The sequence below is a fragment of the Candidatus Ulvibacter alkanivorans genome, from assembly GCF_003333325.1.
GTDB lineage: Bacteria > Bacteroidota > Bacteroidia > Flavobacteriales > Flavobacteriaceae > Ulvibacter_A > Ulvibacter_A alkanivorans.
Genome location: NZ_QOLC01000099.1, coordinates 1 through 57671, shown reverse-complemented (window position 1 = coordinate 57671; position 57671 = coordinate 1). Strand labels below are relative to the sequence as shown.

Here is a 57671-nt window from a genome sequence, read left to right as displayed (position 1 = left end):
TAAATATGTGTATTGAAAACTTCCTAAAAAGTCTTTATACCCAAAGTTTATTCCCGTCTTTAGGTTGATAGCAGGGATAAATTCTACTTTGTTACCGGTCACATTGTTTTCTTCGGAAGCTGTATACTCTGAATCGGTTAATGCTACGTTAGAAAAGACACTAAATCGAACCTCTCTGTTTTCTGAAAACGTATTCCAAACATTCCAATCGATAAAACTTTCAAGACCGTAGGTAACCGCATCTCCAATATTTCCTCGGAAACGTTCTTGTTGTATGTCGCTTACTGCTCTTAGAATTACCCCGAGCCTATCTTCATAGCTTAAGAAAAATGCACTAACATCGTACGAAACCAATCGATTGAACCTACCTCGAACACCTAAATCGGCCGTGTAGCCTTTTTCATCGGTTATGTTCGGGTCTACCGTGAGCGACGGATTGGTAATTCGGATGTCGTTAAAAGTAACCGATCGGTAATTCTGACTAAAATTTCCGTAGAACTCCAACGAAGAATTTGCCTTATAACTTAGCCCGACTCCGGCCAGTACAAACGCCCTGTCGAACACTCGGTTATCGGGAATCGTTTCGTTCAGGATGGGATTTCCAGCATTGTCAAAATTGATGCGCTTATAAAACCCTTCACTCTCCGTCTTTATATACTCCACTCTAAACCCCGGTGTAACCGAAAAACGATCGGAAAGCTGAAAAATGTTTTCGCCGAAAAATGCCAAATTTAGATTCGGAAATGTAAAATTACTCTGTCTTGGGTAATTGGGATATTGATCGTCTGCAAAACTAAAATCAGCATCGCTTCCGTTGGTCCCGGGTCCTTGTCGTTCTTCATTATTAGACTGATAGTACTTGACCCCTAACAACAACGTATGTTCTTCGTCCAGTAGGTTATACCGAGTTAAAAAGCGACCTTCTGCTCCCCAATTTCTAAAATTGCCTACAATTAGTTCTCGAGGGGCATCTAGGTCGTCATTTTGTGAAACGCGATTTTCACGAAACCCAACGCTTTTACGCGATGCATCTAAAGCAAAAAGATTAAGACTAAGCTCTGTTTTTGTGGAGACTTCATGTTCTAATAGCAATGCGTACAGTTTCCAGTCGACCTTAAACCAATTTCGGGTTCGGTTACTAAAGGTAGGATCTTCTTCAAACTGGCTATCGGTTAATCCGCCCGGCTGTTGTGCCAAGTAGTTCAAATAACTGAACTCGCCTGATACTGTAGTTCGATCATCAATGGCATACGCAATCTTTCCGAAGGCATTATACGAATCAAACTGAGAGTTAGGCCTAAAATCGTTTCCAGTCTTATAATTAAGATAGGTGTAATAACTCACATTATCTACGGTTCCACTCAGACTATTAAAGCTGGTGAACAAGTCGTAACTCCCGATTGTTTGTCTAGAGATCCATTCGATAGGTTTGGATGGATTCGGTTGTTTGAGTTTAAAATTTATCAATCCGCCAAATTGTGTTCCATATTGCAACGAGGCCGCTCCACGAACTACTTCGATCTGCTCTATTGCTTCAGCCGGTGGCGTATAATAACTTTCAGGATATCCCAACACATCGGCAGAGATATCATATCCGTTTTGACGGGTGTTGAAATTCGCCGTACGATTCGGGTTTAACCCACGACCTCCAATATTAAGTTGAAGTCCGGCATCGTTGTTTTCGTAAATGTTCAATCCTACTACCTGTGCATAAATTTGACGAGCGTTACCTGTAGCGAGATTTGCAGTAAGGTTGTCCATTACCACCACTTCACTTTTTTTCCCTGCGTAGATAGCGGTTCCTTCCACATCACGCAATTGTTTTAATGCAAATATGCGCTCTTTTCGCTTTGTGATTACTACTTCGGAAAGTGTTTCGCCCAAGAGCGAAAGTTCAAAATTCACAGTAGTGTTAGCAGCAACAACAATTGGCTGTTCAACGATCTCGTATTCGTAGTTAAAAACCACAATGGTATGTTCTCCTTGTGGGATATCTTCGAACATAAAACGGCCTTCCGAATCGGTAGTCGTACTTTTTGATAAATTGGTGAGATAGACTTCTGCTTCAGAAATTGGGAGATTTGTATTCTCTGCTCTTACCATACCACTAACAGTAAATTGACCCTTAGCAGTGAAGGAAATGATTAGGAAAAGAAAACAGAAATAATATTTCATATTATAAACCTTTGATGTTGTCGTTAAAAGGCAGAATAAAATCTTTCTGTTTAAAACTGTCCTTTTCTTCGAGTAAATTAGTTGTTGGATCGATATAAGGCTGACTTAGTCGCCCGTTCAATGCCACGTAACTCTCTACATAAACCGCTAGATTCTTATGGCCTTGTACTTTAAAATGTTCTCCTAAGAAGTGTGCATACTCCAAGATAAAATCGGGCTGAGTACTCATTTGTTTCTCTTGTAGTGGTGATAAAAAATCGGAGTTGTCTACGTAGAACTGCTTTTTACTTATGGTGTCGACCACTTTAAATTGTGCGTAACCGGCCTTTTCCATCAGCATGACGCGCCAAGAAAAACGATAGCCTTCTTCTGTCCAGAACAACTCATTAGAATAGGCTAAATATCGCCATGGGAAAACCAATTGAAATAGTAAGAACAGTAGCACAAGGTAACGCTGTACATGCCTCTTGCTATTTGTGAAAACGGTCGACTTCAATACGTTATCGTACGCTATTTTTGAAAATCCGATGAGCTTAGAGAAGCCATTTAAGATTTTGTGATGAAATTTGGGGTCAAAAAATATCAACGCACTTACGATCATTATGTAAGGGAACATTCCTATGGGAAACAGCGCGCGCGTTAACAAATGAAACAATACGACCAATACAAAGCCAAACCATCTGGTTTTTCGCCATAGCAGTAGAAATGGAATGGCCAGATCGTATACTGCCCCAGACCAACTAAAAGCGTAGTGCAGCCATTCCTGTTGCAGTACATCTCCCAATAAGGGAAGGTCATACTTAGAAGGCAGCCATATTTTCAGTGGCATCGCCTCTACGAGCCAATCACTGTTTAGTTTTGCCAAGCCGGCGTAAAAGTACACGATGCACAATAAGATTTTTATCGAATCGATCGTCCACGCCGGAACATAATAGGAGGTTTTCGCTTTCCCCAGCTTGGCGTCTACCGCATAATAGACATTTGCCGGAAGAAGCAACAGTAAGAAAGCGAGACAGCTAATAAAATAATAGTGATTTAGGTAGGTTGTTTTATCCATCAACTCGATATAGGTAAAACTGAGGAAGAACAAAACTATAAAGATTCTATACCTATAGCCTATGGCGATCATAAGCGCGCTAAGCGCACAAACCACAAAGAGTAAATAGGTAAGTTCACCTAATGGCTGCACCCATTCAAAACCATAATATTTAAAATGAAAATCAGGCTCCAGGTATAGTTTTTCAATCCATCCATTTGCCCAAAATCGCACAATGCTTGCAAACATCATCAACCCAAAGAAAATACGAAAGACCGCCAATGGGGCGGCCTCTGTCTTCTTAGCAAGGTATGTGCTGATGTTAGCTTGCATTAATCGCCGTCTGTATCCACAAAATCAACATCAATGCTAAGCGCTTGCAACATATCGACTTTTAGTAAGATCACGTTACGTTGTAAGGCATCATAGGTTTGTAGCATTGCGGAGTTATTAGATTGTATTTGTACTGCAAAATTTGGATTCAAAGAACTCATTTCAGCATTGGCAGCGTTGAATTGCTCAACGATCAAACTACTTAAGTCTTCTCCATTCTTAATGGTATTAAGGAAATCGAGATACGCCTTAAAGCTAGGACCTTGCTGATTGGTATTGTGATGCTTCCCAAGAAAAAATCCTTTAGTGGCAGCCAGTGCTTCAAGGGCCAATTCTTTCGATACCTCCTGAGCATATAATGCCTCTACATGGGTTGGCAACGGATCGTTTGAAAAAACACCGGCCGGAATTCCAATTTTGCCTGCACGTAAGGCTTTTTCGTAGTATAAAATATAATCGTTGGTCAATTTATCGACCGATGCGGAAGCAGATGACCCGTCATTAGCGACAAAATCATTTCTAAATCCGGTTTCCCAATTAGTAAGAACTTCACTTGTAAGTGTATCAATACTGTTTACAAGATCGTTTAAATAATCCAAGTATTTTGATGCATCGGGATTAGAAACATAAAAACTTAAGACTTCCGAAGTATTCGACCCTAACCCGTAAAGCATATAATCTAAAGCAGGAAATCCTTGGGCATCATTGGTTGAGGGAAGTGAAAAATCGTAAGTACCATTGGCAATAAACCCCTCTATTTCACTAACGTTAGCAGGATAGGTATTCATTCTATCTCTAAATCGTAACTGTTCTGCCAATCCGATCTCGAACATAGACACATGTTGAAAAGCACTATAGGCATTCAACCAAGAAGTGCGCAATGTTTGCAAGTTCTGTTCGTTTGGCGAATTGGTAAAGGTTGCGGTTGCCGACACCAAAGCCGAATTTTCCACTTCTAAACTAGTGTAGGCCGGAACGATAATATTATCGGCCCAGTTAATCAGCATAGCCGAGCGATCGAATTCATCTTGTGAGTTTGGTCCCGAATCGTCACTTTCACTACAAGCGTAACAAGTTGCTATAATTAAAAATACTGCTACTATTCGTTTGATCATCTTAAAAATTTTTTGGGGTGCAAAAATAGAAAGAAGCAACCAATTTCTATACTAAAAAACCGGTTGCTTTGGCTAAATGCACTAATTAATCTGCGTTAGCGGCTTGTGCAACCGTAAATGAGAATTTGGTCGCAATAGCTTCTGAAACGGTATCTAAAGTTTCAGGAGTTACGTCCCAAAATCCGTTAGCACCGTCGTTCATAATCGCATCAATAAATCCATCGACTTCACTTCTGCTAAAATATGCCATGTCGTCTTGGTTGTTGCGTGTGAAGCGCAAGCTATATACGAAACCGTATCCTTCTGAAAGATCGTGGAAGGCCCCACCAAAATCTTGGTTCTCGATGGCAGTTTTCCCACTTTGTAGGTAGTACACCGCACGAATTGCGATCACCTCAGAGATCTTTTGACGAATTATTGCGGCTTGTTGATCGCGAACTTCGTAATTCTTAGCCACGATGGCCGCACGACCTAACTTAAAGGCGTCAAAAATGTCTTGAGCTATACCTGCAAAATCTGAGTCTCCTTCTACGCGTCCTAGGTATTTGTTCAAGAAGCTGTCATCTGCTCCAAGGGTCGCTAATGGCGAAGCAGCATCGGCACTGTTTCCGAAGAGATACCCATAGGCTTCGTCCCATTTGTGTTCCATTGTGGTATATGGTTTTTCTCCATCGGTAATGTCGTTGTCATTGTTTTCACGGTTGTTACCTTCGTCTAAAACTGCTGTTCCTAAATAATTATTCAACATCTGATCGGTCATAAGTGCACCTATGAGTCCTTTTGCAAAAGCTTGGTCCAGTTCAAGACCTTTACCATTGACATACCGTGCTGAAGAACCATCAGCTATTTGCCCTGCCGTCCCGGGAGCAGCAGCTACATTTTGGTTTACGAATACTTCGTTTACTTGGTCTGAGATATATCCTTCAAATGTTTCTTTAATAGCGGTTGCTTCTGTGGTGTTGGTATTAAAGAAGTCCCTAGAAGCAGCTGTTTTACTACGTACATTCTTATCGGAAGCGTTCAATGCCGGATCTTCAAAATCGTTTGCACCTTCCTCATGAGCAAATTTAGCTTGCAACGAGGTCTCGGTAGTATTGTCAAAATCTTTAAAAGCGTCAACGATTTCTTCGGCCATCAAGATTCGAGTTGTTTGACCGCTAAACGATACTGTCGATTCTCCGTCGCGTTCAAAAGTATAATTTACAGGGGCAACTACATTGTTATCAATAGGTGTTCCCGGATCGTCGTCTGAACATGATACCATAAAAGCACCTAGTAAACTTGCAGTAAAAATAAGCTTCTTCATTGTGTGTTTATTTAGACTTAATATAAATAATGATTAATTTCAGCCGCAAAAATACACGTGAATGAGAACTTACACAAATTTATTTAGATTAATTTTAAATAAAAATGATAGAATTTTTAAATCTTCGGAATTGGGTCCTACTGATTCGTAGAGATATTGAGTTGATCCTTATACTGTAGTCTGGATAGTGTCGCCCATTGAATGAGTAGTAGTTTATCTTCTTCGGGAAGATTACCATGCATCCAGGTATATGAATCTAACGGCATTTCTCCATCTTCGACCATTTCGATGAGCTCTTCCAATTTATGATCCTTTTTCTTTACCGAATACGATTTCCATTCCGACACATTAAAATGTCCTTTTCCATGTTCTATATGTTCCTCCAACCATAACGAAAATGGCGCTATTTCGGCATACCATGGGTATTGTGTTTGATCGCTATGGCAGTCGTAACAATTTTCTTTTAAGATCGCAGCTACTTGTACAGAAGGTTTGGTTTCATTCTCGAAAGGAATTACTGTTTCGTACCCGCCGTCATTTCGATCGGGACGAATAAATTGAATGGCGATTAATGCGAGCAGCGCAAGTATTCCAATAAATTTAAGGGCTTTTTTCATAGGGATTAAAATTATCTACTTAACGATTTTAGGTGTTTAATTACGGCTTTTCTGATATCGTAAGCCAGGTCGTCTGGTTCGGTGTCATAGACTTTGACTATCTCTTCGTTCTCTGGTTTTAAAAATGGGATATCGATTCCTTTTAAAAGGTAATCGCTCAAGGCTATGGTGTATGTTTTTCTTTCAGAAATCGCACGGCCGTTTAGTTCCCAATTACCGGTACTGTTCTGCGACAAATTGTATCGCTGTAGGTAGGCTCCGGTTCCTCGTTGAGATTCGCCATAATCTAACACTTTTGTTAACAGACTTCCTTTCATATCAACTTTTACAACTTTTCCTCCAAACGGCAATACTCTAAATATATCTGCCGGAGTTATAGCACGATATAGATTATCGTCTAAACGAATTGACCCTCCGTTCAAAATAGCAGCATCCGCCTTCTTTGTAAACGAATTGGCCATTGCATGCGAGATAATCTCGCCAAGATTGGTTTGAATACTTCTATTCGCAATATCGGTTCCGTCAAGGGGAGAGTTTGCATCATAGATCACGTCGTTTGGATCTACGACTATATCTTTCATTTCTTCATCTAATATCGAATTCCATTTTTTTATAATTCGATCTACGGCAGGTTGCGATGGGATCTTATCGGTTATGGGCACATTCTTAGAATGTATGTGCACATAATTTGTAACAAGGTCATACGTAACGGTATGCACATAGATGGATCTGGCATTTGCATCTGCTTTAGTAATAAGTCCTCTCCCCTCTCTAATTAGCATGCTGTTGTGTTCGTGTCCGCCCATGATAAGAGGAACCTGAGGCAAACGTTTGGCTATTTCTATGTCTTGCTCAATAGACACATGCGTAAGTCCGAAGACCACGTCTGCCTTGTCTTTCACCAAACGATAGGCACGTTCGGCCTCTTCGTACACGTCGCCATAATGCACAAAATCGCGTGGGTTCGAATCTAAAGTAACACTAAAAAATCCTAGTTTTATACTGTTCCCTAAGGTGTCTGTCGCCACGAAACTGTAGTAATCGGGTACCGGAACATTGCCAAATTCTATTTCTTTTTTAAATCGTTCTAACCCATTTTCGGTCGCATGACGCACATTAGCAGAGGTCCATTGAAAATCGGATTCGTTAATTCTTTTCTGAAGTGCTTCTTCGCCAATATCGAATTCATGGTTTCCGAAGGTAACCAGATCGAACTCCATCGCATTCATTACTTCCACCATTTGTTTGCCGTTCACACGTTCACCGTCTACCACCATACTTCCCAATAGCGATGGATTTAAAAAATCGCCCGCCATAAACAAATAGGTATTGGGATTGGTTCTTTTAATAGAATCACGAATATGTGCAACCCGTGCCAATCCGCCATACAAACCACCATTTAGTGGAGCGATCTCATAGACGTCATTTAGCTGAATAAACTTTAGCGTCATGGTCCCGTCTCCATAGATAGTTTCAGTGGGTTGGGTTACCAGATACTTACAGCCACTGCACACTATAGCTATTACAATCGATACTAGGTAAATTTGTTTCATTTTAATGATATTTTAAAAAAACCTTTGTTGCTTCGTTATGTGCACTTTCAAATGACATAGGATGAATATTACTCGCTACTTTTTCCGTAGTAAAATAGCTCAACATCTTCTCGGTTGGCATGTTTCCCGTCAATTCATCTTTCGCCATAGGGCAACCTCCAAAACCTTGAATAGCCCCATCAAACCTTCTACAACCGGCCTTGAACGCTGCGTCAACCTTTTCGTGCCAGGCAGTTGGAGTGGTATGTAAATGCGCTCCAAACTCAATATGGGGATATTTAGGGATTAAATGAGAAAAAAGGTAGGTTATGATCTCGGGAGTAGACGATCCCACCGTATCACTTAACGACAGTATCTTAACCCCCATTGCTGAAAGCTTCTCGGTCCACTCTCCAACAATGTCAACATTCCATGGATCACCGTATGGATTTCCGAAACCCATTGACAAATACGCAACTACCTCCTTGCGGTTTGTTTCAGCCAAAGTAAGAATTTCTTTCAATATATCAATAGATTGACTAATAGTTTTGTGTGTATTCCGCATTTGAAAATTCTCCGAAATACTAAACGGATAGCCTAAATAATCTATTTCGGGATGCTGTACTGCCGCCTCGGCACCTCGCACATTGGCAACAATTGCCAACAATTTACTGTTAGTTCCAGAAAGGTCCAACTGCGATAACACTTCGGCAGTATCTTGCATTTGCGGAATTGCCTTTGGAGAAACAAAGCTTCCGAAGTCGATGGTATCAAAACCACATCGCAATAACGATTGTATGTACTGTACTTTGGTCTCAGTAGGAATCCAATCTTTGATGCCTTGCATAGCATCACGCGGACATTCTATTAGTTTCACTTCTTGCATCATTCAAAGATAGGAATTCCGAAGGAGCGAAAAATCATTTTTGAAAAAAAAGCAAGGCGGTCACTACGGCACCAAAATATAAATAGCAATACCAACAAACACAATAATTTGCAACCACTTCAAACCAATCCCAACAAAGCGATTTTTTGTAAGATAGTTCGATATTGCGCCGGCAAGTACAGCGATAACACTAAACACAAAGAAGGAAACGAACATAAAAACGCCACCCAAAATATAGATCTGTAGCACCGTATTTCCTTCGGTATCCCAAATAAAAGCCGGAAAAAAAGCTAAAAAAAAGATCATTACCTTCGGATTGACCAAATTCATGATCACCCCTTGCTTGAACAACGACCCCTTCGATTTTCTAGGCGCTGCTTCAGTAAGATCGATGGATGCGCTACTTCGATATATTTGATAGGCCAAATACAGCAAATACACTGCACCTAACACCTTAATAAAATAGAAAATGCCTTCCGAAGCAGTTATCAAGGCAGAGATACCGAACGCCAACAAAGTCGTGTGTACTATGCAGCCGCTTATAAGTCCGGCTGTAGTGGCAATACCGCTTTTACTACCATTTACCAACGATTGTGTAAGCACGTAGATATTATCGGGCCCGGGAGATATGGCCAAGGCCAATGTTGCGAGCGAGAATGAGATTAAGGCCTCCAGCATACATTAGATTTTAGAGCCGTTGCGATGCTACGGCTTTATTTATTTCCTTAATTAATGCCGGGCCTTCGTAGATAAATCCGGTGTACAATTGTACCAAACTCGCACCGGCATTTAATTTTTCTAAAGCATCTTGAGCAGAATGGATCCCACCTACTCCAATGATTGGAAAGGACTTATTGCTTTTTTCAGAAAGAAAGCGAATAACCTCGGTAGCTCTATCGGTAAGTGGTTTACCGCTTAGACCACCTGTTTCTGTTCTTGCTTCCGACGTTAATCCGTCCCTTGAGATGGTCGTGTTGGTTGCTATGACACCGTCGATCTTTGTTTCTGAAACGATCTCGATGATGTCTAACAGTTGTGTATCGCTAAGATCGGGTGCTATCTTTAACAAGATAGGCTTTGGTGTTGTCTTTTCATCATTTTTGGTATTTAAAACTTTCAACAAATGTGTTAGTGGCTCTTTATCTTGTAAGGCTCTTAGATTTGGGGTATTGGGAGAGCTCACGTTCACTACAAAATAATCTACGTGATCGAACAGCGCTTCAAAACAGATCACATAATCGTTTACGGCCTCCTCGTTTGGTGTCGTCTTATTCTTTCCTATGTTCCCTCCAATGATCACATGGCCCTTGGTTCCGGCTGCTGGATTCTTCTTCAGTCGCTCGACAGCTGCTTCTACTCCACCATTGTTAAAGCCCATACGATTAATCAACGCGCTGTCTTCTTTAAGTCGGAATAGGCGCTTCTTAGGATTTCCGGGTTGCGGTTTTGGCGTTACAGTTCCTATTTCTATAAACCCGAACCCAAAATTTGAAAGCTCTTTAAATAATTTCGCATCTTTATCGAATCCGGCTGCAAGCCCAACAGGATTTGGAAAATCAAGCCCGAAAACGTTGCGCTCGAGATTCTTTTGTTGCTTTTTATACATGCTTCGGAAAAGTCCGCCAAACCCAATTCGATGTAAGTTACGAATGGACGAAAAGGTAATATGATGAATTTTTTCCGGATCAATTTTGAAGAGTATCGGTCGTATAAGCGCTTTGTACATAGGCTGAAAAATCTTCCGCAAAAATACTATTAAAGTATGTAACAATTATTTTGAATATGTTTTAATTTGTAATGAAAATTAAAACTATGATAGAAAAACAACACCTTATCGACCGCTTCGTTGGTTACGTTACAGTCGATACCGAAAGCGATCCGGAGAGCGATACCACTCCAAGTAGTGCCAAGCAATGGGACCTTGCGAATGCGCTGGTGACCGAGTTAAAGGATATAGGGATGCAAGAGGTCACTATAGACAAGAACGCCTATATCATGGCCACCTTACCAAGCAATGTAGACCATGAAGTTCCGGTTATTGGGTTTATCTCGCATTTTGATACAACACCCGATTTTACAGGCGCCAACGTAAAACCACAGATCGTTGAAAACTACGACGGAAAAGATATTGTGCTAAATGAGGCTGAGAATATCGTTCTTTCTCCTAACGATTTTGATGACTTACTACTATACAAGGGACAGACCTTGATCACCACCGACGGCACTACACTTTTAGGGGCCGACGATAAGGCAGGGATCGCCGAGATCATTTCGGCCATGGAGTATCTTATTCAACACCCGGAAATTAAACACGGTAAGATTCGCGTCGGGTTTACCCCCGATGAAGAGATTGGCCGTGGTGCACATAAATTTGATGTCGAGAAATTTGGTGCCGAATGGGCTTACACCATGGACGGGAGTCAGCTGGGTGAATTAGAGTATGAGAATTTCAACGCAGCCAGCGCAGTGGTCACCATAAAAGGAAAGATCGTACATCCCGGTTATGCGAAAGGAAAGATGATCAACAGCATGTATATTGCAACCGAGTTCATCAATTCACTTCCCCGTCTGGAAACCCCGGAACATACCGAGGACCGTCAAGGTTTTTTTCACCTCTACAGCATCAACGGCGAAGTAGACAGCACCAAGTTGCAATATATTATTCGAGATCACGACAGTGAACATTTTGAAGCACGCAAAAAAGCATTGCAGCAGGTCGCCGATGATATCAACGCTCAATACGAACGAGAAGCAGTCACGGTAGCTATTAACGATCAATACTTTAACATGCGTGAAAAGATAGAACCGGTAATGCATATTGTGGACATCGCAGAAGCCGCGATGCGCAAGGCCAATATCGAGCCTATCATCAAACCGATACGCGGTGGAACCGACGGATCTCAATTAAGCTACAAGGGATTACCTTGCCCGAACATTTTTGCGGGAGGACATAATTTTCACGGGAGGTACGAATACGTTCCGGTAGAGAGCATGCTTAAGGCGATAGAAGTAATTGTGAACATTGCTCAATTAGTTTCCGAAGAAAGGAAATAAAGAAATGAGCACCAACAAAAAAACCTTCAGTGAAAACTGAAGGTTTTTTTATGATCTAATACGTAGTTTACTTCTTCTCTTTTTCGGGAGCATTCAATTTCTGACTTAACTCCATAGAAAGTGCAGAGCGTTCAAATTTCATCTTTCCTGCCCCTGTTTCCAAAATACAAGTACCATCGTCATTTAGGTTTAAGATTTTACCGTGAAGACCACTTTTAGTAACAACTTTATCACCGGTCTTCAATGCCCCGGCAAATTTCTTTTCTTGTTTTTGTTTTTTCATTTGCGGACGTATCAAAAAAAGATACATCACGGCGAATAAAAGAATAATTGGCAGAAAGCCTTGAATTTGCTCCATAATTTGGGTAAACTAACTAATTTTTAAATCGTACTTACGAGTTGGTTTGCATGATACCTTGACTCTGAACAGCACCACCTTCAGGAGCGTTTACAAACGCCTTAATCTTAAGGGTTTCTTTTCCGTTCTTAGTGTTTGCTGTAATGGTAACGGTTTTACTTACTTGGTTCTTTCCACTTCCGTTGAATTTTACAAGAAGTTCTCCAGACTCTCCAACTGGCACTGCTTCGGTTGGGTACGAAGGAACAGTACATCCACAGCTACTTTTAGCATCAACGATCACTAAAGGAGCATCACCGGTGTTGGTAAATCTAAATACGTGTTCTACGTTAGTTCCTTGGTCGATGGTTCCGAAGTCATATTCAGTTTCTTCAAAGGTCATCACAGGAAATTCGGTTGCTTTTGCATCACGATCGGCAGCGGCAGCAACATTTTCTTCGCTAACTTTATCGGCAGCGTTATCTTTACAAGACGTAAATGCGAAAGCTGCTAAAACAGCTAGTAACAGGATTGATTTTTTCATAGTATTAAAATATTATAGGTTTTAAGCGGGGCTAAAATACTTATTTTTTTATTTTTAGCGAAGGCCGCGACCAATTTTATTCAATTTATTCGCTTCGGAAAATTCCTTAACAAGCTTGTCTAAAATTCCATTAATGAAGATACTACTTTTTGGAGTTGAGTATTCTTTAGCGATCTCCAAACATTCGTTCATGGTTACACGTACAGGAATAGAAGGGAAATATAAAAATTCGGCGATCCCAATCTTTAAAATGATCATATCGAGTTCTGCGATTCGCTCTTTGTCCCAATTGGGTGTTTTACCATCGATCTCGGCCGAAAGTTTTTCATCTTGCAGAATTACCTTGCGTAAAAGTTTTACCGCGTAGTCTCTATCTTCCTCATTCTTGTACAATTGAGGCAGCAGCATAGCGGCTGCGTTTTTTTCTGAAAGCTTTGAAAACATTTTCACAATGGCCGTATTTACTACAGGAAAGTCGTCTAGCCAAGTGAGCCGTTTGTCTTCTATGTATTCATACAGTTTTTCGTTGGGCGCAAGAATTTCTTTATAAAGCGTAACTATGAACGTCTTGTCTTCTTTGAACGTTGGATCGTTCTTCGCCAGATACTCCTTAAACCAGCTTGTTTTACGCAATTCTTTTAGTAAGATATTGACATATTCATCGTCTTGTTCCCAATAGTTAAGCTTTTTGTTCTTTATAGCTTGTTTGAATTCGGGATTGGAAGCGATTAATGCGATCACCTTATTATCCACAAACGCCCGACTGGGGTTTTTCTCTTGATCGGTTGCCAAGAGCTTTTGCTGAGATTTACTCATAAAGGATTCTTCTTGTTCCCGCATGGCAACAAGCAATTGAAGTAACAACAAATACAGATCTTGCATTTGATCGATGCTGTACAATAAAAATTTCTCTTGTTTTTCAATATCGGGCTGTTCACTTTGATGAAAAGCATAAACCGATTGTAACACTTTAATTCTTATATGTCTTCGTGTAAGCATACGTGTAAAAGAACCTTTTTTTAGTAAAAAACGCACAGAGGGTATTCTGTGCGTTGCAAAGATAGTATTTTATAAAAGCGATTAAACTACTTTCGGCTTTTTCTTGCTTCAATTCTAGACTCGGCAATTTCGAGTGCAGCTTGGTGGGTAGTGATCCCTTTTTCTTCTGCTTTCGAAAGAATTTCGAGGGTCGTATTGTAAATGTTCTCTGTCTTACGAATGATCTCTTGACGACCGTAATCTTCTAGTTCGGCATACACATTAATAATACCTCCTGCATTGATCAAGAAATCGGGTGCGTACACGATTCCGCGTTCGCGCAACATCATACCGTGCTTTTGTTCATCGGCCAGCTGATTGTTCGCCGCTCCTGCAATTATTTTCGCATTGATCTGGTTGACCGTGGTATCATTTACCGTGGCTCCTAATGCACATGGTGCGTAGATGTCCATTTCTTCAGTATATAGATTTCTACCCCCATAGATCTCTACATTGTATTTGTCACGAACTTCTTCCAATCGTTCTTGGTTGATATCTGAAATATACACCTTAGCGCCTTCGTCACTTAAATTCTCAACCAACGACTCACCTACATTTCCAATGCCCTGAACATAGACCACACGGTCTTCCAATACGTCGGTTCCAAATTTATACTTAGCCGCAGCCTTCATCCCCATAAATACACCATAGGCGGTAATTGGCGACGGATTACCGGCACCTCCTTTTTCTTCAGAAATACCCGTCACAAAAGGTGTAACTGTACGAACTAGGTCCATATCCTTGGTTTCCATCCCAACATCTTCGGCAGTAATGTACTTGCCACTTAATGAGTGAACGAATTCACCAAAACGCAACATGAGCTCAGGTGTCTTTTCAGTCTTAGCATCTCCAATAATCACAGCTTTTCCACCGCCCAAATTAAGGCCGGTAATAGCCGATTTAAATGTCATTCCGCGAGATAGACGCAACACATCGTTTAACGCATCCCATTCGCTGGCATAGTTCCACATTCGGGTTCCACCCAATGCAGGTCCTAAAACCGTATTGTGAATTCCAATTATTGCTTTTAATCCAGTATCTTTGTCGTTGCAAAAAACGATTTGCTCGTGATTGTCAAACGATAATTGCCCGAAAACCGGGTCAATTTTATGAAGTTCTTTCGTGTTAACTACTTCAGTGATCATACAAGTTTTGTTTTTATAGTATCCTCAAAAAGGACGTGCAAAACTAGTTTATTACTGGCAATCTCGCAATAGACCAGTTGTTAAAATAAGAATTTGTTAATAAATACTCAAACCCCTAGATGAAAGAGCTTCAGCACCTTAACCGTTATTTCTTAAAATACAGAGGACGCTTACTTTTAGGATTATTTGTTACAATAGTAGCAGCTGTGTTTAAATTACTGGTCCCAATCGTCATTGGAGACACCTTAAACATAGTGGAGCAATACATAAATGGTGATGTTACCGACCTTTCCGAAGTAAAATCAGAACTGCTTACCAATATTTTCCTCATTATCGGAACTACAATTTTGGCAGCCCTGTTCACTTTTATCATGCGACAAACCATTATCGTAGTGTCGCGTTACATCGAATTCGATCTTAAAAATGAAGTGTTCGAACAGTACCAACGCCTGTCACTTAGTTTTTACAAACAGAACCGCACCGGCGATCTAATGAATCGTATTAGTGAGGATGTTTCTAAAGTACGTATGTATACAGGACCTGCCGTTATGTACAGCACCACTACCGTCACCTTATTTATCGTGGTAATTAGTTATATGTTCTACAAGGCGCCTATCCTATCACTGTATGCCATTGCCCCGTTGCCTTTGCTTTCTATCTTGATTTACAAACTGAGTATTGCCATACACAAACGCAGTACTATTGTTCAACAATACCTTTCGAAACTAACCACCTATACCCAAGAGAGCTTTAGTGGTATCGCTGTGATAAAAGCCTACGGAATCGAGCCTCGAACCAACACCAATTTTGTTGAACTGGCCGAAGGCAGCAAAGAAAAGAACATCGACCTCGCCAAGGTACAAGCCTTGTTCTTTCCGCTCATGATCCTATTAATTGGCGTGAGTAATATTCTTGTAATTTATATTGGTGGAAATCAATTTATCGATGGTAAGATCGATTTTGGAACCATTATCGAATTCTTGATCTATGTAAATATGCTCACCTGGCCGGTGGCTATTGTGGGCTGGGTCTCTTCTATGGTTCAACAAGCCGAAGCATCTCAAAAACGAATCAATGAGTTCTTACAAGAAGAACCTGCCATTCAAAATACGGTCGATCAACCAACACCGGTTAAAGGCAAGATAACTTTTAATGAACTTAGTTTTACCTACCCCGACACCAATATCACTGCTTTAAAGAATATTTCGTTTAGTGTGAATCCGGGTGAGACACTTTCTATTATTGGCAACACCGGCTCCGGAAAATCGACCATTCTAGAATTAATTGGTCGTCTGTACGACGTCGAAGATAGCATGCTAACAATAGACGAGCAGCCAATAAAACAACTAAACCTCGATAGTCTGCGAAGCGCCATAGGTTATGTGCCTCAAGATGCGTTTCTATTTAGCGACAGCATTCGCAATAACATAAAATTTGGAAAAGAGGATGCCACCGATGCTGAAGTGATGAATGCCGCAAAACGAGCGGCTGTTCATACAAATATTGTAGGTTTTAGTAAAGGCTACGACACCATACTCGGTGAACGCGGTATTACCCTAAGTGGCGGACAAAAACAACGTGTTTCTATTGCTCGCGCGATCATCAAAGATCCACAGATCCTACTGTTCGATGATTGCCTCTCTGCCGTAGATACCGAAACCGAAGAAGAAATCCTACAAAACCTGCATGAGATCGCACAAGACAAGACCACTATTATCGTGAGCCACAGAGTGTCCTCGGCCAAAAATGCAGACAAGATTATCGTACTGGAAGAAGGTAAGATTATACAGCAAGGCACTCATAATGAGCTGGTAAACATCCAAGGCTACTACAAAGAATTGTACGCCAAACAACTACACGAAAAAGAAATGTAACTCGAACCTTGCCATATTTATATTTTTTTTAGATTTTTGGCAGAACGATAATTAAACAAAAGTATCATGAGCGATCAATACGCAATGGAGAAAGAAGAAATATTTTCAAAAGTAATGCGGGCAGGTAGACGCACCTACTTTTTCGACGTAAGAGCCACCAAGGCAGGAGATTACTACCTAACTATTACAGAAAGCAAAAAATTTACCAACGACGATGGTTCGTATCACTACAAAAAACACAAGATCTATTTGTACAAAGAAGATTTTATGGATTTCAAAGATAATTTGGAAGAAATGATCCAGTATATTATCGACGAAAAAGGTGAAGAGGTAATTAGCGAACGTCACCAAAAAGATTATAAGAAAGAAGACAACGACGCTGCCGATCCGCAAAAGTTGGGTACAGCCAGCGACGAACCGGCACCTTCCAACTTTACCGATATCGATTTCGACGATATTTAATTTGAACAAATTTTTATGAATCAACCGCCTGCAATTGTAAGGCGGTTTTTTTATATTTATCCCTTTGGGCGTTCTCCCGCCTTTGGCGTGGCCCGGCTTTCGGCTGTATCTCTCTTCTGCTCAACACAGAGCGCCAGAGAGGATGCCGCCTCAATCCGTAACGCAATCATTAATCCTATTTAAACACTCTATGAGATTCGTATTCTTATTGCTTTTAAGCATTGCTCCTTTTTCTATTCTAGCACAACAATCTGCAACCCCACTCGAATATTATTTACCCGAAGATGTTTCCTACGACCAAAACATTCCTACCCCCAAAAGTATTATTGGTCACGAAGTGGGCGAATGGCACATTACACACGATAAACTAGTTCAATATATGTATGCACTGGCCAATGCCAGCGACCGCATTAGCATTGAGGATCGCGGTACCACCTTCGAAGGACGCCCGTTGCTGTTGCTTACTATTACCGCACCTGCAAATCACAACAACCTTGAAGCAATTCGCACCAATCATATGGCCTTGACCGAGCAAAATTCGGCTGCCATCAATACGGCAGATATGCCTATTGTCGTGTACCAAGGATTTTCTATTCACGGAAACGAACCCAGCGGGTCGAATGCTGCCCTCGTAGCCGCCTATTATTTGGCCGCGGCCCAAGGCCAGAAAATTGAAAATTTGCTAAAGAATACCGTCATTTTGTTCGATCCGGCATTTAATCCCGACGGACTCCAGCGATTTGCGTATTGGGCCAATGTACACAAAGCCAAGAACATTAATCCAGACCCTAACGACCGTGAATACGACGAGGTTTGGCCCGGCGGACGTACCAATCATTATTGGTTCGATATGAATCGCGATTGGTTACCCGTGCAATTACCCGAAAGTAGAGCGCGTATAGAGACCTTTCATAATTGGTACCCGAATATTCTAACCGATCATCATGAAATGGGAACCAATGCCAGCTTTTTCTTCCAACCCGGAATTCCGTCACGAACCCATCCCCTAACACCTTCAAAGAATCAAGAACTTACAGGCGCTATTGCTAAATTTCATGCAGATGCCTTTAACAAGATTGGTAGTTTCTATTATACCGAAGAAAGTTTTGACGACTTCTATTACGGTAAGGGATCTACATTCCCGGACATCAACGGTTCTATTGGGATATTGTTCGAGCAAGCATCTTCTCGAGGTCATGCGCAAGAAAGTGATAATGGCGTGCTTACGTTCCCGTTTACCATTCGCAATCAATTTACAGCAGCACTTTCTACCTTAGAAGCCGCCGTAAACATGCGAACCGAATTATTAAACTACCAACGTACCTTTTTTAGCAATGCACGCAACGAAGGTGCTTCAGGCGGGGCCTATGTGTTTGGAGATGCGAAAGATGCTTCCAAGATCTATCACCTTGCCGAGATCCTTCAGCGTCATGACATTCGTTTTCACGAACTGGAAGAAGATGTGACCACCAATGGCACCACATTTAAAAAAGGAAGTTCCTATCTCATTCCGAAGAACCAAAAACAACACCGACTAATAGAAGCAATGTTCGAAAAAAGAACTAGTTTCCAAGATAGTTTGTTCTACGATATTAGTGCATGGACCTTCCCATTGGCCTTTAACCTTGACTATTCCGAAGCAATAGCAACGAACAAGGCAGGCACGGTCGTTACCGATCTTGAACATAAAACACCGCCAACTCCTAACCGATCAAGCTATGCGTACTTGATGGAATGGCACGACTATTATGCGCCCAAGGCCTTAAACCAAATATTAGAGAAAGGGGTTCGCGCCAAGGTTGGAATGCAACCATTTTCAGTAGGCGGTAATGACTACGATTATGGGACCATTTTAATTCCTGTTCAAAATCAATCGCTGTCTGAAACAGAAATATACAACCTCATTAAAGAAGTTTCCGAAGAAAGCCATGTACGTATTACGGGTGTAAACACTGGACTTACAAAAGGGATCGATCTTGGAAGTAATCAGTTTAGAAGTATTAGTCCGCAACGTGTGGCCATTTTGGTTGGAGAAGGCATCACGCCTTACGACGCAGGTGAGATCTGGCATCTGTTCGATCAACGCTTCGACATGTTACTAACAAAACTAGACACTAAAAATTTTGGACGTGTAGATCTAAGCCGATATACCGATATCATCATTCCTAATAGTTGGGGTAGCGGATTGGGCAAGGAAGAGGCCAAAAAACTAAAGACATGGGTGCAAAATGGAGGTACGTTGATTGGATATAAGAACGCCGGACGTTGGTTTAACAGCAACGAATTGTTAAAAATGGAGTTTAAGACCAGAAAGGATACGGCACGAAATATCTCATTCGAACAACGTGGCGATTATCGCGGTGCACAAGTAATTGGTGGAGCTATCTTTGAAACAACATTAGATCGATCGCATCCTATTGCCTTTGGTTATTCTAACAAAGATTTACCTGTATTTCGCAATTCGACGCTTTTCCTAGAAGCCGACAAGGATAGTTATAAGAATCCGATACGCTATACCAAATCTCCACTGTTGAGCGGGTATATTTCCAAACCTAATTTAGAGTTATTGGCCGAAACCTCAGCCTTTAAAGTTGGGAATCTTGGACGTGGGCAGGTATTGTACTTTACCGACAATCATAATTTTAGGGCCTTTTGGTATGGTACGAACAAATTGTTGTTTAATGCGATCTTCTTTGGTGACGAAATGTAGCGATTCTGAAAAGCTATCGATTTTTTTAGTATCTTAGAGTGGTACTAATAAACTGATTGCCATGAGACTAAGCTATTTTGTTCTATTCTTTTCAATGCTGCTTGCGCTTATGGCGTTTAAACAGCCAATTGAACGTTCGGAAGTTTCCGAAGTTATTTCAACTACCGGAAATTCTAATTGTACTATGAAAGTGTTCGAGGCAGATGCAGCCTTGGGCAAGTTGCGTAACAAACAGTCTAAAACCAGATCGCTTAGCGAAACTATAGACGAATATGTTGCCGGCATGAAAGCAATAGATCTAGAAGAATGCCCCGAACCCTTCAAAGAAGCATTTCGGTCGCATATAGTGGCTTGGGATCAGATGACCCAAGTTACCGATCACTATCCGGAACTACGTGGCGAGATGCACGAATTGTTCGAGCAATTGAAAGAAAGTGAACATGCCGTCGAATTCAAAAGATTATACGCTGAAATCTGGGATACTTGGGAAGCAGTAGAAGCTGCAATGGAATAGTTTACGATTCGTTCTAATTGGCGACTTCGCTAATAAACTTAATACGGTATAAACGAAGTTCTTCCGTATCGTATTCTCCATCAAATTCTTCCATAGCCGTTTCGATAGTATCGTTCTCGGCCTCTAAAAAATACTCATGGATCTCTTCTTGTTGGTCCTCATCTAAAATTTCATCGATCCAATAATTAATATTCAGCTTGGTACCACTATAGACAATGGCCTCCATCTCTTTAATAAATTGAGGCATTTCCAGTCCCCTGGCATCGGCGATATCATCTAATGGCAATTTCCTGTCTACACTTTGAATGATGTAGAGTTTAAGAGCACTGTTAGAACCGGTAGACTTCACCACAAAATCATCCGGACGAATTACATCGTTCTCTTCCACATAATCTTGAATTAACTTTAAGAAAGAGGCACCATACTTTTTGGCCTTCCCCTCACCTACGCCATAGACATTAGAGAGTTCGTCCATGGTAATGGGGTATTTTAATGCCATATCTTCTAAGGAAGGATCTTGAAAGATAACAAAAGGTGGAAGATCTAGAGAATCGGCGACTTTTTTACGCTCGGCCTTCAGTAATTTATATAAGTTCTCATCGGTGGAAGCACCCCCTTTTTGTGCGACTACGATCGCATCATCGTTAGCTTCTTTGTAGCTGTGATCCTCGGTCATCATAAAAGAGGTAGGTGATTTGAGATACTCTTTACCTCGTTTCGTAAGCTTGACAACACCATAGCTTTCAATATCCTTTTTAATATAGCCTGCCACTAACAATTGGCGAAGCAGCGCCATCCAAAATGCCGCATCGTGATTCGAGCCGGAGCCAAAGAACGCTTGCGTATCGGTTCGGTGTGATTTTATCATGGCATTTACTTTACCCACTAAAACGTTCACCACTTCTTTAGACTTATACTGTTCGTTGGTTTTTTCAATGACCGATAATAATTTTACGGCTTCATCTTGTGCTTCGGTCTTTTTTTTGGGATAGCGCATATTGTCATCCATGTCACCGCCTTCTCCGGTTTCGGTATCGAACTCTTCTCCAAAATAATGTAAGATGAATTTTCTACGAGAGATTGATGTTTCGGCGAATGCTACCACCTCTTGTAATAAGGCATGCCCGATCTCTTGTTCGGCCACCGGTTTTCCACTCATAAACTTTTCGAGTTTCTCGATGTCCTTATAACTGTAAAAAGCCAAGCAATGGCCTTCTCCCCCATCCCTACCGGCGCGACCGGTTTCTTGATAATAGCTTTCAATACTCTTCGGAATATCGTTATGCACTACAAACCGAACGTCGGGTTTATCGATCCCCATACCAAATGCGATGGTCGCCACGACCACATCGGCATCTTCCATAAGGAACATATCTTGATGCTTTACTCGGGTCTTTGCATCCAAACCGGCATGATAGGGAACAGCTTTAATACCGTTTACTTGCAGTGTTTGCGCTAGTTCTTCTACGCGCTTACGGCTCAAACAATAGATAATCCCGCTCTTACCTTCGTTCTTTTTTACAAATCGGGTAATATCGGAATCGACATTTTTGGTCTTTGGCCGGATCTCATAATATAAATTAGGGCGATTAAAAGATGCTTTAAACGTATTTGCATCGGTCATACCCAAATTCTTCAATATATCTTCTTGAACTTTAGGAGTTGCCGTAGCAGTAAGTCCGATAATAGGTATATCATCACCAATTCGCTTAATGATGCTTTTTAAGTTTCTGTACTCGGGGCGAAAGTCATGTCCCCATTCACTAATACAATGTGCTTCGTCTATGGCAACAAATGAAATAGTTTGCGACTGTAAAAAATCTACGTATTCCGTTTTCGTCAAGGATTCTGGGGCAACGTATAATAATTTAGTCACTCCCGAATTTATATCATCTTTTACTTTCTTGACTTCGGTCTTATTCAAGGACGAGTTCAAGACATGAGCAATACCTTCTTCCGAAGAAAGCGCACGTAAGGCATCTACTTGATTTTTCATTAAAGCAATAAGTGGAGAAACGACAATGGCGGTTCCATCTTGTATGAGGGCGGGCAATTGGTAGCAAAGGGATTTACCACCCCCTGTCGGCATAATAACGAAGGTGTTATGACCCGAAATAATGCTTTTAATCACATCTTCTTGAAGGCCTTTAAATCGGCTAAATCCAAAATACTTCTTAAGTGCCGCGTATAGGTCTATCTGCGTCACGCTGCTATGTTTCTGTTAATACTACTATTTATGTACATGGTAAATTAAAATTGCATGAACTGGGGAACAATTGTAATTTTGCAACCTTTATGACAAAACTGTATCTTATTAGAAAGATTATTGTTTAGGTATTTAAATATACTAATTTCTTATACAGTTACAAACTATCAAAAGCGTAAAATTTGAACAATCAAGATAGAATCATTGCCGTTGCCAAAAAAACAATCGATACTGAAAGTAAGGCCATCAGAAACCTTGCCAATCTTGTTGACGAAGAATTTGCCGACGCTGTAGACTACATTTACAATTCTGAAGGCCGTGTGATCGTTACCGGCATTGGTAAAAGCGCTAATATCGCTACCAAGATCGTTGCCACCCTAAACTCCACAGGAACACCGGCTATTTTCATGCATGCCGCCGACGCCATTCACGGAGACTTAGGAACCATTCAGCAAAAAGATATCGTGATCTGTATTTCAAAAAGCGGAAATACGCCAGAGATCAAGGTCTTGGTTCCTCTAATAAAGGCGATAGGAAACAAATTAATCGCCATAACCTCGAATCGGGAGTCGTTCCTAGGGCAACAAGCCAATTATGTATTACATGCCTACGCCGAGAAAGAAGCATGCCCAAACAACCTCGCTCCTACCACAAGTACCACTGCCCAATTGGTAATAGGAGACGCCTTGGCCATGTGTTTGCTTGACCTGAGAGGGTTTTCAAGCAAGGATTTTGCCAAGTTCCATCCGGGTGGTTCACTAGGCAAAAAATTGTACCTTCGCGTTAGCAATTTAACATCGCTGAACGAAAAGCCACAAGTAAATCCGGACACCGACGTAAAAAAAGTGATCGTAGAGATTTCAGAAAAAATGCTTGGTGTTACAGCCGTAGTAGAAGACAACAAGATTGTTGGAATTATTACAGATGGTGACCTACGACGTATGCTTACCAAAGTTGATAATTTTAAAGGGTTAACTGCCAAAGACATTATGACCGTAAATCCGAAGAAAATAGCGAATGATGCCATGGCGATCGAAGCTATGCAATTAATGGACGATTACGGAATTACTCAAATTCTTGCCGAAGATAACGGCAACTACTGTGGCGTAGTACATATTCACAACCTTACCAAGGAAGGTATTATTTAATGACAAAACGCATTACAAATAAGAGTGTTGAGAAAGAAATGTCCTTTCTCGATCATTTGGAAGAACTACGCTGGCATTTAATTCGAGCGACCATTGCCGTCGTACTCATGGCCTCCATAGCTTTTATCGCTAAATCCTTTATTTTCGACGTATTGCTCTTGGGACCTAAACAGGCCGACTTTCCTACCTATCGCCTGCTTTGTAAGGCAGCCCGCTTTATTGGCATGGAAAGTTTTTGTTTTGAAGAACTCCCGTTTCGTATTCAAAGTCGTACCATGGCAGGGCAGTTTTCTGCGCACATTTGGACCTCTATCACGGCAGGTTTTATCGTGGCCTTCCCCTACGTCTTGTACGAATTTTGGAAATTTATTAGCCCGGGATTGCGAAATGAAGAACGAAAGACCAGTCGCGGATTCATAATCGTTGCTTCCTTTCTTTTCTTTATTGGCGTGCTGTTTGGATATTATGTGGTTACTCCGCTTTCTATTAATTTCCTCGGAAGCTATAAAGTTAGCGAACAGGTATTCAATGACTTCGACCTTAGCAGTTATATATCGTTGGTGCGCGCCTCGGTGCTTGCCAGCGGACTTATTTTCGAGTTACCCATCATCATTTATTTTTTAACCAAAATTGGTGTGGTTACTCCCGAATTTCTTCGGAAATATCGCAAATTTGCATTGGTCATCGTACTAATTATTTCGGCGGTCATTACCCCACCAGATATTGCCAGCCAAGTAATAGTAGCAGTGCCCGTCGTTATTTTATATGAAATTAGCATCTATATCTCTAAAGCCGTAGTGCGAAAACAAAAAAGAAAAGCAAAAGCAAATGTCAACTAACTTAGTCGAAGAATTTAATGTCTATCGCTCACGAATGAACGATAAACTACTAGCAGACAACAATAAGGTCATTAAACGAATCTTTAATCTGGATACCAATGCCTTTTCCGAAGGAGCCTTAGACAAACGAACCAAGGAATTACTCGGACTCGGAAACTCTATGGTGTTGCGTTGCGATGATTGTGTGCGCTACCATTTGGAAGCCTGTTTTAAATTGAACATCTCTAAAGAAGAAGTCGTAGAAGCCTTAAGCATCTCATTACTTATTGGCGGCACCATCGTGATCCCACATTTACGAAGAGCCTACGAGTATTGGGAAGCATTGGAAGAAAACCGTGAATAATTTTTAGTCCATAAAATTATACCCTACTTTTAACGTTCTATTGCCAAACACCTTATGAAACTAAAAGCTGAAGACCTCGTAAAATCCTACAAAGGCCGCAAAGTGGTTAAAGGGATCACTGTAGAAGTGAACCAAGGAGAGATCGTCGGACTTTTAGGACCTAACGGTGCCGGCAAGACCACTTCCTTCTACATGATCGTAGGCTTAATAAAACCAAACGGTGGCCGTATCTTTCTAGAGGGAAAAGAGATCACCAAATATCCTATGTACAAGCGTGCACAAAACGGAATTGGATATCTTGCTCAAGAAGCGTCGGTTTTTAGAAAACTTAGTGTCGAAGACAACATTCTTAGTGTATTACAACTTACCAACCTTTCCAAACAGGAGCAACGCAGAAAAATGGACCAGTTGATCGAGGAATTCGGTCTTGGTCATATTAGAAAGAACCGAGGAGATTTGTTAAGTGGTGGAGAACGTCGAAGAACCGAAATTGCTCGCGCCCTTGCTACCGACCCACATTTTATCTTGCTAGACGAACCCTTTGCCGGTGTAGACCCTGTTGCGGTGGAGGATATTCAGCGTATTGTGGCACAGCTTAAGAACAAGAACATAGGGATACTTATTACAGATCACAACGTTCAGGAAACCTTGGCCATTACAGACCGCACCTACCTCATGTTCGAAGGGAGCATCTTAAAGCATGGCGAACCCGAAGAATTAGCAAACGACGAAATGGTTCGCAAAGTTTATCTAGGCCAGAACTTCGAATTGCGTAAAAAGAAACTTAATTTTTAGATTTTTTTTGTGGGCGTTCCCACGCAAAGCCCGGTCAGGCTATCGCGACTCGCTTTTGCTATTTTTCAAATAGGCAAAGAGCTTAAACAATTCGCTCTATCCTTAACGCATTTCCTTATCTTTCCAAAGTAACGATAGCAACACATATAATACAATTACCATAGGAATCGCCAAAAACTGAAACAGCACCAACAGCACCACACACAATACCAAAAAGATATAGCGCACAGCATTGCCCTTAAAGCCCCAATGTTTGAATTTTAAAGCAAACAAAGGCAATTCAGCATTCAACAGTATGCAACTCAAAACTGTAAATCCGAATAAGAACCACGGATTATAAATAATACTCGCCAACAATTCGCTGTATTGAAATTGTATGATCAACGGCAAGCTTAACACCAACAAGGTGTTGGCAGGAGTAGGCAACCCACTAAAACTTGAAGTTTGTCGCGTGTCCACATTAAATTTTGCCAAGCGGTAGACAGAAGCTACTGTGATCAATAATCCCACAAAAGGCACATATCGAATCATCCCTTCATTCCAAGTATCATTTCCAAAAGTATCGGCAATTACCATAGGACCTCCTAACAAGGCTTCACTTAACAATTGCACCATGACGATTCCGGGTACGACACCGCTGGTAACAGCATCTGCCAGTGAGTCTAATTGCAGCCCTACTTCACTTTGTGCGTGTAGCAATCGCGCTGCGAGTCCGTCGAAGAAATCGAAGAAGATTCCGAAGCAAACAAAAATAGCCGCGGTTACAAGATCACCGGATACGGCAAAAAAAACAGCCACACAGCCACAGAGTAAATTTAGCGAAGTAATGAGGTTTGGGACTTGTTTTATCATATATAGCGGTCAATGTTGTAAAAATAGCAAACTATTTTCGTCTAAGGGCAGGAAAACACAATATGTCCTTAAAAATATAGTTTAGTATTCTGTAAAATAGTAAGATATTTGCGCAAATTTTCAGGCTTGAAGAAAAACCTATTTATTTTATTTCTAAGCATTACCATTGCGGCCTCGGCCCAAACCACCAGAAAATATTCCAACGAATTTATGAATATTGGCGTGGACGCTGCTGCCTTTGGTATGGCGAATGCCGTGGTTGCTTCTACCGGAGATGTAAACTCGGGGTACTGGAATCCCGCCGGCCTTGTCAATTTAGAAGATAAAGAGCTTTCGTTGATGCACGCATCCTACTTTGCCAATATTGCAAATTACGATTATGCAGGTTTCGCGATGCCACTGGACGATAGAAGCGCCGTAGGACTGTCAATAATTCGATTTGGTGTGGACGACATCTTAAATACCACTCAGTTACTCGATGACGATGGCTTACCCAATTACGACAATATAAGTTTGTTCTCTACTGCCGATTACGGAGTTACCTTTTCGTATGCACGCGCTTTACCTCTGGATGGTTTGAACATAGGTGTAAATGCCAAGGTAATTCGCAGAATCATAGGTGATTTTGCCTCCTCTTGGGGGTTTGGTCTGGATGCCGGTATACAATTTCAATCGGATAACGATTGGAAGTTCGGATTGATGGCAAGAGATATAACAACTACCTTTAATGCTTGGAGCATCGACGAAGAGAAGTTTGCTGAAATTCAAGATGCGGTTGAAGGTCAAAATCAGGAGTTGCCCGAAACCACCGAGATCACTATTCCTAAATTACAGTTAGGGGTCTCAAAGAAGTTTGTGTTTCACTATGATTTTTCGCTGCTTACAGAGGTCGATCTCAATTTCCGATTTGCACAAACCAACGATATTATTTCTACTTCTTTTACAAGTATTACACCATCGGGTGGTTTCGAATTTGGCTATATCGATCTGGTGTTTGTACGTGCCGGCGTTGGTAATTTTCAAAATATCCAACAATTGGACGGTAGTGAGTCGGTTGGATTTCAACCTAATATTGGTGTAGGATTTAAGTACAAGGGCATACAAGTTGACTACGCCTTGACCGATATAGGCGATCAAAGTGCCGCCTTATACTCCAATATCTTTTCGTTAAAACTTGACTGGAGCATTTTTAGATAAGTGAATAAAATCATCGTACAATAACGCCGGAAGTTTTGTTACTTTGTACAAATTCAATCCTTAGAACACTGTGCTAAAAAAAGTATCTTTTTACCTACTCGTACTCTTAGGGACGACCCTACACGCGCAATTCATCCCTGTTTCCGAAGCAACCGAAATTAGTATTCTCACCATTGGCCCTGGCGATCAGCTCTACGATAAATTTGGACACAGCGCCTTTAGAGTAAAAGATACGGTGAACGGTTATGATATTGTATATAACTACGGCACTTATAATTTCAACACTCCTAATTTCTATACCAAGTTCGCACAAGGAAAGTTATTGTACGAGTTGAGCGAAGGCTACTACGAACCCTTTTACAGACGTTATGTAGCCGAAAACCGTTGGATCAAAGAACAACAACTAGACCTTACACTGGTCGAGAAAGAAGCGCTCTTTGAATATTTGCAAACCAATGCCCGTCCACAAAACCGCGCCTACCGTTACGACTTCTTCTACGACAATTGTGCGACAAAAATAAGAGATGTATTAAAAAGAGTATTGGGCGAACGATTGCAGTATACTGACGATTTTGTTACCGAAACCTATAGTTTTCGTGAATTGATCCAAAAGAATGTAAACGCAAACACTTGGGGCAGTCTGGGAATGGATGTGGCCATAGGCGCTGTAGTCGATCAAAAAGCCACCGCCTGGGAATATCAATTCTTACCCGATTATATCTTTAAGGCGACCGAAACAGCTACCTTACAACGTGGTTCAGAAAAGGTACCCTTAGTAAAAAACACCACTACGCTCTACGATGCTGATCGAGAAGAAACCAAAAATTCGTTCGTGACCAGCCCACTGGCCATCTTTGGTTTAATTGCGATACTAATTTTATTTATTACCTATCGCGATTATAGGCATGACACTAGAAGTAGACTTACCGATGTGTTACTAATTTCCATAACCGGAGTTATCGGGATCATCTTACTTTTATTGTGGTTTGCCACCGATCACAGTGCCACTGCCAATAATTACAATTTGCTGTGGGCCTTTCCCTTCAACGTATTAATCGCTTACGCCATTGCCAAACGCAAACCAAAGGCTTGGGTACGCAAGTATGTGATCTTTCTATTATTGCTATTAACGTTATTAGTAATTCACTGGTTCACAGGAGTACAAGCGTTTGCCATCGGATTTATTCCATTGTTTGTAGCATTGGCTGTACGTTACCTATATGTGGTTTCTTATTTAAAGAAGCATGCCGTGCTTCCGTTGCGATAATTTTTATTGTCCTCGGAAGAATATAATAGTACTTAATGTCTTTATCACGATGCTAATGTCTAGGAACAAACTTCGGTGTTTGATATAATAGAGATCATATTGAAGCTTTTCTAACGCATCCTCCTCAGTCATTCCATATTTTGCATTAACCTGTGCCCAACCTGTTACACCGGGTTTTACCAAATGTCTTATTTCGTAAAATGGGATCTTTTCTGAAAGTTCTTTCACAAATACCGGGCGTTCGGGACGAGGTCCTATTACACTCATATCGCCTTTAATAACGTTGATGAATTGTGGGATCTCATCAATTCGCGTACGTCGTAAAAACCGACCAAATTTTGTGATCCGTACATCCTTTTTTTCAGCGAATTTCGCTCCATCCCTTTCGGCGTCAACTACCATACTTCGCAGTTTAAAAATCTTGAACGGCGTCCCGTTCTTCCCAATACGGGTTTGTGTGTAAAACAAAGGGCCTCGGTTAGCAAATAGGTTTCCGAAGAGAATAATTGGAAAAATAATAAGTCCGAAGACCAATCCAATAAGCGAGAACAGCAGATCGAGCATACGGTGAAAGAATAAATACAATTTATTCTGATTACTTCTGCTAAATGGAAAATACCTGTAAAAATGCTTTTCAACATGCTGCACCGGTACACGGCGATTAATCTCTTCGTATACCTGTGTATATTCACGTACGTAAACGCCGCGTTCCAGCAACGAGATCAATTGATTGTTGAGAAAAACCGTCATCCCCTCACCTTGCGGTAAACCTACCACGATCTCAGAGATCGAATGGGTCTGTACCACTCCGGCGACATCTTCCACTCCAAATTCCGGAATATCGGATACGATCACATTCTTAGAATTTGAACTGGTATTAATAAAACCTACGACTCTATAGTTGGGATCTGATTTTTGTAAAGATTCCACAATAAGATCAACATCTTTACCATTCGCCAACAACAGCACCCGTTTGTTAAAGCGTGGTGCCGAAATAAGCGTTATATAAGCGTATCGCCAAACAAACAGTGCTAGATTCACCGATAGATAAAAATAGACGATCTGCAGTCGATTTTCGGGCAATGTGGGCGTAAAGAAAGGTGTTAGCAAATAGAACAGCACCGTTACCGAAGAGGTTAGTATAATATTTTGTACCACCACCTCGAACTTGCTCGCCTTTTGTAAATTGTACAGTTCGAAGATCGTCGCAAACACGGTAAGATACAATCCCAATACGATAGACCATACCCAGTGATCACCATTGATCTTAAAATAATCGAAGTTAAAAACGAGTCCGACGAGATATAACAATGACAATACACTTGTAATATCTAGGATGCGTAACAGGATCTTACGTTCGGAAATATCGAAATGGATATTCGATTTTTGGGTCATTGGCTAGGTCTAGGGCTGTAAAAATATGGATTTATTTATTGGTTTAAAAGTTGTATCCAACTATGTTTCACCGATTTCCAATCGAAGCTTTCTGCTTTACGTCTGGCATTCTTAGATAATTTTTCCACTAAGTGGGGCGTAGCCAGTAAAGTTTTGATTGCTTCGGAAAATACCAAGGCATCATTTGGCGGCACCAGCATACCGTCACTCTTGTCTTCAATTAGGTAAGGGATTCCTCCCACATCTGTTGAAACAACAACCAACCCCAAGGCCATTGCCTCGATAACACTTACCGGGGTATTGTCAAAATTCGTGGTATTGATAAAGATATCGTAATCTGAAGCCAATGCGATCCAATCTTGCTTAGGCAGCAGTCCGGTGTAGGTCACATTTAAATTGTTTGCTTCGGAAAAATCCTTACACGCTTTTAATGAATCGTCTTTTTCAGGACCCACCATACACAATTCGGCATTGTATCCTTCGGAGCGTAGTTGTTGTAAAATTTGCAATGCTAGCAATGGGTTGTAGATACTACTGAAAGAACGCACCCATATCAATTTTGGTGCGATCTGTTTCCGAAGTCGAAACGTATATTGACTCAGATCGATGGTGTTTCGTATATACACCAGATTGGTAAAGCCTTCCCTTTTAAATGCCTCCATTAAATAGGATGATGGAGCTACATTCATCGCAGCTAATCCAAACAGTTCTTGACATTGCGACGGACTGCTTTTGAGTCGTTCGGGTAAATTCCCGCCTCTAAGTATTGGTATATACGGAAGTTTCAACAGCCGACACAACTTAGCCACAGCAACGGCATATAAAAAATTTTGAGTGCTATAGGTATCGATCAACACTTTATCGATCGTAGCTGAATACCGTAGTGTGGACCATAACATATGCAACATTCTGAGGTACTTGTTTCGCAGCGATGAAGCCGTACGCACGCGAAAACCTTCCTGCCGTAAAAAAGCACCTAAGGTCTCTATAGAAGTAACCGTACTTCCCGATTTAGAAAGTTTATTTCCTATGTATAAGACGCTTCTTTTTTGCATTGTAAATTGTGATTAAGCTTAGCCCATAGATAAAGGCCGGTGCCGCAATTCGCATGGACGAGTGGTTAATGGTCAGGAACCAAAAAATTAAAAACGAGAACAAATACAGATTAGACCGGTGTCTTATTCGAAAGATTAAAGGTGTAAATAATAAAACTAATAGGGCCATAAACCCAAACATACCATGTTCGGACAAGATACGGCTCATTTCATTATGAGTTGCGGCCAAGGTACCTGTTTTCTCATATCGGTATTCACGAATCTTACCTACACCAATTCCCGTGAGGGGATATTCAAAGAATGCGTCTAATTCAGATTCTATCAATTCGGCACGACCGGTACTCACATCTTCTTTTAATCGACCTGCCGCATCTTGATTGGAATACCGTTTATCGATAAGACCTTCCGTAAAAACAGAAGTGATCATCCAGGTAACGGAAATCACAATTGTCACTAATCCAATTTTAGGAAGTAATATGGCTCTGTCTTTGGGTCGCGCGTACCACAGATACACCAAGAGAAATGCTACTGCACATATTGCAGCCGTGATGATCCCTCCGCGTGAAAAAGTCACAATACCTCGGTAACTCATAAATGCCAGTAATGCCAGATCGATGATGTTAATCATTCTTGACTTTACCGTAAACAGCCTAGTAAACAGAATGAACATTCCCAATCCTAGAATAGTCGCTACTTGGTTTGGCCCAAAGCCGCCTGAAGCAGCAAAGTTAGATTGTGTACCCGACAGTGCGTCCCTAATATTAGGTGTGTACAAATACAGGTGCACCGTCATCGTAAATATTGGCAGCATTAAGGCTAATAAGATTTGTTGTAATCGTTCAAATGGCATTTTCCGATTATAACAATATAAGGCAGACATAGCCAGACACAGTGGGCCACTTAGATTAAAACTGATCGCATTGGCAAAATTTGTATCGTAATTTAAATTCACCGCAGAAAAGTAAACGCCAGGGACCAAAAAAAAGATAAAGAATATGTACGGCCAAGATTTCCTCGTAAACCCTTTAAAGAACATACCCAAAAGTAAAAATCCGATTACAGCATATTTCGCAAACTCATAGGATATGACATTGGCCCCTGTCATCCTAGAAAAAACCTCATATCCTGTTACATAGGCTGCTGCTAATAATACCTCATCCTTTTTGTTACCATTGGCAAATATGCGTTGCAGGAAATAAATGATGATCCCAAAAAGAAAGAACTTTGAAGTAGCTTCAGAAATATATATCACAAACGCCATTAATGCATGCAATACCAGCAATTGGATATAGGTTATTTTCTTTAAGGGCTTAATTCGTCTCAAAAGAGTAAAGTTCTATTAATTGGGAAATAACTGCTTCTACCGAATAATTTTTTGCAATATGTGCTCTAAAAGCGGCAGCATCACTTGTTCTCAGGGTTTCGTTGGAAGCATACCCTAAGATGGCATTGGCCAGTGCCTCGCTATCGTTGACGGCTACCGTTTTTCCAAAGGTACTAATAACTTTTTCACAATCGCCTACGGCCGTAGTAACTACGGCTAACCCGGCTGCACCGTATTCTAACAATGCCATAGGAAGTCCCTCACTTGTGGAAGACAACACGCCTATTTTTGCAGGTTTAAGCACTTCGCTAACAGCCAGATCATGACTTAAAAAAGTTACTCGAGAATGCAGCGAATGCGTCCTTATATATTTCTTTATTTCTTCGGAATACGCATCCTGAAAATCCTTCCCCATTAGTTGTAATTTCCAATTAGGAATTTCTTTGTGAATTTTCCGAAATGCACTAAGTAAGTTCAGATGATCCTTTGGTTCACGAAGATTGGCCAAGCAAATTATATTATTTTCACGCGATCTAGCTATCGAATCGAACGACTTTGTATTTACAAAATTCTTTAGACAAATCACTTTTCGTGTGTGCAAATTAATCGAACACCAGTCTTGCAAGGCTTCGTTTACCGTAATGATAGTATCAAAGTATCGGGAGCAGAACCGCAGTATCTTATGTTCGCTTGCTTTACTTTCAGTTCGTTTTCCGTGGTGTTCGTGCCAAACCAAATTGATTCTGGGACATAGACCTTTTAACAAGGTGGCTAAAAAATAGGAAGTGGTATGCGCATGTACAACATCGATCTTGTGCTTTGTAACGAATCGCTTCAATCGAAACAATGCAGCAATATCAAGGCTGCTTTGTTTCCGAAGAAAAAGATAATCCACATCTTTTTTCAAATCAGATTTTAAAACCCCTTCTTTCCTACTTGCACACAAATAAGACCTATCGATCCGGGTACTCAATGCATTTGCAATGGTGACCGACATACGTTCGGCACCACCGGCGTCTAAAGAGTCTATGAGTTGTAGCACCCGCATTACAATAGCTTTTTAATTGCATTCTCAAAGGCATCAAGCGTATACATATGTGACCAATCTTGAGCGCGCTTCGACATTTGTTGAAGGATCTTTTTATCAGTCAACAAAGTAGTTATTTTCTGGGTATCAGCTTCCAAGTCCAATTGCAATACTATTCCGCGTTTTCCATGCTCCAACATCCAAGGCACACACGAAATGGGCGTTGCTATTGAGATAACACCCCAAAACATAGCCTCGGCCACTACTTTTGGCCATCCTTCCGATTTGGAAGGAAGAATCAAAAAATCGCTCTCTTTATATGCAGCCGTCACAGTCTCGTTATTTACATTGCCATGAAGTGTGATGAAGTCTGTAAGGTGATGGTCTTTGAGATAGGCTGCAATCTTCTCTCTTTCCGCGCCTTCACCGTAAAGTGACAAGCTACAAAAAACACCATTCTTATGTAGCTTTTCAACAAGTTGCACGGCATATAAAGGGCGTTTTCCGGACGTAAGGCTTCCTACAAATAAGAACTTAAAAGGCACACTAATCGAGTTATTTTGCAGCGTTTCTTTCATAGATGCAGGGTACGTTGCTGTGAAGAATGAGTGGACATTTGGTGATTTTTGCTTCCAATCTCCATAGACCAACACTTTCATGTTCTTGGTAACACGATGATTTGCCAATATCCATTTTTGAAGACGATAGCTCAAGGGTTGCTTCGCATTGGGATCCCAATTTCCGGCATATTTGGCAGTTTTTGATTTCTTCGGAAAAAATAGTTGTACGAAACAACCTATGAGTCCAATGGTACCGGGACAGCGCAAATGAATATGATCTGCCTTTCTCATAGCACTGAAGATCTTTAACCATATAACCGGGAACAAAATTATAGCGCGAAGTGCCTGCCACACCGATATAAATGAAATGGAAGGTATACTCGAAATTGCGATTCGGTCTGTGGCGTAGGCGGCATGAATAACCGTAGGTACTTTATCCATTACCGGAGCGACGACCAAAAGTTCATCCACATGCTTTGCCCATAAATTCATCTCACGAATATAAGGACCGTACGCAAAAAACCGATTCTCGCTTATAAAATGTAGAGTATGTGTGATTATTACAAATTTCACTTGCGCTTTGGGGGATTTACTAAAACACTCAACCAGCCAACAAATCTTCCTGCAGCTTCGGTAAATGCTTCCTTTTTCTTCGAACTGGTTAAGCCATTACTCAATCTAATTAACGTAAGCATAAAAGATACGGCATTCCATTTAAATCGCGCCTTTAGTGACGGCTCGGGAAAACGTACGCGCCAAACGTACCAGCCGTTTCGTACGACCATCTTTCCATATGCATAACGATTAGGGCGTCCGGAAGCTTCGTGATAATGATATAACTTAGCTCCGGTATGGACATACAATTCTCCTTTTTTAGACAGACGTAAAGTATAATCGGCATCTTCATAAAGTCCGTAACCTTCAAAATATTCTGAAAATTTCTGTGCCTCCAACACCGTTCTTTTATACGATGACACCCCTCCCATAAACTGTTCTACTTTATAGATCTTACCGCTGGGTGGAAGGAAACTCACACTTCGTCCGTGTGCAAATGTTGGCATAAATCCAGGTGGGCGGTCGGCGTCTAGTCCTAATTTTTTACGTAATACAAATCGGTAGCCATCCTTTCGGACCCACCCGTCGTAAGCAAATTGGTCGGTCGCAATAGTCTGAGAATTCTTTAGTTGTTGCCAATTTACATCATTAATGATATAACCTCCAACGCCCAAGGCATCCGGATACTGATCATAAGTTTCTAATAAGGTCGAAAAATAGGTAGGTGTTAGTACAATGTCATCATCTAAAAAGCAAACCACATCGATGTCTGTTCCTACTTTAGAGATACCAAAATTTCGTTGTTTTGTTAACCCGCGATCCTCATCTTCTACTTGGTAGTAGACCAATCCTTTAAAATCAGCCAATTCTAACGCTTTACGGGTGGCATTGTTCGTAGATCCGTCAACTATAATGATTGCATCGGGATACCTGGTTTGAGCGTTAACCGACTCCAATAAGTTGAGCAACGGCTTGGGTCGCATGTAGGTACAGATAATAAGCGAGAATCTCATAGTTATTATAGTTGCTTCGCCCAAGAGACACTGGAATTCCAGGCTTTTTTCATTTTTTTAATATACGTAAATGGATTTTTAACGGACTGATTTCTGTAATATTTTATAAACAGTTGCAGTTTATAGCCTTTGGTTTGTTGTGCAGTTCGATGGTCTAATTGAAATCGCATTACCGTAGGTGCCGGCTTAGGAGCCAATTTCTCCTTCCCCCAAGGCTTAGTAACGGGTTGGCGAAAACCTCCCATGGGAGCTTTTAAATGTTTCAGTTGAATAAAAGGTGTATAAAGTACATCGCAGCCTTTGTTTCGCAATTGCATTCCGTAATCCTTATCTTCCCCATACCCAAATTCCAGAGCAAGATTGTATTGTGTTTCTTTGGCTATTTCCGAAGCGACAATAGAACAACCCGAACCAAAAGTCATCCATTGTACGACATTGGCAACCGATTCTTGTTCGCCTTCCATTAAGCAACTCATGGTAAACGCACTCGCGTTTGTAGTTTGAAGAAATTGCATGGCCGATTTGAGTAACGAAGGCGGAAATCGGATGTCATCATCTGCCATAAATACCCAATCTGAGCGTATATGTGTTAATGCCAGATTGCGTGCCCTGCATGCGCCCGTTCTATGTGTAAATTCTAATATGATCTCGAAGGGCCAATTTTCGGAAGCAATATAATCGAGCGAAGAACTTGTATTTGGGTCGGGATCTTGTTCTACAACGATCACACGACTAGGCAACAAGGTTTGTTGCGAAAGGTCTTTTAGCACATCGTGTAAATAAGCCTTACGCCCCATGGTTGGGATAATAACATCGATACTATTGTCTCTCGAACTCTTAATGGTAGATTCTAATGGAATATGTGTTAAAATCCCTTCGGAAACCTTTTTTCTTCGGAAGCTAAGAGCGCGTAAAAATGAAAAGATAGGAACTCTTTTCTCGTAAATAACAACACATAACAAAGCAAGCCAGAGCCATCTTGTTCTATAATTCGCCTTAATAAAATTGAACAGTTGCTGCTCTGAAGCCTTTAAAGAAGCTTCAGAATAAACCGAAGGCTTACCTTTTACTAATTTTGGTTCCGAATAGCACAACAGTCCGTGTGGCATGAGCTGCTTGGCCAAAACATTCAGAAAAAAAGAAAAATTAGCATTCGATAATCCTTCCGAAGCAACTGCATTTAAAACAGACGCGTATATACCCCCTACATCAATACTCATTTGCCAAGTTGGATAAGTAATATCTTGAACCACCTTTACAAATGGGGAATTTTCTACGTATCCTAACTGCTTCGGAAAAAACGGAACTCCTGAAACCGAATAGGAAGCCATGATCCGTTGATGATGAAAAATAGAGGCGACTTCATTCTCATTAAAAGAATCTCGCCATTGCTCTTCACACCATACTATAAGTGCTTCAGGAAAACTAGCAGCTACTTCAAAAAGCACTTCGCACATCGAACCTGAAGCAGATACTTTTAACACACCTTCATTTGAACATACAGCTTCTCGAAACGCTCCGTTATGATGTAGGATGATGATCATTCGACTATCGATTTATAAAAAGCTATGTTCTGCTGTACAATGCTTTCCGAAGCAAAAGAAGTTATTATTCGTTGTCGTGCATTTTTTCCATAGCGCTTCCGAAGCTCTTTGGAATCTAGTAACTCCATCATGGCTCCCGCTAAGGCTTCGATATTAGTAGGGTCGACCATACGGCCGGTCTTGGCATCTTGCATTAACTCATTAGCCCACCCAATGTTTGAAGTGACCAGCGCTTTTTCCATCGCCATCGCCTCTAACCAAGACATAGGAAACGCCTCGGCATGACTCGGTAACACCACCACAGTTGCTGCAGCGATCTCTTTTTTGACTTCTTCATATGGCATATGAGATTTATGCGTGATCGCCGCCTGAGTTGCAGTATGGATGCTTTTATTCAACAAGGACACAGTATGGGCTCCGGTGCGTATATCTAAGCTGTCTCTTCCAATTAAAGTTAAAGTGGCTTGCGGTTCTTCGCTTAGTACTTTCTCGAATGCTTGCACTAATTCGAACACCCCTTTTTTACGAATTATCGTACCAAAATAGACAAATGATTTGGGCCGCTCCGGAACTGATAAAGGTTGAAATTGATCCACGTCAATTCCGTTATAAATAGTGGTGATTTGTTTTTTGAGCGTAAAGATGTCTTTAGTATGTTGTGCTGTAAAATCACTTACTGAGAGAATATGATCTGCCGAAACAAGTGCTCTTTTTTCGAACATAAAGTTCTTCTTCTTTTGGGTGCGCCCTTCTAGATCACAAAAATAAGCATCGGTACCATGTAAGCGGATCACCAACGGCATCTTTAATTTCATAAAGGCTGTGATCCCTGTCCAATCGGGTGCTTCTATTGCATCGATGGGATCGTTTGCATGGGTTTTATTTATATAGTTTTGTAGGTGTTTGCGATAAAGGAACCAGCCCAGCACCGGATATTTTTTTTTCTGAATAAGGTGAAAGGTAATTCCGTTTTCTTCGAAGACAGCATTTTCCTGTTGTGCATAGATAAACAGACTCACCCGCATATTCTTTGCCACCAAAGCAGTTGCCAGATTTTTAATACTTGTACCAATTCCTGCCGCACGAGAAACTCGCGGGTGCGGATATTCCGAAGTAAGAAAAGCGAGGTGCATCATTAAATATAACCTAATTTATTTCAATATCTATTTCTATATCCCATAATTCATAGCAGGCTAAAGGGTATAACTAGGAGCATATTATCTATTCGTTTTAGTGTTCAACACATTTGCTAAAGCCACGGAAGCATGAAGTCGTCCACTTTTATTTACGTGAGCATCATCATAAAACAAGGATCGATGAGCAAGCAAATCAGAATGATTCACAAGATTATACGTAGTGTCTTTATAACTTACCTGCATTTGGTACATAGGGGGATGATATAATAGAAGTTCAATATCATTTTCATCACAGATTGCCTTGATCATTTTTAAGTATGGGTTGTTCATTTCGGCACGTATGGTCCTTTTTTTCGATTCCGAAGGAAAACGAGAATCCGGATATACATAATTCCCCTTGGCGTCAAAACGATTGCGTTTTTTCGGCGAATTCAAGGTTACGATGGAAGGAAAGAATAGTTCAGCATTGTAATAACCCACCCCAAGAAATGGCAGGTATTTTGAGGTCGACAACAGTCCTAAACCGGTTCCTTCTAAGGTAACATAATATTCATGAACATAAGGTCGACGAACAAATGGCAAGAATCTATAATCATTCCCACTTAGACTTGGTTGCGCATTCTCCATATCACCATAATTAAAGCTTAGGATGCACCGTTTTGCACTTTTGTTTTCGGCCAGGAAATGTTGTAGCATTAAGTAATGTGAGTTCATAGAAGTATCGTCCATGCTAAGATTTATACCCTCTTGCTTTGTAATAGAATCTATAAGCACTGTGTTAAGTGTGGTTAGCCCCGTACTAGAACCTATGATCACGTAATCAAAAGTGGATTCTTTTACACTATTCGACAAAAAACTAGGCTTATAAAAAGAACTGTTCCGAAGTGAGGCAAGACTTCCAAGTGCTATGACATTTAGAAGTATAAAAGCAACTCCCAACGTGTAAAGACAATATGTGAAAAATCGAGCCATTAGAACTGAAAGTAAATAAATTCTGAAGGATTCTTATACGCTCCTAGTAGTATGATGACAATAATGTAAAAAACGGTAGTTACAATGTTCAATCTTACTTCTTTATAGCCTTTTCGGTATGCAATAAACTCTTGGATCAACATTAGTACGATCGAAAATATGCAGATAGATGTGAACAAAGTGTGTTTCGGACTTTTAGTAAAAACAGAAAAGATGTTCCAATCGGTTGCAAACAATCTTAGAACATAATCATTGGCCGCAGCAATACTGTCGGCTCTAAAATAGATCCAAGCGATGGTTACCAAAACAAAAGTGACCAAAATCTTTAGAATATCCTGCCATTTAAAATGGGTTTCATGAAGATGCTTTCTGTTTACGTTCCCGAGAAGTAATGGCAAAAACAGTAAGGCGTGAATACCTCCCCAAGCAATAAAGGTCCAGTTGGCACCATGCCAAAACCCACTTACCAAGAAAATAATAAAAATGTTCCTTACTTGATTGGCCTTGCTACCGCGAGAGCCGCCTAAGGGTATGTACAAATAATCGCGAAACCAGGTTGATAATGAAATATGCCAACGTCTCCAAAAATCACCTATGTTCTTAGAAAAATAAGGAAATTTAAAATTCGTCATTAGATCGAACCCAAAGAGCCGGGCCACTCCAATAGCGATATCACTATATCCTGAAAAATCTCCATATATCTGGAACGCAAAGAGCACGGCTCCTAAGAATAATTCTGAGGCGCTATAACTACCGGGGGATTCAAATATTAAATTTACGAAATAAGCACAATTATCGGCTATCACCACCTTCTTGAATAGTCCCCATATGATTAACGATACTCCAGAAACAGCTTGATCGTAAGAAAAACTGCGTTTTTTGGAGAATTGCGGCAATAAACGAGTTGCTCGCTCTATTGGTCCTGCTACTAACTGAGGAAAGAATGCCACATACGACGCAAAGTTGATAAGATCGTTAGAAGGAGTTAATTTTTTTCGATAGACATCTATGGTATAACTCAGTGTTTGAAATGTATAAAATGAGATCCCTACCGGTAATATAATATTCAAACTACTTGTTTCCATGGATACCCCCAAACTGTCCCAAGCTTCCACCCAACTTTCGATAAAAAAATTAAAGTATTTGAAAAAACCTAAGATCCCAAGATTAAACACGATACTTATGGTCAACAGTGCTTTTTGTTGTTTTTTATCAGGTTCTTTACCTAGTTGTCGACCCACCCAAAAATCGATCAAAGTGCTAGCGGCGATCAAGGCTAAAAAACGGTAATCCCACCACCCATAAAACACATAACTCGCTAATAGTACAAAAGCATTCTGTAATTTTAGGTTACGATTTACTACGAACCAATAGATCAAGAAAACGATCGGGAGAAAAAGTAAAAACTCCTTTGAGTTAAATAACATATTTAATTAGTTAGCAGTTCATTAATTTTCATTGATACTTTTTCTGAAAACAAGGTAGCGCCTTTTCTATTGAGATGAAATGTATCGTAGAAGTTTATTGTGTCATTAGCAATTGGATCGGCTGAATAATCTAAGAAAAACACATTCTTTTCCTGTTCCGCAAACCGACTTAATTTTTCCTTTAACGGATTACTTACCTGTGTCGCCAATTCCCTTCTCACTTCAATTTCCGGAGCCCAAACCATAAAGATCGCTTGGTCCTTATCTTCCCTATTTTTGATCCTTCGGAATGTTTCTTCAACATATTCATCATTGCGCATAAATCCGGTAGAATCTCGTACATGATTTTGTATTCGTTTCAAATTATGAAGGTCTGCCTTGAAAATTCTATCTTTTGGCGCATAGCCTTTTTTCGATTTTAAAATGCTTATATCGTCTCCAAAAAATGATTGTAACCCTAAACGGAATTCTGTCTTGAAGGTATTGTATTTGTAAAGTGGTACCCATTTCCGTAATCTAAACTCACGGTCGAAGGCTGAGAGATCGTTCGATAATGCCTTGTTTCCCAAAAAAGGCAGGAACTGAACTGGATCCAATATGTGTTTTGATTTCTGAAAATGGGTTAAATCTACATTTTGAACAATGACCTTCGGCGCCTTATTATTAGCGAGATACCTTTCAAGTTTGATTTGTTGCAAACTGAAGGGCGCCGCATTCAAACTTAAATTATAGGAAGAAAGACCCGTGTTCTTTTCAAATACTGTTGGATCGTAACCGGTATAACTGCGTGAAGAACCTAAAATTATTAGGTCGCTGTTAATAGAACCATCTAAAATTTTAACCCAATCGTCCATCGCCGTATTTTCCATCTTCCTAAGTCCGGTGTCGGCCATTAATTGAAGCACTAGGGCAACAACTAATGACAAACAGCCAAGTTTTAAAAGGTATAGGAAAAATTTAGGCATTTATAAGTTACGTTAGTTTTGACATCTAAGCTATCATATTTTGGATCGCACTACAAATTCGTTGTGAAGCTTTTTGTGGCGGAGACTCATTGATCTTTTCAAACCATTCTAATGCTTCGGAAACATGTCGTTTGTCATTTTTTAATAGGACTTCAATCTGTGCGGCTATCGTCTCTTTCGACCTTAGCCAACAGACTGCTTCCGAAGAAGGCATCGATCTAAAATGAACATACTTGTACACGGTATTTACATCTTTTTTTAGCGTTTCAGAACTCGGATTAAAGGCTATGTACATACACGGTTTGTTGTGGCACGCAAAATCGAAAGCCATGGAAGAACCCAGATTAACCACCAATCTAGTGTGATGTATCGTATTTACCAATCGATCTGTGTCTTCCTTTAAAGGCAATAATGTATCCCATTGACCACCTTGCTTTTCCCACAAGGGCGGTAATGAAAAAATCAAGTTCTCGTGTTTTGCGAGTACCTCGTCATATCTAGTACTAATGTCTACCGGGCACCTTCTAAAAAGGATCGCCAAATTATAGCCTTTGCTATTTAATTCTGCCACCGCAGTGGCCACTGCATCCAGATAGTAAGGATCATGTGGCGAGGTAGTTATGTCATCGCCAGAAAAGCAAATAAAATCGGTTGCTTCGGGTAAATTGTGTTTGGATAAAAAAGAGGATCTATCCATTATTTTGGAGCTATCGAAATGTGCTTCAAATTGGGGTGTTCCTGTAATCACAATTTGTGATTCTTCTATATACTCATAATAAGTTAAAAGCTCCTTTTTCATATGCTCACTCCACACGAAATAATAGTCTGTTTCTAATACTAAGGTGGCCTTCGGAATATTATCCCAAGAAAATATAAAGGTTGCCGTTGGAATGTTTAGTTCTTGCGCTGCCAAAATTGGCGTGATCGCCTGAACCGATCGCTGATTCGTACAGAACAAAAAATCGGGTCGCTCGTTATCCAATGTCGTTAAACAACTTTTATAGTAGGCCGTGTTTTTTTCGGAAGCCTTGATCTTTGCACGCAATTTTGAAATTCCCGCCCCCTTATATTTCCGAATTAAATTAGCGACCCACCTATTCTTAATTTTTTGCTTTAACGTCTTAGCTGCCGGAGGAAAACTATAATTCCGATAAATAGGATCATTGAATTTAGCTTCAAAATTGGCTAGTTCAATTTCTTTTCGAGCTCTTTTATATATATTGGTTTTTGTTGAAACCTTTCCTTGTAACGGGATCTCATGCAGGCCTAAGGATGACAGATCGAAGGGCGTTTTGTTCCAATAGATCATTTTCCAGCCCATCTGCTCCCCAATTGCTGCGAAGGAGGTATAGGCAAAATTTCGAAGCCCTACGCCATCCGGCAACAAGATCATGATCTTTTTTTTTGTCTGTCCCATTAAAACAATCGTGTTGCAAGTTCTTCGGCTTTCTTCCAGTCTTCCATGGTATCGATATTTACATGTCGATCGGGGTCCGATTCAATATATCCAATGGTGTTTCCGTAAAGTGAAGCTGTATTTAGAATTACCTCGGTGCGTGCAATATAAATGGCCCCGTCACGAATGTAAGCTTGTGGCAAGTCTTGCCTACGCTTTATAATTTCCTTCTCACCGGTGGCAAGCTGAAGCGTATCGTCTTGCTTACGTTCGAACACCCAATGCGGATTGTATTCATGTGGCACCTTTAAAACAGATAGTAATGAATCGGTTTTTTCTTGTTTAAAAGCAGAAACCGCTTTATCGATGAAGTGGGCCGTACGAAATGGGTTGGTAACCTGAAGCAAGCAAACAGCATCGTAGGTGTTGCCTTGTTCGGCTAATGTTCGTAACGCATGCTGAATCACTTCCAATGTACCCGAATCGTCTGCTGCTAAATGAGGTGGTCGTTCGAAGGGAACTTCCGCACCGTAGTGAGTGGCTAGTTTCCGAAGTGATGCATCTTCCGAAGAAAAAACAATTCGGTCTAAGGTGGTCGCCGCTAAAGCCGCTTCGATGGTATATGCCAAAAGTGGTTTCCCCCCTAGTACTTTTTTATTCTTATCGGGGATTCCTTTGCTACCGCCACGTGCAGGTATGAGCGCTAGAATTTTCATTAGTAACTAATTGTTTTGTGGTAACGCAGATCGATGGTAGCCAATATTTCGGCTATTCGTGCTCCACTATTACCTACGCCATATATCTCACTTCGTTGGTTCTTGGGTTGATTTAATTGTAATTGGATGGCTTTCTTTATTTCAGCTTCGTCATAGGCTACATCGATCACATTCTTACCGCGTAATCTACGGTTTTGTCGTGTTCCAATATTGACCACCGGCACCCCTAAGAACGAGCATTCTCGTATGCCTACACTACTATTTCCAACAAGGCATTTACTATTCACAAGCAGTTTCAGAAAATCAAAAGGTTCCATATTCTTAAAAAAGTGAATATACTTTGGGTGGTGTTTTTCGCGATACGATCGAATCCCGTTAGACGTGCCATCGGCACCAGCATCCACATTGGGCCAGAACCAATACGTGGGCATTTGTAATTCGTCAATTACCCGCAGTGTTTTTTGAACGGCCTCCTTTGCTTGATGATATTCGGTGGTTACAGGATGCTGCATTACCACCAAATACCCATTTTCGGTAGCAAAGGTCTCACCCACCCCGCCATATTTTTCAACCGGATCGAAATCTAATTTAGGGGATTTTAGCACTGCCGCAGCGAGATCAATAGAGGGACAGCCTGTGTTAAATACATAATTGGCGTCTTCCCCCATCTTTTCAACCCGCACCTTAGCATCTTCCGAAGTTACAAAGTGGATATCTGCCAGTTTTGTATTGGCATGACGCACTTTTTCGTCAATATTTCCGGTTACTTCTCCTCCCTGTAAATGAATCAACGGAATATTTTGATAGGCAGCTGCTATAGAAGTAGCAATGGTTTCGAAGCGGTCGGCTATGGTCATGACTGCATCGGGTTGTAGGTTGTAGAACACATTGGCCAACTCCATAACTCCGAGCCCTGTTGTCTTGGCCATGGCGGTCTTATTTTCTCCTTCCAAGACCATAAACACCTTCTCGTTAATCGTGAATCCGTCGCGCTCGATAAAATTGACAGCGGTACCGTACCGATCCAGCAAAGCCGATCCGGCAACCACCAACTGAAGTTCTAATTTTGGATGTGCTTGTATGGCTTGTAAGGCAGTTTTTACTCTGCTATACGAAGGGCGTGCAGTAATAACAGCGCAAATTTTTCGAATGTCGCTCATAGTTAGTGTATTGTGTCTTCAGTTAAAAAGTCCCACTGTTTGAGGTCTTTTTTTAGTTTTTTTCCAATCACAAGTTCATAGTTAGAAGCATCAATACCATACCCTTTGGGTTTTTTTGCCTCCAGATCATGAAATTGTAAAACGTGACCTTTAGTAAGGTCTTTATTTACTGCCAACGATTTTTCAAAAATTTGTTTTACTTCGGAAAAGTTCGAATTGTCTGATTTATCTACCGGATTTGCCATTGCTTCCTCAATGGCCTTTACGCCTTTTACGAGTGCCGAAGCTTCTTCTATGGTCAACGAGGAAGAAACATCGGGGCCAAATTGCTTTTTGTCAAAGACCACATGAAATTCCAACATCTTAGCACCTAAGGCTACAGCCGCGATCCCTGTTGCAATTTTTGCCGAATGATCTGAAAATCCAACCGGAACATTATACCTATCCTTTAAGGCTGCAATCACATTAAGTCCGTAGTCCTTAGGTTGGGTAGGATAACTGGTCGTGCATTGTAAAATGGAAAATTTAGCTTTATGCCGTTCTAAAAAAGCGACGGTCTTGTCCAATTCGTCGAACGAGCTCATACCGCTTGAGAGTATAATAGGCTTAGCGGTATCCACTATTTTTCGTAACAACAAAAAATTGGTGACCTCACCGCTTCCAACCTTATAGATCGCTACGCCTGCTTGTTCCAGTACGTCCACGGCTGCATTGCTAAACGGGCTGCTTATAAAGGTTAGCCCTACCTCTTTACAGTGTTCTCCAATACCGATCCACTGCTCTTGAGAAAATTCCATACGTTTCCAATAGTCGAAACGCGTCTTATCTTGTTTTGAAAATTGCACTCGAAACGGCTCATGTATGCTACTTTCGGCATCGGCCATATGAGTTTGGAATTTTATGGCATCCACGCCAGTTTTGGCTACGGCATCGATATATGCGTGTAACATTCCTAAGCTACCGTCGTGGGCCTGTCCTATTTCAGCTATGGTAAATACGCTCATGAAGTCTTTTTGGTTGGCCTTTTAATCGTTAGTTGCAATCGGGAACCGTCGTCCAGCACACGGTAAATATACGCATAGTTCCTATAAAACGAGATGATATGTAATAACAGCATGTCGTTAACGGTTTTCATCGTATAGAATTCAGGAACTCGCTTTCCCAGTCGCTTTTTTGCTTGATGTTTTAACGATTTTTCTGTTTTGTCTTCTATGATGATTATAGTGTGAATTTCTTCGGAAAGGTTTGGTAGTTCGCAAAACAACAAATGGTCAATTACGGTATTCTTGTTACTGTATTCAACTGTTATTGCGACATCATTTTGAAGCGCATCAAATTCATTCGCTGTTAAGGGAGCTCCCCAACCTTCTGGATTAACAATGGTTACCTTATCTTGTTCAGCTCGCTTTACATGTTCGTGATTTAGCGAAACGATATTCCGCAATCGAAGGGCTTGGGTAAGCTTATTGGATTCTTTGCTCCTATAGCTGGGGTGCCATTGATGCAGCAACAGAAGTTGTTTGTCGTAAAACAATACTTCGGTTCCATTATTTTTAAGTCGGATGTGAATATCGGTATCTTCTGCGCCCCAAAAATGATAGAACTCATCGAAACCTCGAATGGCGTGAACTGCTGCAACCGGAAACATCGTAAGTCCGGTAGCACCTTCCGAACTTGTGAATTTTATTTGATAGTCTTCAAAAGATGTATCGAGCTTGGTTTCAGCTTCGTCTAGAAATCCTACTTGAAAATATACCGCTCTGTTACTTTGTTGTAGCGAAATAGCTGTTGCGATAAATTCTGAATGAAAGATCATATCGACATCGGCTACAAAAAAACACCCCTCATTCATTTCTTTAATCACACTGTTTAGGGCCCTGCTCTTGTTCCAAGGTTGGTACTGCGTGTGATAATAACGATACTCCGCAAATTCATACGAAGCTATCAATTCTTTAGCTTCCGAAGCCATAGAAGAACGCGAACCATAATCCACAAATACTACGTGAAAATTGGTATCCGACTGTTTCCGAAGGGAATCTAACGACCGTTTCACTCGGGTTAGATCTCGATCTCGATATGGATATAGTAGCACCATCATTCGATTTTCTTACATTGATATAATGATTGTCCTTTCCATGTTTCAAATTTTTCAACACTGAACCCTAATTCTTTACATACTCGAATAAGCGTTATTTCAGAAAGATCACTTACCCAGCCATTATAGCGCCTATCTTTTATGTGCCCATAAGATTCGATAGTGGCATACGAAAATAACAGTTGTCGTGTAGTTGAGGCACAGTGGGCCAAAACTTTTTGGACATCAAAAACATATTCTAAAACACCACTAAATACAACATAGTCGGTAATCGGGAGTCTTGGCAACGCTTCTTGATTAAGATCGATTACCAAGGTATCTTCACTTCGAGCAACTATATCGGAAGGGATATAAGTACAACCTTTTGGAAGCATTTCTTTAAGCACCAACCGACCAGCACCAAACTCTAAAACGGTACTATTTTCAGTTATTTTAGCGGCTAACATTTGCGTGCGATCGTCCCAATTGGAGAAAAGTGAACTTTTTTGTTTCCATCGAGTTACATCAGATTTTTTTTCTTTCCAAAGTCGTTCGGTGTAGAGACTTTTCTGCCACTTCTTTAGGTGTTGCTGTATCTTTCGATATATTTTATAGATTAGGTTCAATGCTCCTTTATGGATTAAGATATGTATTTAAAATTTCTTTTAAAGTATCTGCAGATAAATACCGTGCTACATCTGGTCTATTGAGCTTCAAGTTGTTGTTCTCGCACCATCTTTGATATAAGAGTGAAATTATTTTCGCTATCTCTTCAGTATCTTCTATTTCAGCCCAATAGGGATAATTCTCTCCTAAGATACGACGCGTTTCACTCACTTTCGGCCCTAAATGAATAATAGGTTTATTGGCCGCTACACAATGGGGAAATTTTCCGGGAAGGAACGGACTTATCTCTGATTTTGCCTCTAAAATAACATTTACCGAAACACAATTTTGGATCGTACGCACCTCTTCATAAGGGACATAGCCTTCACTCACATACAGCTGCGAAATTTCATTTTTTTTCTTCAACAGGTAATCCTCAAAATAAGATTGTTTGCCTATTAATAATAATTGCGAATGTCCAGCTGCCTCCGGGAAATTTCTCAAGAACTGTTGAAACCCTTCGACCAATCCTTTGGGATTTCTAGGTTTCATTAGACTTCCGGCATGAAGAATTGAAAAATACGCTGGTTTAAAAAAGGAGGATTTAGGTATATCGGATTTATTTTCGTTGGAAGAATTCAACATCTGATGCGGTACCACTATACCTCGTTCTAAAAAATCCGGATAATAACTTCCCATCCACTCCATTAATAGTTTGCTAGGGAAAATTCCATAAGCCATCTTTTTCGATATGTCCCGAAAAAATTCCTGTTTATCCAAATACCCAAACTGCACCCAAGTGTACGGCCTCGGAAAAAAATGCATGGGATATGGGTCGTGAACATAGGCCAACCATTTTTGATGCCATTTAGGAATTGCTAAAACGGCTTTATGTGTTCTAAAACTAGCTGCTTTGCTAAGGGTGAGAACCCAGTCTGGTTCGAAATCTTTTTCCTTTTCAAGCGCTTTCTTAATACTATAGCTATCATTAAAAAAAGCAAAGGAAAACCCTCTTTTACGTTCTACCCACGGATTTAAATTATAGCCCGTAAGGCGTCTCAACAGTAGTTGAAATTTACCAAAAATATAGTTAAGCGTCCATTTTTGTTCAGGAATTGCTATACAATCAATTCCCGATAATGATATGTTACGACGGGTATAATGATAAACTCTTAAGGTATACCCTACTTGCGCCATGTTCCTTATTAATGCTACCCTACCCTTTATTCCGCTACTATCATTAATATCTATGGATTCAACAACAACTAGAATTTTAAGACTTTTTTTCAATTGTAGTTAATTTAAATAGCCGCTCGCCTTTTCCACTAATAAGATAAACTGGAATTGCCCAAAATAGCATTCGAAGCACAGCCCATTTATAATTTGTAATTGAGGTTAAAGCTACTAATAATTTAATTTGCATGATTAAGGTCTTGTAATATTTAAAACGAATAGTGTTTTTTATCGCTTGGAACATTCGTTTTAATAAAAATCGCTCACGGACATCTTCCAGCATAAGTTGAGAACTTAATTCTTTAAAAACAATGTATCTAGACCTGAACATAGCAGCGTACTTCTTCGCAGAAGTGTTCGTCCCAATGCGATCGTCGTGTCTACGAACAAAAACAGTAGTTGCCTCAAGTAGAGCATAAGGTACTCCCTTTATCTGCTGTTCTAAATGAAATGTCCATTCCTGCGAGCTCCATAATTCTTCGTGGAACGGATTGTCGGGTAGTGCCTCTCGATTCCAAACTACGGCAGCTGTTTGCCAACTCACCCTTCCTTGTATCATTTCGGAAATGAGATCGGATTGTGGCACTATGGTAGACCAAGGAGTATCACGATCTCCTTGAACCGACTCGAAGGTATTCGCGTTGGCAACGGTTGCAAGTGCATTCGAGTGTTGACGGTGTGCTTCCACATGTAATTGTAAATGATCTTTCGAAAGCAGGTCATCACTGTCTAACCAATTTATATACGTCCCCTTGGCCTGTTCAAAACCAAAGTTCCTACATGCATTGGCACCTTTTCTTCTATTGGCCGGTCTCGAAAAAACTGTAAACTGCGGATGCGTTCTTACAAACGATTCCAACAATTCCAGGGTGTTATCGCTACTACCATCATCTACAACAATACACTCCCAATTGGTGTCGGTTTGCGCAGCAACACTTCTAAGCGTATCGAGTATAAGGTGCGCCCTATTGTATGTGGGTATGATGATACTTACCATGTTAAGTGTTAAGATAATGTGGACCTTGTTCTCGATTGGTATTCCAACTGTCAACAATACCTTTTTCTATGTCCATTAAGAGCTGTAATTGTTTTTGATACCCTTTTACGCCAACAGCATTTAATTTTAGTCGTTCTTTTAGGATTCGTTGTTTTATTTTTCTTTTTTCTGAAGCCAAGAAATTAGGCGCTAACGGATTATTCACATTGGCGTATTTTAACCCCATAAGTTTTTTGTAAGCGTGAAAATAACGGTCGGAGAACAATTTTTTCTTACGTTTTATTTGTTGTGGCCGGTCGTGTTGTACAAAGGCAGTGGGACTGATCCCTATTTCAAATCCGTGATACTTCAATCGCTGGCAATAATTTTCATCTTCTCCATAATGAAAAAAGTACGGATCGAATCCACCCACCGTTTCCAAACACGCTTTGCTAACTAGCCAAGCAGCAGCATTTACAAAAGGAACCTTGTATATTTTTTTTACTTCGGAAGCCTTCCGAAGAGCGGCAACAAACAAGGCCGAATTTGCCATGGCATACGACCCGAACATGGCATCTAAAGCCTCCCCACTACCGTTTAGGTGGATCGGACTCACCACTCCAAACGACGGGCGTTGTTCTTGCACGGCAAGTAAATTAGAGATCGTATGGGGTTCTATATAGACATCTTGATTCATTAAGAACACATGAGAAGCTCCCTGCGCTAACGCATAAGCAATACCAATATTATTTGCTGCTCCAAATCCTAAATTCTCTTGTTGTGGTAATAGGATCACTTGCGGAAAGGTTTCTTTTATAAAAGACGTGGTCGTATCGGAAGAGTTATTGTCTACCACGATCACACGTTCCGGCTGCTCGCACGAACGCAAACTGCGCGCGATCCATTGCATGGCATTGTAGGTAACGATGATAGTATAAATGCGATCCATGTTAGGCATTGGATTTTCGATTAAATGGGATCAACTTCTTTAGCATTGCCTTAATACTAAACCACATATTCGTTCTCAACACTTCATTTTCGCGTGTCAATTTATGCATACGTCTAAGTAGCTCCGGATAGCTTCCGACGGTATCGATAAAAAATTCGATATGTTTTTTAGTGATATAGGCATGAAGTTTTTTGTATTCTGAAGGATCAATGGTCGTATTTCGTGAAGTGGCATGGGTGCGGTAATAGAATTGTACACTGGGAAGTCTCAATACAGCACCACCGTCCTTAAGCAAATGGATCCAAAACTCCCAATCTTCTAAGCCTTCTTTCATACGTTCATCGTAACCGCCAATGCGCTCCCAATCTGTCCTCTTAAAGATCCCGGCATTAAAGATGATGTTGGATCTCGCCAAGCGCTTAAGCGAAAATTCGGGGAGTTCCCAATCACCAGATTGTGCGCCAAATTTAATTGCTTTACAATACACCAAGCTTAGATCGGGATTCTGCTCGAAGGCCTTTATAGCTGCTTCTATGTAGTTCGAACCGATGGTGTCGTCGGCATCCAAGGGTAAAATGTAAGTTCCTTTTGCCTGTCGAATACCGTGATTTCTGGCTGCTGAAACGCCTTGATTTGGTTGCGAACAATAGGTAAAGCGATTATCTTTTTCGGTCCATTCCTGTGCCGTTGCTTCGGTCGTATCGCTACTTCCGTCATTTACGATAATACATTCCCAAGCGGTGTAGGTTTGCTGCTCGACCGATCGCAAGGCTTCCTCTAGCCAAGCGCCTTGGTTGTAACATGGAATAATGACAGAAATAATAGGTTTCATACTTTTTTCGCGGCTTAGTTATTCTTTAAGTTGGAAAAAAACCGGTAGAGCTTAGATTTTTTTAGTTCGTAACGCAACAACTGAGCGCTGAAAAAGATACGGTTCTTTCGTATCAAATGCGGATAACTACGCTTTAAATTTTTGTACAAACGAAGTTTCATGACCTCACAATACCGTTTGCTAAAGGGTCGTAAGCGACCTGTTATGGTTCGCCAAGTATCGATGGCAGCACTTGCTTTTTCTTCGGAAGTATAGGCACTAGTGGTCGTTTCAGCCTTACGGTAATAAACCGCTGTTGATGCCGTAAATCGAAATGCACGCGACACCACAAACACTCTAGACATAAATTCCCCATCCTGATTAATGAGTAGCGACTCATCCCATGGTCCGGCTAGTGAAACCAATTCTCGATGCATTAGATACGCATGTATAGGAAAATAGCCACGAGCATCGGCCAAGGCATCTAAGAAGGCTTTCAAATGTTCGAACGTGCTATACGATTTTAGCTTGTTTATTCGGCTTGGAGATTGTCCGTTTGTAAACGTTCCCCATGGACAGTATACCAGATCGGTTATTTCTTTAAGTAGTTTAAGTTGATGTGCTAACTTATCGGCTTCCATTAGATCGTCACCATCCAACCAATTAATATAAGTGCCCTTGCTTTTCTCAAATCCAATGTTCCTACAAGCGTTGGCTCCTTTTGGTGCGGTGGCCGGTCGTTGTAAATAGTGAATTCGATCATCACTAGCCGCGTATTCGTGTACCACTCTTGCGGTTCCATCGGTACTACCATCGTCTATGACCAAACACTCCCAATGGGTATGGGTTTGCGCCAACACGCTGTCCAAGGTTTCCCCAATGGTGTTTTCACTATTAAAAACCGGTATGATTACAGACACTAATCCTGCCATGACCATGCTGTATTATTAGTTTGTATCGAATCGATGATCGTATTAGTAAAGCGATCGACACCTAATTGATTCATATGATGCGCATCGTAAAAATGAAGCGAATCGTCTAACTTCATGCTGTTGTTAAAGTCGTAGAACGGACCTTTAGTAGCAAAATAAGCATTTACTTCTTTATTGTTTCTAAAGGTCTCGTAGCGGTAGCTTGTAATGGGCGTTCGGACCAATACAAAAGGAATGTCCTTTTGTTGTAATAAAGTTAGTATGGCCTCAAACGATTCCTTTTGAGAATCCCTAAGTTGCCAGTAGCGTTTTCCCGGCATTCCATACCTATTGAACGTTAGACTTTTAGCAACATAACCCCCACCCGGATGATAGGTATGAGCGCCTTTTTTAACCGGTTCTTCCATTTCGGTATCTGAAAACAACCAGGAATTCATCGCTGAAAAAACCAAGGTGTTCCAGGTCTTAATCGAATTAACCCGACTGGCCATCACCACAGCCTCCGTATTGATGCTTGGCGCATTGGCCAAAAGATCGAGTGAGGCCTCCACACCGTCACTGATGAACGTAGAGGGAGAAACGTCATAGATCACCAGCTTCGGATTTAATTGATCGATATAGGTATTTACCAACATACGTGTTTGCACCGGTGATTGTGCGCTGCTTCCTAAGTTAAACGCTCGAATACCATGAGAAGCGAAGATTCGCGTGTCGAATCCGCGGTAGGTATGCGATGAACCTAGTAGTAGAACATCTATATTTTGTGTGGTATCTACATCCTGAAGTCGTGAGTAGGTATGCCCATAGCCGCCTTTTTCATAGATCAAGTTCTTTTTAAACTTCGTGGCGCCGTATCGGCCTACCATTAGCAAGGTCACACAATAGGCTAGACCGGCAAACAAACAAAAGATCAAAAGATTTTTTAAAAAGGTCTTCACGGTATGAGTTCACTAATTAATATTGTATAAACTTAGAAATTTCTGTGGTAACATTTAACGTATCTTAGAATTGAAAGTATATAAACGGTGTTTCTTCGGTCTGCATATACATTAGGATACAGAATACTATAAACGCATAAAAGGTCCATCGCACGAGTTGCGGCCACTTAGGTGCCATTTGAGAGAGCGCAAATTCCTTTCTTCTGCCCCACCATTCTACTAGGAGTAAGAATCCAATTAAATAGAACAATAGTTCCAGACTACTATTTATCTTAACGTCTATTGGTCGAAACAATGAGGCATCAAAAAGGGATGCAATATACAAGAATGCATCACCAACGGTTTCCGAACGAAAAAAGATCCAAGCCAATACAGTGATCCAGAAGGTAGTTAGCATGCCCCAAAGCTCTCGCAACGACGGATACCACCTATGCGCTGCCACTACGTCTAAATTAGACCGATTGCGTTTCAGAAGCAATAAGGGAACAAAATACAATGCATTAAGACCACCCCAAACGATAAAGGTCCAGTTGGCACCATGCCAGAAACCACTTACGACAAAAACGATAAATACATTTCGCAATTGTTTGTAGGTGGCGCCACGGCTTCCACCTAAGGGTATGTACACATAATCCCTAAACCAAGTAGACAGTGAGATATGCCAACGGCGCCAAAACTCGGCTATGTCTCTCGAAAAGTAAGGGTAGGCAAAGTTTTGCATTAAGCGGAAACCAAACAAACGCGAAGTTCCTATCGCGATATCGCTGTAACCAGAAAAGTCACCATAGATCTGAAAAGCGAAGAACACTGCTGCAAGTAACAAAGTACTAGCATTGTGACTGGCATAATCTTCGAAGACCACATTTACGAAAACAGCACAGTTATCGGCGATCACCATTTTTTTAAATAGCCCCCACAGGATCTGTTTAAGCCCTTCGGTGGCTTCGGCATAATCGAATTTTCGTTTTACATAAAATTGGGGTAATAGGTTCTTAGCTCTTTCAATGGGGCCGGCCACCAGTTGAGGGAAGAAACTAACGAAAGCCGAAAAGGCAATAAAATTTTTAGTGGGTTCCAACTTTCTTCGGTAGACATCTATGGTATAGCTAAGGGTTTGAAAGGTATAAAAACTGATCCCTACCGGCAGAATAATAGACAATGAATAGCCTTGCATTGGCATTCCGAAGAGCGTAAATGCATCGGTAAAACTAGCTACAAAAAAGTTAAAATACTTAAAGAAGCCTAAGAAACCGATATTTACCAATACACTAATCCATAACAATCCCTTTCGCCTTCTAGGGTCATCGCTACGTGACATGGCGAGGGCGACAAAATAGTCGACCAACGAACTAAATAAGATCAACGATAAGAATCGCCAATCCCACCAACCGTAGAACACATAACTTGCGACCAACAATAAGATGTTTTGTAATTTCAAGTGGCGAGCGGTCACAAACCAATAGAGCACAAACACTATTGGAAGAAAAACAGCAAAATCTAATGAGTTAAATAACATGGTCTATGCAGCTTGTGTTGCGATTAATAACATTCAAAATAGCCTTTTAATGTGTGTGTTAGATCGAAGTTGGTTTGTATATGGGTAACCGCTGCTTGCCCCATAGCTTCTCGTTTCTCCGGCGCGTCCATTAGTGTTTTTACGGCTTCTGCCATAGCAGTTACATCTCCATCGGGTACAAGTATCCCGGTCTTAGTATCTAGCACTGTTTCCGGAAAGCCTCCCGAACGAAACCCAATAACCGGCAACCCCATGGCTTGCGCCTCTAGTGAAACCACGCCAAAGGTCTCACGTCTTCCTGTGTCGTCTACCGTAGAGGTCATTAATAAGCAATGGTGTGACCCTAATTCCTTTTTTATTGCTTTTTGCGACAATGCTCCTGTAAATGTGACCTGCGCTTCGATTTCTAATTGTGTCACTCTTTCTTTAAGATTCTCTTCTCTCGGTCCTTTGCCAATAATCGTATAGTGTACCGCTCGTCCTTGCTGTTTTAATTGCCGAACGACCTCTAGCCCTAAATGATGGCCTTTTAATGGAATAAGCCTGCCAATACTAAGCAGTTTAAAAGGGGGTTTGCTTGGCTTAGGACGCTCATTGGTAAAGTAAGCACCATCGACCCCAATAGGTACGATCTTGATCTGTTCTTGGTTAAAACCCTTGTTCACTAACTTGCTGCGTAAGTACGCTGAGTTGACGGTAATCGCTCCTACTCGATCTTGGTAGGTTGCAACTAACTTTTTTAATTGCGCTCCATGAGGCAATTGCTGTTCATCGTGCCCGTGAAAAGTGACCACGATGGTCCCTTTTAGAAATCCGATCGCTTTTAGATCGGGTAACGGATCTAGTGCGGTGGCGAAATGCACATGATAGGCGGTAGCTTTCCGATAAGGCAGGTAGTGTTTTAGGCGAAACAGATAGGTCCAAGTACGTTTCTTTCGGTAGCGGCAATACTTTATAAAGTAATATAGCAACAACGGATTGCATACATAAAAAAGGGCCGTTAGGGTGCGTGATGTTCCTTTGGGGGGTTGTGATGGAGTAACTACCTTATCTACTAATTGATACGCGTCTACTAGCTCTTTTTGAGAAGTGTTGGCTGGGTTGTTTTGAACATCGGCAAGAATCGTGACTGCATAGCCTCGTTGTATGGCTCCTATGATATGCATCACCACAAAAGTTTCAGAAACAGTAGGAAAGGAAGGAACTTTAAAGACGATGTGGTTTTTCAATTAATTGATTATCTATTAATAAATATTTAATGAATTCAGGAGCAATTTATAATATGAGTATACTTTAACTTTCTCTCTGAAAAATATAAAAATCAGCAAATGAAGAACTTTCATCATTACCGTTGTAAGGATATTTATTAGGAATTTTTTTAAGAAGCTTAAAATCTGGCATATTCATGCTTATCCAATTCCGAAATTTTCGATGTTTTACATGAAAGCCAGAACGATAGTTTTGATCATTAAAATTTGAAGAATAAATTATTACATACTTTTTCGAAGCAGAGAATAAATTTTTCATATACTCATTAAAAACCTTATCCTCTAATAAATGATAAATCACATCTAAACTTAGAGTTAACTCAGCTTTCTCACCTGAGTATTGTCTGGTTAATTTAAATTGTTTTGTAGAATCATGTTGAAAAAGTTCATCACATTGTCTAATAGAATTTTCACTAACATCGAAACCTAGGTAATTATTAAAATTAAAATATTTAAGCTGATTACCATCACCACTTCCAAATTCTATAATAGTTTTTATATCATTTGACTCAACAAAGTTATTAATAACCTCTGCTTTAAATTTAGCAAATTTATTATAAGAACCTGCACCTGAGTTACCACCAGACTTATATCGTCTTTCCCAGTAATCTTTCGAGGAAAAATTAGCAGTTTTTTTACTTTTGTTTTTAAAGGCTCGTCTCAACTTTTTCAGCAGAGGAAATTTACTTAGTAGTGCTTTGATAGAATTTTTCATACTGGATATCCTATAACTTATTGTTTCATTGTTTTAATTATCAGACGATTAGATTAAAATTAATTTTTTTTCAATGTAAATTA

The 57671-nt window shown here is 40.7% G+C and carries 52 protein-coding genes (1 of these 52 running past the window's edge); 11 read left to right on the top strand and 41 right to left on the bottom strand.

Annotation, left to right across the window (positions count from 1 at the left end):
- From DWA30_RS11695 to DWA30_RS11655, 9 genes are all read right to left on the bottom strand, one after another.
- Nucleotides 1–2175, bottom strand: partial view of a TonB-dependent receptor gene (locus DWA30_RS11695; protein WP_114492726.1) — the 5' portion only. 255 nt of this gene lie to the left of the window's left edge; 2175 of the gene's 2430 nt are visible here — the first part of the coding sequence; the start codon lies at nt 2173–2175; its stop codon lies off the left edge, out of view.
- A 1-nt stretch (nt 2176) separates the two neighbouring features.
- Complete coding sequence (locus tag DWA30_RS11690; RefSeq protein WP_114492725.1) at nt 2177–3544, bottom strand: HTTM domain-containing protein; 1368 nt, start codon at nt 3542–3544, stop codon at nt 2177–2179.
- Nucleotides 3544–4659 carry an imelysin family protein gene (locus DWA30_RS11685; protein WP_114492724.1) on the bottom strand — a complete coding sequence of 372 codons (1116 nt, stop codon included), beginning with the start codon at nt 4657–4659 and terminating at the stop codon, nt 3544–3546. Before DWA30_RS11685 ends, DWA30_RS11690 begins: the two co-directional genes overlap by 1 nt.
- Nucleotides 4660–4744: 85 nt before the next feature.
- Nucleotides 4745–5965, bottom strand: coding sequence for a DUF4856 domain-containing protein (locus tag DWA30_RS11680; protein WP_114492723.1), 1221 nt, complete (start codon nt 5963–5965; stop codon nt 4745–4747).
- 137 nt (nt 5966–6102) lie between these two features.
- Nucleotides 6103–6582 (bottom strand): heme-binding domain-containing protein, encoded by a 480-nt coding sequence (locus tag DWA30_RS11675; protein ID WP_114492722.1) that lies wholly within the window; start codon nt 6580–6582, stop codon nt 6103–6105.
- A gap of 11 nt (nt 6583–6593) precedes the next feature.
- A complete protein-coding gene (locus DWA30_RS11670) occupies nt 6594–8135 on the bottom strand; it encodes a bifunctional metallophosphatase/5'-nucleotidase (RefSeq protein ID WP_114492721.1) in 1542 nt (513 codons plus the stop codon).
- Nucleotide 8136: 1 nt separating this feature from the next.
- On the bottom strand, nt 8137–9000 hold the full coding sequence (locus DWA30_RS11665) for a hydroxymethylglutaryl-CoA lyase (RefSeq protein ID WP_114492738.1): 864 nt from the start codon (nt 8998–9000) through the stop codon (nt 8137–8139).
- A gap of 63 nt (nt 9001–9063) precedes the next feature.
- Nucleotides 9064–9678: a LysE family translocator gene (locus DWA30_RS11660; RefSeq protein ID WP_114492720.1), complete on the bottom strand. Its 615-nt coding sequence runs from the start codon at nt 9676–9678 to the stop codon at nt 9064–9066.
- Between the two features lie 10 nt (nt 9679–9688).
- A complete protein-coding gene (locus DWA30_RS11655; protein WP_114492719.1) occupies nt 9689–10726 on the bottom strand; it encodes a quinone-dependent dihydroorotate dehydrogenase in 1038 nt (345 codons plus the stop codon).
- An 86-nt stretch (nt 10727–10812) separates the two neighbouring features.
- Between DWA30_RS11655 and pepT the strand changes: the two genes are divergently transcribed.
- Complete coding sequence (gene pepT / locus DWA30_RS11650; RefSeq protein WP_114492737.1) at nt 10813–12054, top strand: peptidase T; 1242 nt, start codon at nt 10813–10815, stop codon at nt 12052–12054.
- A 67-nt stretch (nt 12055–12121) separates the two neighbouring features.
- On the opposite strand, the gene yajC is transcribed toward pepT, so the two are convergent.
- The 4 genes from yajC to DWA30_RS11630 form a co-directional block, all read right to left on the bottom strand.
- Nucleotides 12122–12412 carry a preprotein translocase subunit YajC gene (yajC, locus tag DWA30_RS11645; protein WP_114492718.1) on the bottom strand — a complete coding sequence of 97 codons (291 nt, stop codon included), beginning with the start codon at nt 12410–12412 and terminating at the stop codon, nt 12122–12124.
- 34 nt (nt 12413–12446) lie between these two features.
- Nucleotides 12447–12935 carry a DUF1573 domain-containing protein gene (locus DWA30_RS11640; protein ID WP_114492717.1) on the bottom strand — a complete coding sequence of 163 codons (489 nt, stop codon included), beginning with the start codon at nt 12933–12935 and terminating at the stop codon, nt 12447–12449.
- A 54-nt stretch (nt 12936–12989) separates the two neighbouring features.
- Entirely contained in the window at nt 12990–13934 is a 945-nt protein-coding gene (gene nusB / locus DWA30_RS11635) for a transcription antitermination factor NusB (protein ID WP_114492736.1), read from the bottom strand.
- An 86-nt stretch (nt 13935–14020) separates the two neighbouring features.
- Entirely contained in the window at nt 14021–15118 is a 1098-nt protein-coding gene (locus tag DWA30_RS11630) for a Glu/Leu/Phe/Val family dehydrogenase (protein WP_114492716.1), read from the bottom strand.
- 119 nt (nt 15119–15237) lie between these two features.
- On the opposite strand from DWA30_RS11630, the gene DWA30_RS11625 reads away from it, so the two are divergent.
- The 4 genes from DWA30_RS11625 (at nt 15238) to DWA30_RS11610 (ending at nt 20678) form a co-directional block, all read left to right on the top strand.
- Nucleotides 15238–16992, top strand: coding sequence for an ABC transporter ATP-binding protein (locus tag DWA30_RS11625; protein ID WP_114492715.1), 1755 nt, complete (start codon nt 15238–15240; stop codon nt 16990–16992).
- Nucleotides 16993–17058: 66 nt separating this feature from the next.
- Nucleotides 17059–17454, top strand: coding sequence for a PUR family DNA/RNA-binding protein (locus DWA30_RS11620; protein ID WP_114492714.1), 396 nt, complete (start codon nt 17059–17061; stop codon nt 17452–17454).
- A gap of 190 nt (nt 17455–17644) precedes the next feature.
- A complete protein-coding gene (locus DWA30_RS11615; protein WP_114492713.1) occupies nt 17645–20164 on the top strand; it encodes a M14 family zinc carboxypeptidase in 2520 nt (839 codons plus the stop codon).
- A 61-nt stretch (nt 20165–20225) separates the two neighbouring features.
- A complete protein-coding gene (locus DWA30_RS11610; protein WP_136073194.1) occupies nt 20226–20678 on the top strand; it encodes a hypothetical protein in 453 nt (150 codons plus the stop codon).
- A 13-nt stretch (nt 20679–20691) separates the two neighbouring features.
- On the opposite strand, the gene recQ is transcribed toward DWA30_RS11610, so the two are convergent.
- A complete protein-coding gene (gene recQ / locus DWA30_RS11605; RefSeq protein WP_114492711.1) occupies nt 20692–22884 on the bottom strand; it encodes a DNA helicase RecQ in 2193 nt (730 codons plus the stop codon).
- 182 nt (nt 22885–23066) lie between these two features.
- Between recQ and DWA30_RS11600 the strand changes: the two genes are divergently transcribed.
- The 4 genes from DWA30_RS11600 to lptB are packed head-to-tail and all read left to right on the top strand — an operon-like array spanning nt 23067 to nt 26009.
- Nucleotides 23067–24032 carry a KpsF/GutQ family sugar-phosphate isomerase gene (locus tag DWA30_RS11600; protein ID WP_114492710.1) on the top strand — a complete coding sequence of 322 codons (966 nt, stop codon included), beginning with the start codon at nt 23067–23069 and terminating at the stop codon, nt 24030–24032.
- Nucleotides 24032–24871, top strand: a complete 840-nt coding sequence (tatC, locus tag DWA30_RS11595; protein ID WP_114492709.1) for a twin-arginine translocase subunit TatC — start codon at nt 24032–24034, stop codon at nt 24869–24871. Before DWA30_RS11600 ends, tatC begins: the two co-directional genes overlap by 1 nt.
- Nucleotides 24861–25214: a carboxymuconolactone decarboxylase family protein gene (locus DWA30_RS11590; protein ID WP_114492708.1), complete on the top strand. Its 354-nt coding sequence runs from the start codon at nt 24861–24863 to the stop codon at nt 25212–25214. Before tatC ends, DWA30_RS11590 begins: the two co-directional genes overlap by 11 nt.
- A gap of 54 nt (nt 25215–25268) precedes the next feature.
- Complete coding sequence (gene lptB / locus DWA30_RS11585; protein ID WP_114492707.1) at nt 25269–26009, top strand: LPS export ABC transporter ATP-binding protein; 741 nt, start codon at nt 25269–25271, stop codon at nt 26007–26009.
- A gap of 102 nt (nt 26010–26111) precedes the next feature.
- On the opposite strand, the gene DWA30_RS11580 is transcribed toward lptB, so the two are convergent.
- Entirely contained in the window at nt 26112–26861 is a 750-nt protein-coding gene (locus DWA30_RS11580; protein ID WP_114492706.1) for a CDP-alcohol phosphatidyltransferase family protein, read from the bottom strand.
- A 126-nt stretch (nt 26862–26987) separates the two neighbouring features.
- Between DWA30_RS11580 and DWA30_RS11575 the strand changes: the two genes are divergently transcribed.
- Both DWA30_RS11575 and DWA30_RS11570 read left to right on the top strand, forming a co-directional pair.
- Nucleotides 26988–28058, top strand: a complete 1071-nt coding sequence (locus DWA30_RS11575) for a putative type IX sorting system protein PorV2 (protein ID WP_114492705.1) — start codon at nt 26988–26990, stop codon at nt 28056–28058.
- A 70-nt stretch (nt 28059–28128) separates the two neighbouring features.
- Complete coding sequence (locus tag DWA30_RS11570; RefSeq protein ID WP_114492704.1) at nt 28129–29325, top strand: lipoprotein N-acyltransferase Lnb domain-containing protein; 1197 nt, start codon at nt 28129–28131, stop codon at nt 29323–29325.
- 3 nt (nt 29326–29328) lie between these two features.
- Here the strand turns inward: DWA30_RS11570 and DWA30_RS11565 are convergent, their stop codons facing one another.
- The 26 genes from DWA30_RS11565 to DWA30_RS11440 form a co-directional block, all read right to left on the bottom strand.
- The gene (locus tag DWA30_RS11565; protein ID WP_114492703.1) at nt 29329–30720 is read right to left on the bottom strand and encodes a sugar transferase; all 1392 of its coding nucleotides are present in this window, start codon (nt 30718–30720) and stop codon (nt 29329–29331) included.
- A 35-nt stretch (nt 30721–30755) separates the two neighbouring features.
- Nucleotides 30756–31775 (bottom strand): glycosyltransferase family 4 protein, encoded by a 1020-nt coding sequence (locus tag DWA30_RS11560; protein ID WP_114492702.1) that lies wholly within the window; start codon nt 31773–31775, stop codon nt 30756–30758.
- Nucleotides 31741–33099, bottom strand: a complete 1359-nt coding sequence (locus tag DWA30_RS11555) for an O-antigen ligase family protein (protein WP_245933907.1) — start codon at nt 33097–33099, stop codon at nt 31741–31743. The genes DWA30_RS11560 and DWA30_RS11555 overlap by 35 nt, the downstream gene beginning before the upstream one ends.
- Nucleotides 33086–34147: a glycosyltransferase gene (locus tag DWA30_RS11550; protein ID WP_114492701.1), complete on the bottom strand. Its 1062-nt coding sequence runs from the start codon at nt 34145–34147 to the stop codon at nt 33086–33088. Before DWA30_RS11550 ends, DWA30_RS11555 begins: the two co-directional genes overlap by 14 nt.
- Nucleotides 34147–35178 carry a glycosyltransferase family 4 protein gene (locus DWA30_RS11545; protein ID WP_245933906.1) on the bottom strand — a complete coding sequence of 344 codons (1032 nt, stop codon included), beginning with the start codon at nt 35176–35178 and terminating at the stop codon, nt 34147–34149. Before DWA30_RS11545 ends, DWA30_RS11550 begins: the two co-directional genes overlap by 1 nt.
- A gap of 77 nt (nt 35179–35255) precedes the next feature.
- Nucleotides 35256–36254, bottom strand: a complete 999-nt coding sequence (locus DWA30_RS11540) for a glycosyltransferase family 2 protein (RefSeq protein WP_114492699.1) — start codon at nt 36252–36254, stop codon at nt 35256–35258.
- 5 nt (nt 36255–36259) lie between these two features.
- Nucleotides 36260–37798, bottom strand: a complete 1539-nt coding sequence (locus DWA30_RS11535) for a glycosyltransferase family 2 protein (protein WP_114492698.1) — start codon at nt 37796–37798, stop codon at nt 36260–36262.
- A complete protein-coding gene (locus tag DWA30_RS11530; protein ID WP_245933905.1) occupies nt 37795–38934 on the bottom strand; it encodes a glycosyltransferase family 4 protein in 1140 nt (379 codons plus the stop codon). Before DWA30_RS11530 ends, DWA30_RS11535 begins: the two co-directional genes overlap by 4 nt.
- 81 nt (nt 38935–39015) lie before the next feature.
- Nucleotides 39016–39906 (bottom strand): hypothetical protein, encoded by an 891-nt coding sequence (locus DWA30_RS11525; protein WP_114492696.1) that lies wholly within the window; start codon nt 39904–39906, stop codon nt 39016–39018.
- Complete coding sequence (locus tag DWA30_RS11520) at nt 39906–41333, bottom strand: MBOAT family O-acyltransferase (RefSeq protein ID WP_114492695.1); 1428 nt, start codon at nt 41331–41333, stop codon at nt 39906–39908. Before DWA30_RS11520 ends, DWA30_RS11525 begins: the two co-directional genes overlap by 1 nt.
- Nucleotides 41334–41335: 2 nt before the next feature.
- Nucleotides 41336–42259 carry a DUF1574 family protein gene (locus DWA30_RS11515; protein ID WP_168421774.1) on the bottom strand — a complete coding sequence of 308 codons (924 nt, stop codon included), beginning with the start codon at nt 42257–42259 and terminating at the stop codon, nt 41336–41338.
- Nucleotides 42260–42323: 64 nt separating this feature from the next.
- Nucleotides 42324–43715 (bottom strand): glycosyltransferase family protein, encoded by a 1392-nt coding sequence (locus tag DWA30_RS11510; protein WP_114492693.1) that lies wholly within the window; start codon nt 43713–43715, stop codon nt 42324–42326.
- On the bottom strand, nt 43715–44410 hold the full coding sequence (locus DWA30_RS11505; protein ID WP_114492692.1) for an acylneuraminate cytidylyltransferase family protein: 696 nt from the start codon (nt 44408–44410) through the stop codon (nt 43715–43717). Before DWA30_RS11505 ends, DWA30_RS11510 begins: the two co-directional genes overlap by 1 nt.
- Nucleotides 44410–45570 (bottom strand): UDP-N-acetylglucosamine 2-epimerase, encoded by a 1161-nt coding sequence (gene neuC, locus DWA30_RS11500; protein WP_114492691.1) that lies wholly within the window; start codon nt 45568–45570, stop codon nt 44410–44412. Before neuC ends, DWA30_RS11505 begins: the two co-directional genes overlap by 1 nt.
- A gap of 2 nt (nt 45571–45572) precedes the next feature.
- Nucleotides 45573–46574, bottom strand: coding sequence for an N-acetylneuraminate synthase family protein (locus DWA30_RS11495; RefSeq protein WP_114492690.1), 1002 nt, complete (start codon nt 46572–46574; stop codon nt 45573–45575).
- Nucleotides 46571–47668, bottom strand: coding sequence for a glycosyltransferase family 2 protein (locus tag DWA30_RS11490; protein WP_114492689.1), 1098 nt, complete (start codon nt 47666–47668; stop codon nt 46571–46573). The genes DWA30_RS11495 and DWA30_RS11490 overlap by 4 nt, the downstream gene beginning before the upstream one ends.
- On the bottom strand, nt 47665–48270 hold the full coding sequence (locus DWA30_RS11485; RefSeq protein WP_114492688.1) for a methyltransferase domain-containing protein: 606 nt from the start codon (nt 48268–48270) through the stop codon (nt 47665–47667). Before DWA30_RS11485 ends, DWA30_RS11490 begins: the two co-directional genes overlap by 4 nt.
- 7 nt (nt 48271–48277) lie before the next feature.
- Entirely contained in the window at nt 48278–49540 is a 1263-nt protein-coding gene (locus DWA30_RS11480) for a glycosyltransferase family protein (protein WP_114492687.1), read from the bottom strand.
- Complete coding sequence (locus tag DWA30_RS11475; protein ID WP_136073193.1) at nt 49524–50534, bottom strand: glycosyltransferase family 2 protein; 1011 nt, start codon at nt 50532–50534, stop codon at nt 49524–49526. Before DWA30_RS11475 ends, DWA30_RS11480 begins: the two co-directional genes overlap by 17 nt.
- A complete protein-coding gene (locus DWA30_RS11470) occupies nt 50482–51408 on the bottom strand; it encodes a glycosyltransferase family 2 protein (protein ID WP_168421773.1) in 927 nt (308 codons plus the stop codon). Before DWA30_RS11470 ends, DWA30_RS11475 begins: the two co-directional genes overlap by 53 nt.
- Before the next feature lies 1 nt (nt 51409).
- Complete coding sequence (locus tag DWA30_RS11465; RefSeq protein WP_114492684.1) at nt 51410–52240, bottom strand: glycosyltransferase family 2 protein; 831 nt, start codon at nt 52238–52240, stop codon at nt 51410–51412.
- A gap of 14 nt (nt 52241–52254) precedes the next feature.
- Nucleotides 52255–53151, bottom strand: a complete 897-nt coding sequence (locus DWA30_RS11460) for a glycosyltransferase family 2 protein (protein ID WP_168421772.1) — start codon at nt 53149–53151, stop codon at nt 52255–52257.
- On the bottom strand, nt 53139–54089 hold the full coding sequence (locus DWA30_RS11455) for a hypothetical protein (protein WP_136073192.1): 951 nt from the start codon (nt 54087–54089) through the stop codon (nt 53139–53141). Before DWA30_RS11455 ends, DWA30_RS11460 begins: the two co-directional genes overlap by 13 nt.
- Before the next feature lie 64 nt (nt 54090–54153).
- On the bottom strand, nt 54154–55605 hold the full coding sequence (locus DWA30_RS11450; RefSeq protein ID WP_114492681.1) for an MBOAT family O-acyltransferase: 1452 nt from the start codon (nt 55603–55605) through the stop codon (nt 54154–54156).
- A gap of 23 nt (nt 55606–55628) precedes the next feature.
- Complete coding sequence (locus DWA30_RS11445) at nt 55629–56834, bottom strand: glycosyltransferase family 4 protein (protein WP_114492680.1); 1206 nt, start codon at nt 56832–56834, stop codon at nt 55629–55631.
- A 64-nt stretch (nt 56835–56898) separates the two neighbouring features.
- On the bottom strand, nt 56899–57588 hold the full coding sequence (locus DWA30_RS11440; RefSeq protein ID WP_114492679.1) for a hypothetical protein: 690 nt from the start codon (nt 57586–57588) through the stop codon (nt 56899–56901).
- Nucleotides 57589–57671: the final 83 nt, after the last annotated feature.

Excerpts from the sequence above, each read along its gene's own strand:
- DWA30_RS11690 (WP_114492725.1), bottom strand. The coding sequence starts at position 3,544 with ATGCAAGCTAACATCAGCACATACCTTGCTAAGAAGACAGAGGCCGCC.
- DWA30_RS11685 (WP_114492724.1), bottom strand. The coding sequence starts at position 4,659 with ATGATCAAACGAATAGTAGCAGTATTTTTAATTATAGCAACTTGTTAC.
- DWA30_RS11680 (WP_114492723.1), bottom strand. The coding sequence starts at position 5,965 with ATGAAGAAGCTTATTTTTACTGCAAGTTTACTAGGTGCTTTTATGGTA.
- DWA30_RS11675 (WP_114492722.1), bottom strand. The coding sequence starts at position 6,582 with ATGAAAAAAGCCCTTAAATTTATTGGAATACTTGCGCTGCTCGCATTA.
- DWA30_RS11670 (WP_114492721.1), bottom strand. The coding sequence starts at position 8,135 with ATGAAACAAATTTACCTAGTATCGATTGTAATAGCTATAGTGTGCAGT.
- DWA30_RS11665 (WP_114492738.1), bottom strand. The coding sequence starts at position 9,000 with ATGCAAGAAGTGAAACTAATAGAATGTCCGCGTGATGCTATGCAAGGC.
- DWA30_RS11660 (WP_114492720.1), bottom strand. The coding sequence starts at position 9,678 with ATGCTGGAGGCCTTAATCTCATTCTCGCTCGCAACATTGGCCTTGGCC.
- DWA30_RS11655 (WP_114492719.1), bottom strand. The coding sequence starts at position 10,726 with ATGTACAAAGCGCTTATACGACCGATACTCTTCAAAATTGATCCGGAA.
- pepT (WP_114492737.1), top strand. The coding sequence starts at position 10,813 with ATGATAGAAAAACAACACCTTATCGACCGCTTCGTTGGTTACGTTACA.
- yajC (WP_114492718.1), bottom strand. The coding sequence starts at position 12,412 with ATGGAGCAAATTCAAGGCTTTCTGCCAATTATTCTTTTATTCGCCGTG.
- DWA30_RS11640 (WP_114492717.1), bottom strand. The coding sequence starts at position 12,935 with ATGAAAAAATCAATCCTGTTACTAGCTGTTTTAGCAGCTTTCGCATTT.
- nusB (WP_114492736.1), bottom strand. The coding sequence starts at position 13,934 with ATGCTTACACGAAGACATATAAGAATTAAAGTGTTACAATCGGTTTAT.
- DWA30_RS11630 (WP_114492716.1), bottom strand. The coding sequence starts at position 15,118 with ATGATCACTGAAGTAGTTAACACGAAAGAACTTCATAAAATTGACCCG.
- DWA30_RS11625 (WP_114492715.1), top strand. The coding sequence starts at position 15,238 with ATGAAAGAGCTTCAGCACCTTAACCGTTATTTCTTAAAATACAGAGGA.
- DWA30_RS11620 (WP_114492714.1), top strand. The coding sequence starts at position 17,059 with ATGAGCGATCAATACGCAATGGAGAAAGAAGAAATATTTTCAAAAGTA.
- DWA30_RS11615 (WP_114492713.1), top strand. The coding sequence starts at position 17,645 with ATGAGATTCGTATTCTTATTGCTTTTAAGCATTGCTCCTTTTTCTATT.
- DWA30_RS11610 (WP_136073194.1), top strand. The coding sequence starts at position 20,226 with ATGAGACTAAGCTATTTTGTTCTATTCTTTTCAATGCTGCTTGCGCTT.
- tatC (WP_114492709.1), top strand. The coding sequence starts at position 24,032 with ATGACAAAACGCATTACAAATAAGAGTGTTGAGAAAGAAATGTCCTTT.
- DWA30_RS11590 (WP_114492708.1), top strand. The coding sequence starts at position 24,861 with ATGTCAACTAACTTAGTCGAAGAATTTAATGTCTATCGCTCACGAATG.
- lptB (WP_114492707.1), top strand. The coding sequence starts at position 25,269 with ATGAAACTAAAAGCTGAAGACCTCGTAAAATCCTACAAAGGCCGCAAA.
- DWA30_RS11580 (WP_114492706.1), bottom strand. The coding sequence starts at position 26,861 with ATGATAAAACAAGTCCCAAACCTCATTACTTCGCTAAATTTACTCTGT.
- DWA30_RS11565 (WP_114492703.1), bottom strand. The coding sequence starts at position 30,720 with ATGACCCAAAAATCGAATATCCATTTCGATATTTCCGAACGTAAGATC.
- DWA30_RS11560 (WP_114492702.1), bottom strand. The coding sequence starts at position 31,775 with ATGCAAAAAAGAAGCGTCTTATACATAGGAAATAAACTTTCTAAATCG.
- DWA30_RS11550 (WP_114492701.1), bottom strand. The coding sequence starts at position 34,147 with ATGCGGGTGCTACAACTCATAGACTCTTTAGACGCCGGTGGTGCCGAA.
- DWA30_RS11545 (WP_245933906.1), bottom strand. The coding sequence starts at position 35,178 with ATGAATTTATGGGCAAAGCATGTGGATGAACTTTTGGTCGTCGCTCCG.
- DWA30_RS11540 (WP_114492699.1), bottom strand. The coding sequence starts at position 36,254 with ATGAGATTCTCGCTTATTATCTGTACCTACATGCGACCCAAGCCGTTG.
- DWA30_RS11535 (WP_114492698.1), bottom strand. The coding sequence starts at position 37,798 with ATGATCATCATCCTACATCATAACGGAGCGTTTCGAGAAGCTGTATGT.
- DWA30_RS11530 (WP_245933905.1), bottom strand. The coding sequence starts at position 38,934 with ATGATGCACCTCGCTTTTCTTACTTCGGAATATCCGCACCCGCGAGTT.
- DWA30_RS11525 (WP_114492696.1), bottom strand. The coding sequence starts at position 39,906 with ATGGCTCGATTTTTCACATATTGTCTTTACACGTTGGGAGTTGCTTTT.
- DWA30_RS11520 (WP_114492695.1), bottom strand. The coding sequence starts at position 41,333 with ATGTTATTTAACTCAAAGGAGTTTTTACTTTTTCTCCCGATCGTTTTC.
- DWA30_RS11510 (WP_114492693.1), bottom strand. The coding sequence starts at position 43,715 with ATGGGACAGACAAAAAAAAAGATCATGATCTTGTTGCCGGATGGCGTA.
- DWA30_RS11505 (WP_114492692.1), bottom strand. The coding sequence starts at position 44,410 with ATGAAAATTCTAGCGCTCATACCTGCACGTGGCGGTAGCAAAGGAATC.
- neuC (WP_114492691.1), bottom strand. The coding sequence starts at position 45,570 with ATGAGCGACATTCGAAAAATTTGCGCTGTTATTACTGCACGCCCTTCG.
- DWA30_RS11495 (WP_114492690.1), bottom strand. The coding sequence starts at position 46,574 with ATGAGCGTATTTACCATAGCTGAAATAGGACAGGCCCACGACGGTAGC.
- DWA30_RS11490 (WP_114492689.1), bottom strand. The coding sequence starts at position 47,668 with ATGATGGTGCTACTATATCCATATCGAGATCGAGATCTAACCCGAGTG.
- DWA30_RS11470 (WP_168421773.1), bottom strand. The coding sequence starts at position 51,408 with ATGGATCGCATTTATACTATCATCGTTACCTACAATGCCATGCAATGG.
- DWA30_RS11465 (WP_114492684.1), bottom strand. The coding sequence starts at position 52,240 with ATGAAACCTATTATTTCTGTCATTATTCCATGTTACAACCAAGGCGCT.
- DWA30_RS11460 (WP_168421772.1), bottom strand. The coding sequence starts at position 53,151 with ATGGCAGGATTAGTGTCTGTAATCATACCGGTTTTTAATAGTGAAAAC.
- DWA30_RS11450 (WP_114492681.1), bottom strand. The coding sequence starts at position 55,605 with ATGTTATTTAACTCATTAGATTTTGCTGTTTTTCTTCCAATAGTGTTT.
- DWA30_RS11440 (WP_114492679.1), bottom strand. The coding sequence starts at position 57,588 with ATGAAAAATTCTATCAAAGCACTACTAAGTAAATTTCCTCTGCTGAAA.